The 57,671-nt window shown below is 27.8% G+C and carries 57 protein-coding genes and 1 pseudogene (2 of these 58 only partly in view); 38 read left to right on the forward strand and 20 right to left on the reverse strand.

Translation table 11 applies throughout. From position 1 onward, the window contains the following. Together AVBRAN_RS02925 and AVBRAN_RS02930 are read left to right on the forward strand one after the other, a co-directional pair. A protein-coding gene (locus tag AVBRAN_RS02925) for a solute carrier family 23 protein (RefSeq protein ID WP_214117884.1) crosses the window boundary here: on the forward strand, positions 1-913 show its 3' portion. The gene continues 452 nt to the left of window position 1, outside the view; 913 of the gene's 1,365 nt are visible here — the last part of the coding sequence; the start codon falls outside the window, past its left edge; its stop codon occupies positions 911-913. After that, positions 910-1,668 carry a 5'-methylthioadenosine/S-adenosylhomocysteine nucleosidase gene (locus AVBRAN_RS02930; RefSeq protein ID WP_239803511.1) on the forward strand — a complete coding sequence of 253 codons (759 nt, stop codon included), beginning with the start codon at positions 910-912 and terminating at the stop codon, positions 1,666-1,668. The genes AVBRAN_RS02925 and AVBRAN_RS02930 overlap by 4 nt, the downstream gene beginning before the upstream one ends. 42 nt (positions 1,669-1,710) lie before the next feature. On the opposite strand, the gene AVBRAN_RS02935 is transcribed toward AVBRAN_RS02930, so the two are convergent. The 4 genes from AVBRAN_RS02935 to AVBRAN_RS02950 all read right to left on the reverse strand — a co-directional run bounded on the left by AVBRAN_RS02935 (position 1,711) and on the right by AVBRAN_RS02950 (position 6,548). Then, a complete protein-coding gene (locus AVBRAN_RS02935) occupies positions 1,711-3,354 on the reverse strand; it encodes a methyl-accepting chemotaxis protein (RefSeq protein WP_214117882.1) in 1,644 nt (547 codons plus the stop codon). Between the two features lie 803 nt (positions 3,355-4,157). Further along, entirely contained in the window at positions 4,158-4,748 is a 591-nt protein-coding gene (locus AVBRAN_RS02940; protein WP_239803512.1) for a hypothetical protein, read from the reverse strand. 344 nt (positions 4,749-5,092) lie between these two features. After that, positions 5,093-6,082: a GMP reductase gene (locus tag AVBRAN_RS02945; RefSeq protein ID WP_214117880.1), complete on the reverse strand. Its 990-nt coding sequence runs from the start codon at positions 6,080-6,082 to the stop codon at positions 5,093-5,095. Positions 6,083-6,191: 109 nt separating this feature from the next. Beyond that, positions 6,192-6,548: a RidA family protein gene (locus AVBRAN_RS02950; protein WP_214117879.1), complete on the reverse strand. Its 357-nt coding sequence runs from the start codon at positions 6,546-6,548 to the stop codon at positions 6,192-6,194. A gap of 174 nt (positions 6,549-6,722) precedes the next feature. Between AVBRAN_RS02950 and dcuC the strand changes: the two genes are divergently transcribed. From dcuC to AVBRAN_RS02975, 5 genes and pseudogenes are all read left to right on the forward strand, one after another. After that, a complete protein-coding gene (gene dcuC / locus AVBRAN_RS02955) occupies positions 6,723-8,114 on the forward strand; it encodes a C4-dicarboxylate transporter DcuC (RefSeq protein ID WP_239803513.1) in 1,392 nt (463 codons plus the stop codon). 14 nt (positions 8,115-8,128) lie between these two features. Beyond that, positions 8,129-9,287, forward strand: a pseudogene (locus AVBRAN_RS02960) (PLP-dependent aspartate aminotransferase family protein). An 11-nt stretch (positions 9,288-9,298) separates the two neighbouring features. Next, on the forward strand, positions 9,299-10,669 hold the full coding sequence (gene purB, locus AVBRAN_RS02965) for an adenylosuccinate lyase (protein ID WP_239803514.1): 1,371 nt from the start codon (positions 9,299-9,301) through the stop codon (positions 10,667-10,669). Between the two features lie 2 nt (positions 10,670-10,671). Beyond that, positions 10,672-11,994, forward strand: coding sequence for an MmgE/PrpD family protein (locus tag AVBRAN_RS02970; protein WP_239803515.1), 1,323 nt, complete (start codon positions 10,672-10,674; stop codon positions 11,992-11,994). 54 nt (positions 11,995-12,048) lie between these two features. Then, positions 12,049-13,395, forward strand: coding sequence for an ATP-binding protein (locus tag AVBRAN_RS02975; RefSeq protein WP_239803516.1), 1,347 nt, complete (start codon positions 12,049-12,051; stop codon positions 13,393-13,395). A gap of 32 nt (positions 13,396-13,427) precedes the next feature. Here the strand turns inward: AVBRAN_RS02975 and AVBRAN_RS02980 are convergent, their stop codons facing one another. From AVBRAN_RS02980 to AVBRAN_RS02990, 3 genes are read right to left on the reverse strand one after another with little or no spacing between them, the layout of a single operon-like run. Further along, the gene (locus AVBRAN_RS02980; protein ID WP_239803517.1) at positions 13,428-14,222 is read right to left on the reverse strand and encodes a nitrilase-related carbon-nitrogen hydrolase; all 795 of its coding nucleotides are present in this window, start codon (positions 14,220-14,222) and stop codon (positions 13,428-13,430) included. Then, positions 14,222-14,881, reverse strand: a complete 660-nt coding sequence (locus AVBRAN_RS02985; protein ID WP_239803518.1) for an RraA family protein — start codon at positions 14,879-14,881, stop codon at positions 14,222-14,224. Before AVBRAN_RS02985 ends, AVBRAN_RS02980 begins: the two co-directional genes overlap by 1 nt. A gap of 20 nt (positions 14,882-14,901) precedes the next feature. Then, positions 14,902-16,140: an MFS transporter gene (locus tag AVBRAN_RS02990; protein ID WP_239803519.1), complete on the reverse strand. Its 1,239-nt coding sequence runs from the start codon at positions 16,138-16,140 to the stop codon at positions 14,902-14,904. Positions 16,141-16,372: 232 nt separating this feature from the next. Between AVBRAN_RS02990 and AVBRAN_RS02995 the strand changes: the two genes are divergently transcribed. From AVBRAN_RS02995 to AVBRAN_RS03010, 4 genes are all read left to right on the forward strand, one after another. Next, the gene (locus AVBRAN_RS02995) at positions 16,373-17,671 is read left to right on the forward strand and encodes a gluconate:H+ symporter (RefSeq protein ID WP_239803520.1); all 1,299 of its coding nucleotides are present in this window, start codon (positions 16,373-16,375) and stop codon (positions 17,669-17,671) included. A 9-nt stretch (positions 17,672-17,680) separates the two neighbouring features. Further along, positions 17,681-18,952: a D-serine ammonia-lyase gene (locus AVBRAN_RS03000; RefSeq protein WP_239803521.1), complete on the forward strand. Its 1,272-nt coding sequence runs from the start codon at positions 17,681-17,683 to the stop codon at positions 18,950-18,952. 71 nt (positions 18,953-19,023) lie between these two features. Next, entirely contained in the window at positions 19,024-19,650 is a 627-nt protein-coding gene (locus tag AVBRAN_RS03005; RefSeq protein ID WP_214117868.1) for a PAS domain-containing protein, read from the forward strand. Between the two features lie 83 nt (positions 19,651-19,733). After that, complete coding sequence (locus tag AVBRAN_RS03010) at positions 19,734-20,624, forward strand: radical SAM protein (RefSeq protein ID WP_239803522.1); 891 nt, start codon at positions 19,734-19,736, stop codon at positions 20,622-20,624. A gap of 31 nt (positions 20,625-20,655) precedes the next feature. Here the strand turns inward: AVBRAN_RS03010 and AVBRAN_RS03015 are convergent, their stop codons facing one another. The 7 genes from AVBRAN_RS03015 to AVBRAN_RS03045 form a co-directional block, all read right to left on the reverse strand. Beyond that, complete coding sequence (locus tag AVBRAN_RS03015) at positions 20,656-20,910, reverse strand: hypothetical protein (protein WP_239803523.1); 255 nt, start codon at positions 20,908-20,910, stop codon at positions 20,656-20,658. Between the two features lie 29 nt (positions 20,911-20,939). Then, a complete protein-coding gene (locus AVBRAN_RS03020) occupies positions 20,940-21,317 on the reverse strand; it encodes a hypothetical protein (protein WP_239803524.1) in 378 nt (125 codons plus the stop codon). Between the two features lie 12 nt (positions 21,318-21,329). Continuing rightward, positions 21,330-21,905, reverse strand: a complete 576-nt coding sequence (locus AVBRAN_RS03025; RefSeq protein WP_239803525.1) for a hypothetical protein — start codon at positions 21,903-21,905, stop codon at positions 21,330-21,332. A gap of 201 nt (positions 21,906-22,106) precedes the next feature. Beyond that, complete coding sequence (locus AVBRAN_RS03030) at positions 22,107-23,117, reverse strand: hypothetical protein (RefSeq protein WP_239803526.1); 1,011 nt, start codon at positions 23,115-23,117, stop codon at positions 22,107-22,109. A 197-nt stretch (positions 23,118-23,314) separates the two neighbouring features. After that, positions 23,315-24,385: a c-type cytochrome gene (locus tag AVBRAN_RS03035; RefSeq protein WP_214120288.1), complete on the reverse strand. Its 1,071-nt coding sequence runs from the start codon at positions 24,383-24,385 to the stop codon at positions 23,315-23,317. After that, positions 24,385-25,605: a cytochrome bc complex cytochrome b subunit gene (locus tag AVBRAN_RS03040; protein ID WP_214142682.1), complete on the reverse strand. Its 1,221-nt coding sequence runs from the start codon at positions 25,603-25,605 to the stop codon at positions 24,385-24,387. Before AVBRAN_RS03040 ends, AVBRAN_RS03035 begins: the two co-directional genes overlap by 1 nt. Positions 25,606-25,607: 2 nt before the next feature. Beyond that, positions 25,608-26,108: a Rieske 2Fe-2S domain-containing protein gene (locus AVBRAN_RS03045; protein WP_239803527.1), complete on the reverse strand. Its 501-nt coding sequence runs from the start codon at positions 26,106-26,108 to the stop codon at positions 25,608-25,610. A gap of 138 nt (positions 26,109-26,246) precedes the next feature. Between AVBRAN_RS03045 and AVBRAN_RS03050 the strand changes: the two genes are divergently transcribed. The 22 genes from AVBRAN_RS03050 (at position 26,247) to AVBRAN_RS03155 (ending at position 46,670) form a co-directional block, all read left to right on the forward strand. After that, on the forward strand, positions 26,247-26,717 hold the full coding sequence (locus tag AVBRAN_RS03050; RefSeq protein ID WP_214117861.1) for a flagellar basal body rod protein FlgB: 471 nt from the start codon (positions 26,247-26,249) through the stop codon (positions 26,715-26,717). Positions 26,718-26,727: 10 nt separating this feature from the next. Then, positions 26,728-27,219, forward strand: coding sequence for a flagellar basal body rod protein FlgC (gene flgC, locus AVBRAN_RS03055; protein WP_214117860.1), 492 nt, complete (start codon positions 26,728-26,730; stop codon positions 27,217-27,219). 11 nt (positions 27,220-27,230) lie between these two features. After that, complete coding sequence (gene fliE / locus AVBRAN_RS03060) at positions 27,231-27,530, forward strand: flagellar hook-basal body complex protein FliE (protein WP_214117859.1); 300 nt, start codon at positions 27,231-27,233, stop codon at positions 27,528-27,530. Positions 27,531-27,533: 3 nt separating this feature from the next. Continuing rightward, on the forward strand, positions 27,534-29,324 hold the full coding sequence (locus AVBRAN_RS03065) for a penicillin-binding transpeptidase domain-containing protein (RefSeq protein WP_214117858.1): 1,791 nt from the start codon (positions 27,534-27,536) through the stop codon (positions 29,322-29,324). 38 nt (positions 29,325-29,362) lie between these two features. Then, a complete protein-coding gene (nadE, locus tag AVBRAN_RS03070; protein WP_214117857.1) occupies positions 29,363-30,070 on the forward strand; it encodes an NAD(+) synthase in 708 nt (235 codons plus the stop codon). A gap of 2 nt (positions 30,071-30,072) precedes the next feature. Beyond that, positions 30,073-31,200 (forward strand): DegT/DnrJ/EryC1/StrS aminotransferase family protein, encoded by a 1,128-nt coding sequence (locus tag AVBRAN_RS03075; RefSeq protein ID WP_214117856.1) that lies wholly within the window; start codon positions 30,073-30,075, stop codon positions 31,198-31,200. Then, positions 31,200-32,141, forward strand: a complete 942-nt coding sequence (locus AVBRAN_RS03080; RefSeq protein ID WP_239803528.1) for a tetraacyldisaccharide 4'-kinase — start codon at positions 31,200-31,202, stop codon at positions 32,139-32,141. The genes AVBRAN_RS03075 and AVBRAN_RS03080 overlap by 1 nt, the downstream gene beginning before the upstream one ends. Further along, the gene (gene cutA, locus AVBRAN_RS03085) at positions 32,113-32,403 is read left to right on the forward strand and encodes a divalent cation tolerance protein CutA (protein WP_214120292.1); all 291 of its coding nucleotides are present in this window, start codon (positions 32,113-32,115) and stop codon (positions 32,401-32,403) included. Before AVBRAN_RS03080 ends, cutA begins: the two co-directional genes overlap by 29 nt. Beyond that, entirely contained in the window at positions 32,403-33,779 is a 1,377-nt protein-coding gene (gene thrC / locus AVBRAN_RS03090) for a threonine synthase (protein WP_214117853.1), read from the forward strand. Before cutA ends, thrC begins: the two co-directional genes overlap by 1 nt. After that, on the forward strand, positions 33,776-34,486 hold the full coding sequence (gene kdsB / locus AVBRAN_RS03095; RefSeq protein WP_214120293.1) for a 3-deoxy-manno-octulosonate cytidylyltransferase: 711 nt from the start codon (positions 33,776-33,778) through the stop codon (positions 34,484-34,486). Before thrC ends, kdsB begins: the two co-directional genes overlap by 4 nt. Further along, entirely contained in the window at positions 34,476-36,035 is a 1,560-nt protein-coding gene (gene rmuC, locus AVBRAN_RS03100) for a DNA recombination protein RmuC (RefSeq protein WP_214117851.1), read from the forward strand. Before kdsB ends, rmuC begins: the two co-directional genes overlap by 11 nt. A gap of 154 nt (positions 36,036-36,189) precedes the next feature. Next, entirely contained in the window at positions 36,190-36,348 is a 159-nt protein-coding gene (locus AVBRAN_RS03105) for a hypothetical protein (protein ID WP_214117850.1), read from the forward strand. Next, positions 36,345-37,001: an AzlC family ABC transporter permease gene (locus tag AVBRAN_RS03110; protein ID WP_214120295.1), complete on the forward strand. Its 657-nt coding sequence runs from the start codon at positions 36,345-36,347 to the stop codon at positions 36,999-37,001. Before AVBRAN_RS03105 ends, AVBRAN_RS03110 begins: the two co-directional genes overlap by 4 nt. Next, the gene (locus AVBRAN_RS03115; protein ID WP_214117848.1) at positions 36,986-37,303 is read left to right on the forward strand and encodes an AzlD domain-containing protein; all 318 of its coding nucleotides are present in this window, start codon (positions 36,986-36,988) and stop codon (positions 37,301-37,303) included. The genes AVBRAN_RS03110 and AVBRAN_RS03115 overlap by 16 nt, the downstream gene beginning before the upstream one ends. 9 nt (positions 37,304-37,312) lie before the next feature. Beyond that, entirely contained in the window at positions 37,313-40,069 is a 2,757-nt protein-coding gene (locus AVBRAN_RS03120; RefSeq protein ID WP_239803529.1) for a S8 family serine peptidase, read from the forward strand. Continuing rightward, entirely contained in the window at positions 40,059-43,022 is a 2,964-nt protein-coding gene (locus tag AVBRAN_RS03125) for a S8 family serine peptidase (RefSeq protein WP_239803530.1), read from the forward strand. Before AVBRAN_RS03120 ends, AVBRAN_RS03125 begins: the two co-directional genes overlap by 11 nt. A gap of 9 nt (positions 43,023-43,031) precedes the next feature. After that, a complete protein-coding gene (locus tag AVBRAN_RS03130) occupies positions 43,032-43,508 on the forward strand; it encodes a 3-isopropylmalate dehydratase small subunit (RefSeq protein ID WP_214117845.1) in 477 nt (158 codons plus the stop codon). Next, a complete protein-coding gene (gene leuB, locus AVBRAN_RS03135) occupies positions 43,505-44,542 on the forward strand; it encodes a 3-isopropylmalate dehydrogenase (RefSeq protein WP_239803531.1) in 1,038 nt (345 codons plus the stop codon). The genes AVBRAN_RS03130 and leuB overlap by 4 nt, the downstream gene beginning before the upstream one ends. Further along, the gene (locus AVBRAN_RS03140) at positions 44,542-44,784 is read left to right on the forward strand and encodes a hypothetical protein (protein WP_214117843.1); all 243 of its coding nucleotides are present in this window, start codon (positions 44,542-44,544) and stop codon (positions 44,782-44,784) included. Before leuB ends, AVBRAN_RS03140 begins: the two co-directional genes overlap by 1 nt. Continuing rightward, on the forward strand, positions 44,781-45,149 hold the full coding sequence (locus AVBRAN_RS03145) for a hypothetical protein (protein ID WP_214117842.1): 369 nt from the start codon (positions 44,781-44,783) through the stop codon (positions 45,147-45,149). The genes AVBRAN_RS03140 and AVBRAN_RS03145 overlap by 4 nt, the downstream gene beginning before the upstream one ends. Next, a complete protein-coding gene (locus tag AVBRAN_RS03150) occupies positions 45,149-46,210 on the forward strand; it encodes a CCA tRNA nucleotidyltransferase (RefSeq protein WP_239803532.1) in 1,062 nt (353 codons plus the stop codon). The genes AVBRAN_RS03145 and AVBRAN_RS03150 overlap by 1 nt, the downstream gene beginning before the upstream one ends. Then, entirely contained in the window at positions 46,203-46,670 is a 468-nt protein-coding gene (locus tag AVBRAN_RS03155) for a TrmH family RNA methyltransferase (protein WP_214150474.1), read from the forward strand. The genes AVBRAN_RS03150 and AVBRAN_RS03155 overlap by 8 nt, the downstream gene beginning before the upstream one ends. Positions 46,671-46,687: 17 nt before the next feature. On the opposite strand, the gene AVBRAN_RS03160 is transcribed toward AVBRAN_RS03155, so the two are convergent. From AVBRAN_RS03160 to AVBRAN_RS03175, 4 genes are read right to left on the reverse strand one after another with little or no spacing between them, the layout of a single operon-like run. Beyond that, positions 46,688-48,646: a cation-translocating P-type ATPase gene (locus AVBRAN_RS03160; protein ID WP_239803533.1), complete on the reverse strand. Its 1,959-nt coding sequence runs from the start codon at positions 48,644-48,646 to the stop codon at positions 46,688-46,690. After that, entirely contained in the window at positions 48,643-48,831 is a 189-nt protein-coding gene (locus AVBRAN_RS03165; RefSeq protein WP_239803534.1) for a heavy metal transport/detoxification protein, read from the reverse strand. Before AVBRAN_RS03165 ends, AVBRAN_RS03160 begins: the two co-directional genes overlap by 4 nt. A 10-nt stretch (positions 48,832-48,841) precedes the next feature. Next, on the reverse strand, positions 48,842-49,624 hold the full coding sequence (locus AVBRAN_RS03170; protein ID WP_214150471.1) for an MBL fold metallo-hydrolase: 783 nt from the start codon (positions 49,622-49,624) through the stop codon (positions 48,842-48,844). A 59-nt stretch (positions 49,625-49,683) separates the two neighbouring features. Continuing rightward, on the reverse strand, positions 49,684-50,061 hold the full coding sequence (locus AVBRAN_RS03175; protein WP_239803535.1) for a helix-turn-helix domain-containing protein: 378 nt from the start codon (positions 50,059-50,061) through the stop codon (positions 49,684-49,686). 117 nt (positions 50,062-50,178) lie between these two features. On the opposite strand from AVBRAN_RS03175, the gene AVBRAN_RS03180 reads away from it, so the two are divergent. After that, positions 50,179-51,162: a cation diffusion facilitator family transporter gene (locus AVBRAN_RS03180; RefSeq protein ID WP_239803536.1), complete on the forward strand. Its 984-nt coding sequence runs from the start codon at positions 50,179-50,181 to the stop codon at positions 51,160-51,162. A 19-nt stretch (positions 51,163-51,181) separates the two neighbouring features. On the opposite strand, the gene der is transcribed toward AVBRAN_RS03180, so the two are convergent. Further along, a complete protein-coding gene (der, locus tag AVBRAN_RS03185; RefSeq protein ID WP_239803537.1) occupies positions 51,182-52,588 on the reverse strand; it encodes a ribosome biogenesis GTPase Der in 1,407 nt (468 codons plus the stop codon). A gap of 34 nt (positions 52,589-52,622) precedes the next feature. Continuing rightward, complete coding sequence (flgK, locus tag AVBRAN_RS03190) at positions 52,623-54,473, reverse strand: flagellar hook-associated protein FlgK (protein WP_239803538.1); 1,851 nt, start codon at positions 54,471-54,473, stop codon at positions 52,623-52,625. Positions 54,474-54,666: 193 nt separating this feature from the next. Here flgK and aroQ point away from each other — a divergent pair, with 193 nt between their 5' ends. The 4 genes in view from aroQ to AVBRAN_RS03210 are tightly spaced (at most 9 nt apart) and all read left to right on the forward strand, a layout consistent with a single transcriptional unit that may run on beyond the window. Next, on the forward strand, positions 54,667-55,152 hold the full coding sequence (aroQ, locus tag AVBRAN_RS03195; protein ID WP_214117276.1) for a type II 3-dehydroquinate dehydratase: 486 nt from the start codon (positions 54,667-54,669) through the stop codon (positions 55,150-55,152). Beyond that, a complete protein-coding gene (gene folK, locus AVBRAN_RS03200; RefSeq protein ID WP_214117274.1) occupies positions 55,152-55,631 on the forward strand; it encodes a 2-amino-4-hydroxy-6-hydroxymethyldihydropteridine diphosphokinase in 480 nt (159 codons plus the stop codon). Before aroQ ends, folK begins: the two co-directional genes overlap by 1 nt. A 9-nt stretch (positions 55,632-55,640) precedes the next feature. Next, positions 55,641-56,909, forward strand: coding sequence for a flagellar biosynthesis protein FlhF (gene flhF / locus AVBRAN_RS03205; RefSeq protein ID WP_239803539.1), 1,269 nt, complete (start codon positions 55,641-55,643; stop codon positions 56,907-56,909). A gap of 3 nt (positions 56,910-56,912) precedes the next feature. Next, on the forward strand, positions 56,913-57,671 hold the 5' portion of the coding sequence (locus AVBRAN_RS03210) for a P-loop NTPase (RefSeq protein ID WP_214117271.1). The gene runs 108 nt beyond the window's last position; 759 of the gene's 867 nt are visible here — the first part of the coding sequence; its start codon is at positions 56,913-56,915; the stop codon falls past the right edge of the window.

Below are 57,671 nucleotides of genomic sequence, written 5' to 3' on the forward strand. Positions count from 1 at the left end.
TGTTGTAATGATAATAGGTCTTACTTTAATTAGTGCAGGACTTATTAGTGCAGGCGGTGGATTTGCTAGTATGAGCAAGGATATTCCTGCGAATTTACAATTTGCAAGTTTAGAAAACTTAGCTTTAAGTGGGGTAGTATTATTATCAATTGTAGTATTTAACTCTTTTAAAAAGCCTATTTTTAGAGTTGGAGCTTTATTTTTCTCAATTATTATTGGTTTAATACTTGCTACATTTTTAGGTAGATTTGATTTAAGTAATGTGCATTCAGCTAATTTATTTATAGTTCCTGAACCATTGTTTTATGGTCTTAGCATAGAAACTAGCCTAATTTTGCCATTTGCGATAATATTTTTAGTTACTTCACTAGAAACCATTGGCGATATTAGTGCTACAAGTGAGCTAAGTCATCAGCCAATGAAAGGCGAAATATATGAAAGAAGATTAAGGGGTGGGGTATTTGCTAATGGGTTTAACTCTTTAGTATCAGCATTTTTTAATACCTTTCCAAATTCTTGTTTTGGTCAAAACAACGCAGTAATTGCACTAAGCGGGGTTGCAAGTCGTTATGTTGGATATATTGTTTGTATTATGCTTATGATTTGCGGGATTTTTCCTATTGTTGCGGAGTTTGCTTTAAGAATACCTGAACCTGTAATTGGTGGTGCTATTTTAGTAATGTTTGGAACAATTGCTGCAACTGGAATTAAAATAATTTCAAGAGAAGAATTAAATAAGCGTTCTGTTATGATACTTTCAATCTCACTTGCTCTAGGTTTAGGAGTAAGCACTCAACCACTTATTTTAGAGCATTTACCTGATGTGTTTAAAAATCTATTTGGCTCAGCAGTTGCGACTGCAGGATTTAGTGCTATATTGCTTGAGATTTTATTACCTAAGGATAATAAATGAGAAAACTACTAATATTATTAATTCCTAGCTTTATTTTTGCTAGGATTTTAATTCAAGGTGCAATGCCTATTGAGATTGATACTTTAGTAAATGCTATGAGTGATAAAAAGGTAGTTAAAATAGGTAGCTATATATTTTATGAAGGCAAAATTAAAGGAAAAGATATTGTAGTATCAAGGACTTTAATAGGTCTTGTAAATGCTTCAGCAGCCACAACTTTAGGCATAACTTATTTTAAGCCTGATATTATTATAAATCAAGGCACAGCAGGTGCTATTGTAGAAGGTCTTAAATTAGGAGATATAGTTGTAGGAGATAGAATTTATAATGCAAATTCTTATAAAACTCCTAAGAGTTTATACACTATCAATCCTTTAGCAAAAGAGCCAATGATAGCTCCACTAACTTTGCTAGATACAAATAATGAAGATTTAAAAAATGAGTATTTTACAAGTGATGAAACTTTAGTAAATAAATTTATAAGCCTAGCTCCTAAAGGAGTTTTAAAGGTAAATATAGCTAGTGCTGATGCTTTTAATAAAGAAATCTTAATGCTTCATCTTTGGAATAAAACCTATAATGCAAGCGTTGAAGAGATGGAAAGTGTAGCTGCTGCTCAAGTTGCTAAAGCTTTTAATGTGCCGTTTTTAGCTGTTAGGATTGTATCTGATAATTTGATTGAAGATATTGATTATACTCCTAGTATTGCTATTAAATTACAAGAATTATTAATAAAGATTATTGATAAGTTTTGATATTTAATTTTTATCCTAGCAAAAACTAGGATAAAAATCTTTTTATATTTTAAAATATTTTATATGTTGTGTTAAGGTATTTGCAATTTCTTTTAAGCTATTTGCTGCGTGTGTGTTTTCTTGCATAGATTTATTGGTATTTTCAGAGCTTTTTGTGATACTTATCATATCGTTATTTAGGCTTTGAAGTTTTTCTACTTGTGCGTTAGCAGCGTTACTTACTTCATTAGCTTTTAATAATGAATCATTTGCTTGATGGCTGATTTGCTCTAAAATCAAATTAGCTTCATTAGCTAGTCTCATTCCGCTTTCTACTTGTGGAACTGCTGTTTGAATAGCATCAACCGTTGCTTGAGTTTCGCTTTGTATTATTGAAATCATATTTGATATTTCATTTGTTGCTGTGTCAGTTTTTTCTGCTAATTTTCTAATCTCATCAGCTACAACTGCAAATCCACGCCCATGCTCTCCTGCACGAGCTGCTTCAATTGCAGCATTTAATGCAAGAAGATTTGTTTGCTCTGTGATTTCTTTAATTAATTCTGCACTATTGCTAATTTCGGTTGAGTGTTTATCTAGCATTTTGATTTGCTCTGAAGAATAATGCACGGTTTCTGTGATTTTTTCTATTTCTTTAATTGTAGTTCTCATAGAATTAATTCCATTATTTGATAATTCAACCGTTTTTTGAGAATTTTCTTTCGTTTGATTTGCTATATTTAATACATCTTGCATAGCTATTCTAGCATTGTTTATATTTTCTAAAGATTCTCTTGATTTGTTTTGTTGTTCGTTTGATAATTTACTAGCATTATTTGAAGCATTTGTTACTTCTTTTGCACTATTTTCTAATTCTTTTGAAGAATGAATTACTTCTCCTACAATATCTTTTAATTTATTTTCCATTTCTTTTAAAGCATATAGCATACTATCTTTATACTTAGTATCAATTTTAGTATCTAAATTCCCATGTGATATGCTAATTACTGCTTTAACTGCGTCTTTTACTTCACCACCAAGTGAGCTAATAATCAATCTTGTTATATAAAGTGCTAAGAAAATCGCTACTAAAAATGCAACTATGCTAATTGCTATACTACTACTTAAAAAGCTGCTAATTGTCCCTCTTGCTTGTTTTGTTAATGCTTGATTTTTTGCTTCTTGATAGTCAATAAATTCATTAATAACATTTAGCCAAGTAACAAAACTATCTCTTGCTTGAGATAATAATATTTCGTGAGCTTTGTTTGTATCATTATTGTTTTTATATTGAATTATTTCTTTTATTAAAGGAAGAGTTTTTGCTTCTACGCCTTTAATTTTTTCTAAAATCAATCTATCTTTATCATCTACCAAATTAGCATTTGCAAATATTTTTGCCATATTATTAGCTGCTACATTGTAATTGTTTTCTAATTTATCAATTAAAGATATAGCATTATTTATCTCGTTTTTATCACTTAATAAAACAACATCTCTAATAGCTATTGCTCTATCATGCACACTACCTCTAAAATCAACTGCATACCTTTGTTTGACAGCATTTACATCGCTAATTTCGTTTAAATCATTATTTACGCTATTAATTTTAATATATCCGCTAAAAAATATGATTAAAATAAATGCAAGAATACTAGCAAAACCAATAAATAATTGTGCTTTTAAAGAAAGATTTTTCCCTAACATTTTATTTCCTTTTAAATTAAATTTATTTTATTATAATAAAAATTATTAATTAGCAAAATAAAAATTAGAAAAATTATAATGATAATTTAATATATGAATTAATTAAGTTTAATTTAAGCATATAAGCTAGGAATTTTAGTTGAAATTCATATATTTAATAGCGTTAAAATCAATATCTTATGATGATTTTTATATTTTAAAATTAAAAGAATTTAAATTAGGAATTAATTGCATAATCCTTTTAATTAATAGCTTTTGTGTTTTAAGGTGCTTAAATTTATTTTTTTAAAGGTTTTTTGATAATTTCAATTTTAGTTTAATAATTTTCATTAATTTAGCAAGATAGCTTATGGATTAGGTTTTTGTTTTATACCAAAATTGACCTAATCCCATTATAAGTCCTTTTTAATCTTTAATAATCTTACGAAGGTGTCTAAGACAGAGCTTCGTATTTTTCTAAACTTAAAGTGATTTCAAACGCTAATGTGTTGTAAGTCTATGATTAGTTTTTCCACTAAAGTGCTAAAATTTGAAAGAATTTTAAAAGTGGAAAAATCACTACTTTTTAAAAACTCTCAAATACTTAACATATAAGCAAGTTTTCCTTGCAATTGCAAACCTAATTCTACCACAACATGGTTTGAAACATTTGAATACTTAAAGTTTTTAGCTGATTTGTAATTGCAAACCTAATTCTACCACAACATGGTTTGAAACGCCAAGTACTCTACTGCTGAGCTACAATGACATAAAAATATATGTTAAGACACTGTTTTTTACAACATCTTAACATTTGAAACTTATTATAAGTTATAGAAGTCTTCAATTTTATCAGTACAATTTGTATCCTCTAAACCGTAATTTTCATACTTTGTATAATTATAGAGTATTCCTTGTTCGTTTGTTCCATTACGTTTTTGTGCTTCTTTTACTAAAGTTAAAACCTGAGGTTTAATGTTTATATATAGTTCAAGTAATTCTTGGTAAGCTTCTTTAGCCTGTTCTTTTGCTTTATCTAATTCCTCTTGTTGTTCTTTAGTGGTTGGCTTACGATCATATACAGGACCATTTTCTTCATTATGTCGTGCTTTTATACCATAAATTTTTGAAATACTTTCATGCATCTTTATTTTAGCATCTCTATATTGTGAAGTTATAATAAATATGTGATGATGAAGTCTTGCATTATCATAATTTTTAAAATTTGCAGTAGAAGCTTTTACATCATGTAATATATCTGCTTTTCGTATAACACATTCTGACATGCGTTTATTATCCTCATTATCATCACTAAAAGAATCGCTATTTATTCCTTTAAATGCTCCAAAAGAACCTACAATAGCTATTATAACTAATAGCATTGCTATACTTTTAATATTAAATAATTTTTTCATTGTTTTTTCCTTTCAAAATAGTTTTTTAATTTTTAGATTTTTTATATTTTTTAGTTTTAAAATAAATTAGTTAGATAGCATCGTAATTTTTATCCATATTAACTCCTTTAATGAAATAAAATTTATTGTAATACCCCCCCCCATTAATAAAAGTTAATAAGATTAATTAGATAGTTTAAAAATAAGTTTTTTTATGTGAATTAAATATTAAATGTCGTTATAAGGCAAAATATTATATTTTGTGCTTAATCAAAATAATTACTAGCTTAGAATTTAAATTAAAAAAATTATTTAATAGAGTATGTATTTTCCTAATTTATAGCTAAATTAGGAAAATTTATTAATTAGATAGTATCTCCGTTAAAGATTGAGTTTTTAACCACTACATAATCAACTTTTCTAATATCACGAAGTTCTTTTCCACCTGCATAAGAAATTGAGCTTTGCAAATCTTCTCTCATTTCATTTAAGGTATCAAAAATATTTCCCCTAAATGGAACATACATTTTTTTACCTTCTACATTTTTACGCTCACCTTTTTGAAATTCACTTGCTGAGCCATAATATTCTTTCATTTTTTTGCCATCAATTTCTATGGTTTTTCCAGGACTTTGCTCGTGTCCGCTAAATAATGAGCCTATCATTACAAAAGTAGCTCCAAAACGAATTGATTTTGCTATATCTCCGTGATTTCTAATACCACCATCTGCAATTATTGGCTTTTTAGCACTTTTAGCACACCAGCGAAGCGCTGCAAGCTGCCAACCACCAGTTCCAAAACCGGTTTTAAGCTTAGTAATACATACCTTACCAGGTCCAATACCAACCTTAGTTGCATCAGCTCCAGCATTTTCTAAATCCCGAACAGCTTCAGGAGTTCCGACATTTCCTGCTATTACAAAGCTAGTTTTTAATGTGCTTTTAATGTATTTAATCATCTTAATTACATTGTCACTATGTCCGTGAGCAATATCAATTGTAATATATTCAGGATATAGCTCATTTGCTTTTAATTCATCAATAAATTCGTATTCTTTTTGAGTAATGCCAACAGAAATTGACGCAAAAAGCCCTAATTCTTGCATTTTTTTTACAAAGTCTAATCTTTTTTCAGGCTCAAATCTATGCATAATGTAAAAATAATCACTTCTAGCAAATGAAATCGCTAATTCTTCATCAATGATTGTTTGCATATTTGCAGGAACTACAGGTAGTTTAAAAGTTCTATTACCAAGCCTTACGCTAGTATCGCATTCGCTTCTTGAATTGATTATACATTTTGCAGGGATTAATTGCACGTCTTCATAATCAAATACTAATAAATTATTTAACATCTCATCTCCTTAAATTAAAGAACTGATTTTATCTTATAAACAATTAATAAAAACTTGATTTTAAAAGTAAAAATACTTTACGGAATTTAAATCCGGATTTTCACCGGAATTATTTTTTAGCTATCGCTTCTATTTCTATTCTTGATGCTTTTGGTAATGCTGCTACTGCAAATGCACTTCTAGCAGGGAAAGGCTCTTTAAAAAACTCAGCATAAGCTTCATTAACTGCTGCAAAATCATTTATATCAGCTAATAAAACCATTGTTTTTATAACATTATTCATATCTAAACCTTGCTCGTTTAAGATAGCTTTTATATTTCTTAAACTTTGTCTTGTAAGCTCTTTAATATCGCCTTTTACAAACTCGCCTGTACTAGGGTCAATTGGTAGCTGACCACTAACAAATACTAAATCATCTGATTTACCACACACACTATAAGGTCCAATAGCCTTTGGATAATTCATTTTTTCTCCTTTTTTGAAAAATTTTGCAAAAATATTAGCAAAAAAATATTAATTGATAAAAAATAATAAAAAATATTACTTTTTTACTAAAATTTTCTTAAATTTATCTAATTTTAAGAAAATTTTATTAAATTTACTTCAAAATAATAATTTTATTTTTAAAGGAGAGTTGAGATGTTTAGCATTTTGTTTTCACTAGTAGCAATTGCCATATTAGTTTTTATGCTTGCAAAAAAGATAAATGCTCATATGGCGTTGTTGCTTAGTGGTTTGTTTTTATTATTAGTTGCGACTATGCACGATAGTAATGCTATTTTTACTAGCAAAGTCTTAGACGCTAAAGGGGATTTAAATTTTTGGTTTTTTAATCTTTTTGAAGTTTTTAATAAAAACCTTTCTTCTACACTTAGTGGTCTTGGGCTTACTCTTATGTGTATAGCAGGTTTTAGTGCGTATATGGAGCATGTTGGGGCTAGTTATGCTTTATTTAAGGTTTTTGAAAAGCCACTTAGTATGGTAAAATCTCCTTATATGCTTTTAATAGTTTCTTATTTTGTTACACAATTTTTGGTAATTTTTATACCATCTCACGCTGGACTTGGACTTTTACTTATGGTTACTATGTATCCTATTTTGGTTAGGACTGGTGTTTCAAAATTATCAGCATTAACAGTTATTGGGACTTGTCAATATATTGACCATGGTCCTGGAAGTGGTAATGTTATATTAGCTGCTAAAACAGCAGGAGTTGATCCAGCTACTTATTTTGTTCAGTATCAATTACCAACTACTATACCTATCATATTAGCTGTTGCGATTGCTATTTATTTTACATCTAAATATTTTGATAAAAAAGATAATTTTGTGTTTAATAAAGATGAAATTGAAAAAGAACTTAGTGAAAATGGCGAAAATAAAACAAAATATCCGCCAAAAATTTATGCGATATTGCCAATAATTCCACTAATTTTAATATTAGGATTTTCAAAAGTTGTTGGAAGTAGCATAAAAATGAATGTTCCTGTAGCTATGATGATTTCTACATTTGCAGCAATTATTTTTGAAATGATTAGATATAAAAGCGTAATTGAAACTTTAAATTCTATTATGGTATTTTTTAAAGGTATGGGACATTTATTTGTAATAACCGTAAGCCTTATTGTATGCGGTCAAGTATTTGCTGCTGGGCTTTTATCAATAGGTTTTGTGGATACTTTAATTAATTTTGCAAAAGACGCTGGATTTGGTGTATTAGCAATAATTATATTTGTATCAATTTTACTTTCTTTATCAGCATTTTTGATGGGTTCAGGAAATGCAGCATTTTTTAGTTTTGCACCATTAATTCCAAATATTGCAAAATCTTTTAATGTTGAAACAATTATGATGATAGCACCTATTCAAATAATGACAGGATTTGGAAGATGCGTAAGTCCAATTGCACCTGCTATTTTAGCAGTAGCAGGAATTGCTAAAGTTAGCCCATTTGCGGTTGTAAAAAGAACAGCAATACCTATGATAGTAGCTGTTATTGTAAATATTATTTGCACTTGTATTTATATTTAAAAAAAGGAGAGAATATGAAAACTAAAACAAAATTAATTCATTTAGGTCGTGGTCAGGATTTACCTGTAAAAGCAGTAAATCCTAGTGTTATGAGAGCTTCAACTATATTATTTAAAGACCATAAAACTTGGCAAGAATATCGTGAGCTTAGAAAAACGCAAAGAGTTTTAAGTTATGGTGCAAGGGGAACTGAAACTACTTTTGAACTTGAAAAATTATTATGTGAGCTAGAAGGTGGATTTAGAGCTTCGCTTTATCCAACAGGACTTGCAGCACTTGCTATGGTTTTATTAAATTATGCAAGTAAGGACGCACATTTTTTAATAACTGATGGAATTTATGGACCTGTTAGAACTATATGTGATTTGTTTTTAAATAAAGTTGGAGTAGAAGTTGAGTTTTTTAAAAGCAGATGCTAGTGATGTTGAAAGTAAAATAAAGCCAAATACAAAACTTATTTTATGTGAAAGCCCTGGTTCTATTATGTATGAAATAATTGATGTTCCTAAATTATGCGAAATAGCACATAAACACAATATACCTGTAGCAATTGATAGCACATATTCAAGTGCATATTTATCAAATCCTATAAAACTTGGGGTTGATATTTGCGTAATTGCAGCTACAAAATACCTTAGCGGACATTCTGATGTTGTTATGGGTTGTGTGATTGTTAATGAAAAAGAATACAAAAATTTTAATGAATTACCAGAAGCTTTAGGTTTAACTACAAGTCCTGATGATTGTTATTTAGTTCTTAGGGGTATGAGAACTCTTGGAATTAGACTTAAAAATCACGAAGAAAATGCAGATAAGGTTGTTGAGTTTTTACAAACAAGAAAAGAAATTAAAAATATTTTTTATCCAAAATTACCAACCCATCCAAACAATGAAATATTTAAAAGAGATTTCATAGGAACTAATGGTATGGTAACTATAGAATTTAATTCAGGAATTAGCAAAGAACAAGCTATTAAATTCGTAGATGATTTGGAATATTTTTCAATAGGTGCTAGTTGGGGTGGATATGAAAGTCTTGCAACGGTTACTATGCCACCAAGAACTGCTACTAAAGTTGATAGTAATAGGGTTTTTGTGAGATTTCATATAGGTTTAGAAGACGCTAGTGATTTAATAGCTGATTTAGAACAAGCATTTAACAAAATTAAATAAAAGGAGAAATTATGACAGGTATTAGTGTATTTGATATGAGATTATTAGGTGATTCTTGGAGCACAAAAGCTATGCGTGATATTTTTTGTGAAGAAAATAGAATTCAAAAATGGCTTGATGTTGAAGCTGCACTTGCAAAAGCTCAAGCAAAGCTTGGCATTATCCCAGAAGCTGCAGCTACAGAAATAGCTAAAAAATCATTTTATAAATATATGGATATGGATTTTATATTTAATGAATATAAAAAGACAAAACATCCATTAGTTCCAACCGTTAGGGGCTTAGAAAAAGCTTGCGAGAATGGATATGGAGAATTTGTTCATTTTGGGGTAACTACTCAAGATATTATGGATACTGGGTTTGTTTTACAATTTAAAGAAGCTTTAAAGCTTATAAAAGATGATTTAAAAATCATAGCAAAATCTTTAAAAAGACTAGCAGTAGAGCATAAAAATACAGCTATGATGGGAAGAACTTTAGCGCTTCAAGCTCTTCCTATTACTTTTGGACATAAAGTTGCTATTTGGCTTGATGAGCTTAATAGACATTATGAAAGAATACTTGAATGCGAAGAAAGACTTTATGTAGGTCTTATAGTTGGTGCGGTTGGCACTAAAGCTAGTTTAAGTGATAAACATAATGAAGTTGAAAAACTAACAATAAAGAGTTTAGGATTAAAAGTTCCTTATATTTCTTGGCAACCAGCAAGAGATAGATTTATTGAGCTTGGATATGTATTAGCTAATATAAATGCTACATTTAATAAAATAGCTCATCAGATTTTGATTTTATCTCATAATGAAGTAAATGAAGTGGCTGAACCATTTGGCAAAGGTCAAGTAGGAAGCTCTACAATGCCACATAAAAGAAATCCAGCAATAAGCGAAAATGCTGTAACGGTTAGCAATACTTTAAAAGCAAATATTGCAATTTTAAGCGATATTGAAAGACACGAGCATGAAAGAGATGGTCAGGTTTGGAAAATGGAATGGAAATTACTTCCTGAAATCTTTTTAATGCTTTCTTGTGTTCTTGATAATATGAAAACAGCTTTAGGCGGATTAGAAGTTAAAAAAGATTCAATGTTAAACAACCTTAATACTTTAAAAGGTTTTGTTTTAGCCGAAAGGGTTATGTTTGCATTAAGTGAGCATTTTGGAAAACAACACGCTCATGAGATTGTATATGAAAATGCTATGATTGGAATTGAAAATAATAAAACATTCAAAGAAGTTTTATTAGCAGATAGTAGAGTAAGAGAAGTTTTAGATGAAAAATCAATAGATGCTTTACTTGATGCTACTACTTATGTTGGATATGCACCAAAATTAGTTGATGAGTTTTTAGAAAAAATTAAAAACGCAGAGATTTTAAAGGATTAATTATGCTTTATAGTGAAAAATTAGCTGAATTTGTAGTAAATAAAAGTTATGAAGATATACCAGCTGATGTAAAAACTAGAGCAAAAGAATTGATGTTAGATACCATTGGAGTTGCTCTTGCGGGTAGCAAAAATGATGCTATTTTAAAAACCATTAAGGCATTTAAAGAAGAGAATGCTAATACAAGCATTTGGGGTAGTGAATTTAAGGCTACCCCACTTAATGCTGCTATGATAAATGCTATGAGTTCTCATATACTTGATTTTGATGATACTCTAACAGAAGCTATACTTCACGCAAGTGCTATTTTAACCCCGCTTTGTCTTAGTTATGGATTTTCTAAAACAAACGATGGTAAAAAAATATTAAAAGCTTTTATTATGGGTTGGGAAGTTGCAGGAAGAATTGGGGTTGCTAGTAATGGGACATTTCATAAAAATGGTTTTCATACAAGTGCTATAGCTGGAGTTTTTGGAGCAAGTGCTGCAGCTTGCGTTATAAATGATTTAAATGTTTCGCAAACAATCAATGCTTTAGGTTTTGCTGCTAGTTTTGCAGGTGGGATAAATGAGTTTTTAAGTAATGGAAGCAATTCTAAAATACTTCATATAGCAAGTGCGGTTTTAAATGGAATTAGAGCTTGTGAATATGCAAAAGCTGGTCTTTTTGCTCCTGTTAGTATTTTTGAAGGTCGTGATAATATCTTTAGAGCATTTGGTATAGAAGATGAATGCGATAAGACAAGGCTTGATAAAAATTTAGGAAAAGATTATATGGTAAAAGAAGTATCAATTAAGCCATATCCAAGTTGTCATTTCGCACACGGGCTTGTTGATTGTGCTAAAGAACTTAGAAATGATGGTTTAAAGCCTGATGATATAAAGGAGATTTTATGCTATGTAGATAGCGTTCCTATTTCTTTTATATGCGACCCTATAGATAAAAAACACAATCCAAAAACAGATTATGAAGCAAAATTTTCATTTGCGTATTTAATAAGTTATATGTTTATAGATGGCAAAGTGAATTTAAATTCTTATAATGAATTAAATCGTGAAGAGATTGTTAATTTTGCTAAAAAAATTAAATATGAAAAATATATTTCAGGTGGATTTCCAAAGTATTTTTGTGGCAAATTTAAAGCAACGCTTAATAATGGAAGCACTATTATTAAAGAAGTGAAAATTAATAAAGGTAATCCAGATAATGCTTTAAGTTTAGATGAATTACTTGAGAAATTTAATGCAAATGTAAATGACAAAAATCTTTCAGAAAAAATTAAAAAACAAGTCTTAGATTTAGAAAACATAAAAAGTTTTGAATAAATTAAAATTTATCGTTTTTAGATTATAATAATTTAAAAACGATAAAGGTTAAATATGTTTGTTAATAGAGAAAAACATTTAAAAACTTTAAACGATGAATTTAATAAAATCGGTTTTACTTTCACTATTCTTTATGGTAGGCGTAGGGTTGGAAAAACTAGACTTATTAAAGAATATATAAAAGATAAAAAAGCTTTTTATTTTTTATCAAGCCTTGAAAATATTAACATTACAATTAATAGAATGAAAGATGAATTAGCTAATTTTTATAATGATGATTTATTAAAACAAATTCAAATAAATGATATTAAAACTTTATTTTTATATGTAGCAAATAAAATAGATGAAAAAATAGTAATAGTAATTGATGAGTTTCAATATCTTGCAAAGCTTGATAATTCTATTCCATCGCAATTTCAGTATATTTGTGATGAGATATTTAAGAATAAAAATATTCATTTGATTTTATGTGGCTCAATTATTTCTATGATGTATGAATATACATTATCATACAATTCTCCTTTATATGGTAGAAGAACTAGTGCTATTAAGCTTGAAGCACTTGAGTTTAAGTATTTAAAAGATTTTTTTCCTAATAAAACTAAAAATGAGCTTATAGAAATATATAGTGTGTTTTATAGTATCCCAAAATATCTTGAGCTTATAAATGATAAAGGGGATATTTATGAAAATATTAAAGCAAATATTTTAAATCCAAATTCATATTTATATAATGAAGCTAGTTTCGTATTGCAAAATGAAATCAATGAACCTATAACTTATTTTTCAATTTTAAAAATTATTGCTAGTGGAGAACATAAGATTGGAAATATTGCTAGTAAATTAGGTAAAAGTCCAAATAATATAACATCTTTTATAGATAAATTAATTGAGCTTGATATTATTTATAAAATTATTCCTATAACCGAACAAAATCCAGAAAAATCAAAAAAAAGTTTATATTTTATAAAAGATAATTTTTTAAGATTTTATTTTGCATATATATTTCCTTATAAATCTCAACTTGAACTTGATAATACAGATTATGTAATTAATATAATTAAGACAAGTTTTATGGAATTTATAAGTAGGGTGTATGAAGATTTAGCGATTAATTATCTTTTAAACGCACATAAAGACCTTTTAAAATGTGGTAGATGGTGGGATAAAAATACAGAAATTGATGCGGTTGGGGTCGCTAAAGATTATTTAATAGTTGCTGAATGTAAATATAAAAATAAAGCAGTAGGAACTAATGTTTTAGAAGATTTAAAAGCAAAAGCTACTAAAATAGATAGTAATTTACCTATTAAAAAATATATTTTATTTAGCAAAAGCGGTTTTACAAATGATTTAAAAGCACTTGCTAGTGATGAAATACAATTAATTGAATTATTATAAATTTCGTATGTTTAAGGCATACGAAATTTAGTTTATAGGCTATATAAATTAGGCTTTCTTTGAGATATACAAGGCAAGGCTTTTCTAACTTCATCAATTTTATTAAAATCAATTTCAAATATTTGAATACCTTCATCAACGCCAAGTTTTATTTCTTCAAGTCCAAGTGGATTTATTAGGCACGAGCGACCTGTGTAGATATTACCTGTTTGATTACTAGCACATAAATATATTGTGTTTTCTAAAGCTCTTGTTTTAGTAAGTAGCATAAAATGTTCATCTTTATATTTGCCATCTACCCAAGCAGTAGGAACTAATACAAGCCTTGCACCATCAAGTGCTAAAGTTCTAGCAATTTCAGGGAAACGAAGCTCATAACACACCATTATCCCCATTTTACCCCATTTTGTATCAAAGGCTTTTATTTTTTCATTACTAGCATTTATATCTTTACTTTCATCATAGCTAAAAGCATCGTAAAGGTGAGTTTTTGAATATTTATGGATTATTTTGCCACAATCAGCAAAAATTACACTATTTTTAGTTTTTTCATTATCTTTTTCATAAAAACCAAAAACAACTGCGATATTTAACTCTTTACTTTTATTAATAATGCTTGTTGCAAATTCTTCATCAATATTTTGAGCAATGGTATTAAAATTAATCCCTTCATTACTAGGCACAAAAGCCTGTGAAGTTTCTGGAAACACCACAAGCTCAGTACCAAAAGACTTTGCCTTTTGCATAAAATCAATAATTTTTTCAAGGTTAATTTTATAATTTCTATCAGTTTTTATTTGAGCTAAAGCAATTTTTAATTTATTCATCATAAACCCTCAAAATATTTATTTGCACCTAAAATTTCGCTAAGTGGAATGCCTTTATCTATTTTTGCTTTTGTTTCAATTTCTCCGATTTGAACATTTATTGCTCTTTTGCCAAGTTCTTCAACATTATCAATATCTGGATTTAAAACCAGTATTCCATCATCATCAGCTACTATCAAATCTCCTGGATTTATAACAACATTATCAATAGCAATAGGAACATTAATTGAGCCTTCAATTCCTTTAATTCTAGTTGTTAAAGCACTAACATTTCTATACCAAACATTAACGCCAAGATTTTTAATAGCATTCAAATCAGTTACACAACCATCAATGATTACTCCACCAACTTTTTTGTGTTTTGCCATATAGCAAACTAATTCTCCAAAAGGTGCTCTTTCATAATCTTTATTGGTATCAATTACTACAATATCACCTTCATTTACAATATCAAATACTTTATGAACAGCAGTAGAATCAAGGTGTGGTATTCTAACGGTTATAGCAGTTCCTACTAATTTTTTTCCACTATGAAGTGGCTTTAAATTTCTAATAAAACCACAATCTTGCATATGTCCTATAGTTGAAGGGCAAACCTCTTTATAAAGATTAAGAATTTCATCTGAAACTTTACTAACTCTTTTGTTTAAAATAAACATTTTTTCTCCTTTTATTAAAATTAATTACTTTCTAAAGCATTGTCAGGTTTGACAAATAAATAAGCTATCATAGCAAGTGTTACAGGAATTATATTAAATAATATAGCTATATTCCATCCATATTTTTGTGCCATCCAGCCAACTAAAATAGGCGAGAACGCTGAACCTACATTTCCCCATAAATTCATCCAAGAGCTAACCGCTGCTGCTTGACTTCTACCTTTATCAGCTGCAACAGCCCAAGATACAACAACAGGAAGTCCTAAAAACCCAAAACCAAGACTTAAAAATAAAATACTAAGCATTGTATTTTCAACATATACAACTAAAAATAAGCATATATCAAATATTAAAAATCCAGCAACTGCTAAATAAGTTCTAGCTTTTTTAAAACTATTTGTAATTTTTAAAATCTTATCGCTTAATCCACCACCAAGTGCAACAAATATACAAATAGCAAGCCAAGGAGCTCCAGCGTAAAATCCCATAGCTTTTAAATCAAGTCCTTTAGCTTCTAGTAAGAATGTAGGAAGCCAAGTCATAAACATACCTGTTATATAAACACAAAAAAAGTATGCAATTCCAAGTGCATAAAATTCTTTATTTTTTAAGAATGCTTTCCAAGGAGTTTTTTTAATACCATCTACAAATCTTTCACTTTGAATATATAAAAGTTCGTCTTTACTAATAAATTTATTATCTTCAGGTCTTGATGAACTTATAAAATAATAAATCAAGGCGATTAAAATTCCAATCGCACCAAATACATAAAATACACTATGCCAACCATAATTATTGACAAGCCAAACAGATATAAATGGAGCAATTACTGGCCCAAAGTATGAACCTGCTAGTAAAAATGAAGCTGCTCTTGCTTTTTCTTTTTTACCAAACCAGTTATTATTAAATGCTGCATTGCTAGGATATATAGGAGCTTCTCCTAAACCAAATAAAAATCTAACTACTAAAAGTAGCATAAATGTTCCTGCAAGTGGCGTTAAAATAGTAAAAATTGACCATAAAATTAATGCAAAAATAGTCATAAATTTATTGCCAAATTTTTGAATTAAAATACCACTTGGAATTTGAGCTGCGGCATAAGCTATAAAAAATGCAGAATTTAATAAGCCAAATTGAGTTTTATCTATATTAAATTCTTGCATCATAAAACTAGCAACGACAGAAATATTTGCCCTATCCATATAAGCGATTAAGCCTATTAGGAAAAATACAAAGGCTATAAGCCACCTAAATCTCATAATTTCTCCTTTTTTTAAAATTAACTTATTTTCATTATATAAAAATAATAAAATTTTATTATTATTTTTTCTAAAATTAATAAAAATTTGTTACTTTTTGTAATATTTTATGAAAAAGTAAGAAAAATTAAGAAAATTTATTAAAAAAAATCAAAAAAATTATTATTTTAAGAAAATTTTAAAGATGGGGGGGGGTATAATCAAATGATGATTTTTAAATAAAGGAGAAAAGATGAGCAATTTTGCTTTAATTTCGGTCTTAATAGCTTCTATTGCCTTAGTTGTGTTTTGTATTACAAAACTTAAAATCCACGCTTTTTTATCATTAAGCTTAGCAAGTATTTTTGTCGCACTTATAACTGGTGTTGATTTAACAAAAATCGGTTCTATTATTGAAAATGGAGTAGGTGGGACGCTAGGATTTTTAGCTGTTATTATTGGTTGTGGAAGTATCTTAGGAAAAATGCTAGAAGTTAGTGGCGGGGCGCAAAAAATAGCCCTATCATTACTAAATCTACTTGGTAAAAAAAGAGCTGATATTGTTATGATGTTGGTTGGATTTATTGCTGGTATTCCTGTATTTGTTGAGGTTGGATTTGTCTTATTAGTGCCTTTAGTTTTAGTTGTAGCTAAAGAAATAGGTGTTAGCAGAATAAAAATAGGCATAGCATTAGCAACTTCACTAATGGCAGTTCATTGTATGGTGCCACCACACCCAGCAGCTACTAGCATAGTAGCTACTTTAGGTGCTGATATAGGTCAAGTAATTTGGATGAGTATAGTTGTGGGTATGATATGTGCTTTTATAGGTGGGGTTTTGTTTTTGAAATTCTTTGATTTTTCAAAAGATAATGAGATGAGTGTTTTTGATAATACAAGTTCTACTTATAACTCTATGCCAAGCACAGCAATTACTTATTTTACAATACTTTTGCCTTTAGTTTTAATGTTGCTTAAGACTTTAGTATTTAAAGATAATGCAGTATTTGCATTCATTGGAAATCCTATTATCGCATTATTAATAAGTGTTTTTGTAGCATATTATACTTTAGGCTTAAAGCAAGGCTATTCTATGCAAAATTTAATGGATTTTAGTGGGGATTCATTTACGCAAATTGCTTCAATTTTATTAATCATAGGAGCAGGTGGAGCTTTTAATGAGATATTAATTGCTTCAGGCATTGGCGAAGCATTAAAGCAGACTTTAGGAAGTTTGAGTTTAAATCCTGTATTTTTAGCTTGGTTAATTGCTATTATTTTACATGCTAGTGTTGGAAGTGCAACGGTTGCTATGATTAGTGCAGCAGGAATTGTTTTACAAATGGATAGTAATGTTAGTAAAGAAGTTTTATGCCTTGCAATAGGAAGTGGTGCTATAGGTTGTACTATAGTAACTGATAGCTTATTTTGGCTAGTAAAAGAAAGCTTAGGAATGAGCGTAAAAGCTATGTTTAAGTATTTTACAAGTGCGACTTTAGTAGCAAGTATAAGTGGTTTAATCTTAAGCTATGTTTTATCAATAATTTTATAAGGAGTAAAAATGTTAATTGAAAATCTAAAAGCAATGAAAGAAACAAGTTGGATTAATACAAATCTAAGCAATGATGTATTAAATGAATTAAACAAAGGTGCTATTAAGCTTGATAGAATTGATGATGCAAGGGCTAGGCTTAATCGTTTTGCACCTTTACTTAAGATAATTTTCCCTGCTACAAATATTACTAATGGTATTATAGAAAGCCCATTAGTTTGTGTGAATAATTATAAAAAAGAGTTAGAAAAATTAAGTGGTGCTAGTATTAATGGCGATGTTTATATAAAACTTGATTCACATTTACCAATATCAGGCTCTATTAAGGCTCGTGGTGGAATATATGAAGTATTAAAACACGCAGAAGATTTGCTAATAGAAAATAATATGCTAAGCATTCAAGATGATTATTCAAAACTTGCCGAGCCAAAATATAAAGAATTTTTAAGTAAATATAAAATAGCAGTTGGCTCAACCGGTAATCTTGGTCTTTCAATAGGAATTATGAGTGCAAAACTTGGCTTTAAAGTAGAAGTTCATATGAGTGATTGTGCTAAAGAATGGAAGAAAAAAATGCTAAGAGAGCACGGATGCAGCGTGATTACTTATGAAGATGATTACGGCGTCGCAGTAGAGCAGGGAAGAAAAAGTTCTGAAAATAATCCGTATTGTTATTTTATAGATGATGAAAACTCGCATAATTTATTTTTAGGATATAGCGTTGCTGCAAAGAGATTAAAAGGACAATTTCAAGCATTAGATATTAATATCAGCAAAGATAGACCGCTTTATGTTTATCTTCCTTGCGGTGTTGGTGGTGGTCCTGGTGGGGTTGCTTATGGGCTTAAGGCTGAATTTGGCGATTGTGTAAAATGCTTTTTTGCTGAGCCAACGCATAGTCCTTGTATGATACTTGGACTTGCTACCGGAAAACATAATGAAATAAGTGTAGCTGATATTGGGCTTGATAATATTACGGCTGCTGATGGGCTTGCTGTTGGTCGTGCGAGTGGTCTTGTAGGTAAAGTGCTTGAGCGTGTAATTGATGGAAGCTTTACGGTAAGTGATGAGAATATGTATAGATATTTAAGCTTACTTGCATCTAGCGAAGGTATTAAGCTTGAGCCTTCGGCTTTAGCTGGAGTTAAAGGCTTAATGATTTCTAATGAGCTTAAAACTGAACACAAAAACGCAATTCATCTAATATGGGCAACAGGTGGAAGTATGGTGCCAGACGCTGAAATGGCTGAATTTATTAAAACAGGAGATGAATTATTATAAAATAAGCCCTAAAATAGGGCTTATAATTACTTTACGCAACTATAATTTACAAAACATTTACCGAGGGCTTTATGAATCAACAAACAAGAACAGAATATATAAAATTAGTGCATTTTTTAGCACAAGCTTTAGGCAAGGATTATGAAATAGTTTTGCACGATATAAATGATGATGGAATGAGTATTGCAGAAATTGCTAATAATCACATAAGCGGAAGAAGTATTAATTCTCCTATTACAGGATTTGCACTTGAGCTTGTTAATAAAAAGATTTATGAAGAAAGAGATTTTTTAAGCAATTATAAAGCAAGTGCAGGTGGAAAAAATATAAGAGGTAGCACATTTTTTATCAAAGAAGGCAATAAATTAAGTGGAATGCTATGTATAAACTACGATAAAAGTAGAATGGAAAATATAGCAGCACAATTATTAGGTAGCGATATACCTGTAGAAGAAGCTGCTTATGAAGAAGTTTTGAGCCTTGATTTAAATGAGCTAATTCAAGAATTAACAGGGCTTAGCGTAAATGAGCTAAAAAATACTAATCTAAAACCAAAACAAAGGCAAATAATAGTAGATAAAATCTATGAAAAAGGTATTTTTAATATAAAAGGCTCAATTACAGAAATAGCTAATCTTTTAAATCTTTCAGAATCAAGCATATATCGTTGTATAAACAAATCTAAACAAAAATTTTAATCAAGCATAAACGCTTGATTAAGTTAAATTCCATTAGTATTTAGTGCTAAAATCTCAATAGTAATTAATATAAAGGTATTTTTATGAAAGTAATTTTTGGCCCAGTTAATTCAAGAAGATTTAAAAAATCTTTAGGTATAGATTTAAGTCCTAATGAGAAATGCTGTAATTTTGATTGTTTATATTGTGAGCTTGGAAAAGCTAAATTACAATATGAAAATAAATCAAATTTAAGTGTTGAATATATAATAAATGAGCTAAAAGAAGCTTTGAAAATACATAAAGATTGCGATTATATAAGCATTAGTGCAAATGGCGAACCTACTTTATATCCATATTTAGATGAATTGATTATAAAAATAAATGAAGTTAAAAAGAATGCAAAATTATTAATTTTGAGTAATGCAAGCACAATTTTTGATAAAAATATTCAAAAGGCATTATTAAATCTTGATAGCGTTAAACTAAGTATTGATAGTGTAAATCCTAAAGTATTTCGCAAAATTGATAGGACGAATATAGATATAAATAAAATAGTTCAAGGTATAAAAGAATTTAGTCAAATTTATAAAGGTGAGTTGATTTTAGAATGCTTGGTTTTAGATGGTATTAATGATGATGAAAAGGATTTTATTGCTTTAAATGATATTTTAAAGGATATTAAAGCAACTAGACTTGATTTAGGAACTATTGATAGACCGAGTGATTATAATGTAAAGGCTGCAAGTTTTGAGAAATTAAGTAAATTGGCTAGTTTGATAACTAATATAAAAGTTAATATTATGAGTAGAAATACTAATATAAATAAATATGATGATTTGCTTAAAACTATTAGTTTAAGACCATTAAGCTCACAAGAAATTGATGAAAAAGATATAAAAATGTTAGATGAATTAGTAGATAAAAATATAATAAAATGTGTGAAAATAAATGATATTAATTTTTATAAATTAAACAAATCAAATTCTAATTAATATAAAAGCTATTGTGATTAATTTACTTATTTTAAGTGTATTTATAAACCAAGTGCGAATAAAATAAAAAGGGCTTGATTTTAACATCAAGCTTTGTTATATCAATATTAAAATTATTTAAAAAATATTCATACAAAAGCGAATAGTTAGAATTATTCATATAAATACAAATAATATTCTCATTATCTTCTAATAGTAAAGTATCATAAAATCTTTGATTATTTAAAGTAAAAATTTTATAAATATTTTTAAAAAATACTAAAAGTATAAAATTACAAACACTCATAAAAATATAAAATATACTCAAAAAATTATTTAATTTATATAATTGTTGTTTGCTTTGAATATTAAGGCAGGTTTTATAGATTTTAGCATTTTTAAATATATTGTTTTTTCTTTCTCATTAAGCTCATCTCTTTGCCTACAACTATGATTAACAAAATGTATAAAATCCTTATGAAAATATAAAATATTAGGTTTTTTAAACTTATAATGCAAATATCTCTCATCAAAATATGCAGCAATAATAAATAAATTAATACTAGAAACCTTCATAGAAAAATTACCAATATACATAAAAACACAAAAGCAAATAAACAAAGCACTACAATGAACTAAGCTAGTAATATAAGCGTTTTTATCTTTTAAATAAAATAAAGGCGTAAAATTACTAGAAGTTAAATATTCGCTCAAATTTTCTCCTTATTAATGTTTGCTTCTATCAACTTTAATTGCGATTTTTGTAAAATCACCCCTTATATTATCATCATCTATTAGATTTGTAATGACTGCTTTATATGTTTTATTTTCAGGTATAAAATAAAATCCAAGATATCTTATTGCTACATGAACCTTTTCATTTTTAATATTTATACTTATTCTACCACTTACTCTTGTATTTTCATTTGGTGTAGCGACTTTATCAAATACTAATATCTCATCACCATCCTTAGTAAGCTCATATATTTTAATATCAAGTGCAAGTGGATAATAAGGATTATTTCGTATATCATTTTCTAATTTTTCATCGTATAAATAAACTGAATAAAAATCCTTACCTACTTTACCATATTCAAAACGCAAAGGATAAAAAGCATAAAGTCCTAAATACTCTCTTATATCTTTTCTTTGTGGCTTAAAGATTATTTCAAATTTAGTGCCTTTTTTGCTTAAATCAAATAAAGTATATATGGGAGTTTTTGGTATTTTATCTTTATGAACAAATTCAAAAGCATTTAAACTAAAAACTAGCATAAGCAATAAACAAATTTTTTTAAGCATTTAAACTCCTTTATTTTTTCATATCATAACATTATTTAAGAATATTTCTTGGTTTGTAAATGTGTTTAAAAGTTAAAATATGATTTTAAATTCTTAGAATTTAAAATGGATAATTAAATATTTTTTATTGTTTAACATTTGCCTTTATTAGGAGTTTTATAAGTTGAATATTTGTAAAATTTGAATACAAATTATTTAAGCTCATTCTTTCTCCTTTTTTAGATTTATTTCACAATGTAAAGATTTTAATTCAGTAAATGTATAAGGGTATGCCCTTGTGTAAAGATAATATGCGTTAGATACAATATTTGCAATACTATGTATATAAATTTCATATGTTGGATATGCATTATAATAGTAAATCTTATAAACCAAAAAATAATCTCTTTCTTTGTAATTTATCGTAAAAATTCTTTGTGTAAGCTCATGAAAATCTGTTGATATTTTTATTCTATTAGATTTTTTTATGACATCTAACAGATTTTTATTTTTAATAGGATGATTGCAAAAATCTTTTTCTATAAACAAAATATTTCCAATTTCACCTAATAAAGCTAAGTAATTTTTATTATCTAAAACTACATCGCCAATAGTTATATTTTTGTGTTTTTTTATGTATTTTTTACCCTTAATTTTACTTGCAAAATAGAGCTCTCCATTTTTATCAACTTCATAAAAAGAATAACTCACATCATTATCAACACCATAGATATTATCACGCCCTATATCTTTATAAACTTTTCTATCAAGCCCTAAATCCCAGCAGTATTTAAGAGTATCTTTTACTTCTTGGCTAGAGTATGGCTTAGTATCTACAATTTTTGGCTTTATTTTTATATCTTTGTATCTAAAAAAATTTTGCCAAAAATTATTTATTGATATCTCTTCGCAATCTACTGTGCATTTACGCTTATAACAATCAGTTGAGTTTTCTTGAATTATTTTTATATGTTCTATTAATTCTTTAGGATAGGTTTTTGAGTTTTCAAGACTAGTGCTAAGCTCTTTTATTCTAGCTTTATAAGAATTTATAATGCAATTATTATCATCTTTGCAATCACTAATGCTTTTTAGAAATTCATCTTGGTCTTGCTTTATTTCTTTTGTAATATAAGGAAAGCTTTTATAAATATTATCTAGCTCTATTTTTAACTTATTTATTTGATATAAATAAATATTTGTAATTAGTAAAATCATTAATATTTTAAACATAACTCTCCTTTATTTTTCATATCATAGCATTATTTAAGAATATTTCTTGGTTTGCAAGTGTGTTTAAAAGTTAAAATATGATTTTTAAATTCTTAGAATTTAAAATGGATAATTAAATATTTTTAATACTTTTAATGTGTTTTTATAAATATGAGTAATTATAGTGAAATTAAGCTAGGAAAACCTAGCTTAATTTTTTAATGTAGTTCTTTCCAGATTGCGTTTTTCCAAGCATAAGCTAATATTGCTAATAATGCAAAATAAGCCATTATTTTGTATCCTAAATCTTCGCGTTCAGCTTTTTTACTATCTCCAACGCTAGTTAAATAAGCAACAACATCATTTTGAGCTTGTTCGTTAAGTCCAACTCTAGGCATTGCAGTTCCTGGAAGTTGTTTTTGAGTATCGTTTATGAATTTATGTAAATACTCATCTCCTTTAGCACGAATTATTATTGATAAATCAGGTGGCGTTGAACCCATATAATCTTTTAAATCTCCGCCATTTACTTTAGCAATAAAACCATCATATTTAACATCATGACATCTTCCGCAAGCTTCTTCAAAGATAACTTTTTTGTTCTCAAAATTAATTTTTGCAACTTTTTCGCTATCGCTTAATTTACCTGCATTTATTTCATTAGCAATTTTTGCTTTTTTTGCTTCAAGAGCAGCTTTTCCGATACTATTTAAATATCCTACTATATTAGCAACTGATTGAGCATTTTCATCACTTATACTGCCATCATCTTCTAAAAACGCTGTCATCATAGGATGTGGATTTTCATCATTATATTTTTTGTTATTTTTCATAGCAAGTGCAGGATTAAGAGAAATTGCCATTAAGAATTTACTATCATAAATAGCTCCTGCTGTGCTTAAATCAGGATAAATAATACCTTGAGCGCTAATTCCATCATCAGCAGCTACTAATTCATCAAATTCAACTCTATGACAGCTAGCACAATTAGCTTCAAAATCAGCCTTTCCAGCTTCAACATCAGTTTTTAAACTAGCTATTTTATCAACATTAGCCCAAAGTTTTTTAGTATCTTCTAATTTTTTTGTAGCAAAATCAATATCATCTTTTTTACCACTTTCATTAGCTTTTTTTAATTCAACTTCAGCTTGAGCTATATCGCCTGCTTTAAAATCAAAATTAACTTCGCTAGTATGTTCGTGCATTTGTGAATGAGCGTAAGGCTCAACTCCCCAATAAACAATACCTGTGAATACAACTAATATTGCAAATATTTTTAACTCTTTCATTACTTAGCCTTTCTTTCCATAAGAGTAATTACTGGTAAAACTACTATTAATAATGCTAAAAATGTAACAGAAGCAATAGTTGCTATTGTATTATTAATTCCAACAGGAGGTAATTTACCATAAATAGTAAGAACAATCATATCAATTACTAATAGCCAAAACCATACAAAAAATGCTCCACGCTTATGTGCAGGCGCTACTACATTTGAGCGGTCTAGGAATGGTAATACAAAGAAAATTACTTGAGCTATACCAAAGCAAGCAAGACCAACTTCATAAGAAAATCCTCTTAAGATTTCATAACTCCATAAGAAATACCATTCAGGATAAATATGTGGTGGAGTTTTAAGTGCATTTGCTGGTTCAAAGTTAATTGGATCCATAGCAAAATCATAGTGAAAGCATACTAGATAAAAATAGAAAATCATAAATAAGCAAACATAAAAAATATCTTTACATAAGAAATCAGGCCAAAATGATATAACTTTCGCTTCTTTTTTCTTGCCAGCTAAATATTTTTCAGCTTCTAAATCAAAATCAATTTCTTCAGCAATTTCGTTATTTACATGTGGAAATCTTAAAGCATAAAAGTGAATTGCAACAAATGCAATAACAACTATTGGTAATAAGCAAACATGTAGCATAAAAAATCTATTTAATGTAGCATCTCCAACAGCGTAATCACCTCTAATCCATTCAACTAATTCAGGTCCTATGAAAGGAATACCACCAAAAAGATTAGTAATAACCATAGCAGCCCAATAGCTCATTTGTCCCCAAGGTAGCATATAACCACTAAATGCTTCAGCAGAGAATAATACGAATAATACCATACCGCTTATCCAAATGATTTCACGACCTTTTTTATAAGAGCCATAATAAATACCTGTTAATAAGTGTATATACATTACTAAAAATACTACCGACGCAGCAACCCCGTGCATATGTCTCCATAGCCAACCATATTCAACTTCTTGCATAATAGTTTTATTTACACTATCAAAAGCAAGTGCAACATCAGGTTTATAATACATTACAAGTAAAAGTCCTGTAATAAATAGTATTGCAAACATAGTAAGTAAAATTACTCCCATTGCCCATAAAAAGTTAATTTTCTTAGGAATCCAGTATTGTGTCATCATAACTTGCATAAATTTTTTGATAGCAAGTCTTTGATCTAGCCAATCAACAATTCCATTTGATTTTTCAAAATGTGCCATGATTAAGCCTTTCCTACATTTTTCATAATTTCTTCATACTCTTTGCCAATTTCTCCTAAAACTAATTTAGTTCCATCAATTGAAAAAGGTGGAATTTCAAGTGGTTTAGGAGGTGGTCCTGACATATTTTTTCCGCTTACATTAAATTTTCCACCATGACAGGCACAAACAAATTCTTTATCAGCTGAATGATATGCTGGAATACAACCTAAATGAGTGCATAGTCCAATTACTACCGTATATCTTGCATCTCCTGCTATTATATCTGTATTGCTTTGTTCCATATCACTTGATTTTTTTAGAATGAATATTGGTTTTTTTCTCCATTCAACAGTTCTTAGCTCTCCATCAGCTAAAGGCGATAAATCAACGGTTGTAAAACCTGCTGCTTTTACACTAGGAAGTGGATCCCAAGTTTTTTTCATACCCACTAGTGTAAAAACACCACCAACAGCCGCAGCAGCGCCTAATGTAAAGCCCATAAAGCTTCTTCTACTAGCCATACTTATCCTTTCATAAAATTTGAAAATAAATAGCTAGTTTAGTGAAAATTGGGTAAATATTACAAGAGTATATTATTATTAATAGTTTTGGAATATTATTTGCTATGGGATTTTTGCATTTTAATTTAAGGAGAGAAAATGGAATTTTATAAATCTAAACCATTGATTGTAAGTGCCTTAGCCGGTAGAGATTTAAGAAATAAATTAATTAGCTCAAACATAGCTAATATTGATACTCCTTTTTATAAATCAAGAGATATTGATTTTGAAACAGCCTTAAACGAAAATGCAAATAAACTTTACAAAACTACACAAAATGCACAAATTGCAGCTACAAATTTTATGCATTTTGGAAAAGGTATGAGTAATAAACTAGCAGTTACTAATGAAAGGCATTTACAACCATTAGAATTTGAAAATAGCGAAAATGGAACTATTTTTGCTAGAGATGGACATTTGCAAAGAAATGATGCAAATACCGTTGATTTAGATGTAGAAACAAGTGAATTAAGCAAAAACGCAATTATGATTAGTGCGCTTGATTCTGTGCTAAAAAAACAAAGTGAAGTTGTAAGAACTATAATTGAGAGTAGTTCTAAATTAAGTTAAGGGATAATTTATGGCATTTTTAAGCGATTTTGATATTAGTGGATATGGACTAAGCGCTCAAAGATTTAGAATGAATTTAATTAGCTCAAATATAGCTAATGCAAATACTACTAGAACAAATGAAGGTGGTCCTTATAGAAGGCAAGATGTAGTATTTAAAGCCGTTAATTTTGATGATGTTTTAAATGAAGAAATTAATTCTAAAAATAGTTTTTTTGAGTATGAAAATCCTTTAAATGACCCTGTAAATTTTCCTGAAGCAAAGCCTGCTGTTATGGGTGTAGTAGTAGATAAAGTAGTAAGAGATGATAAGGATTTTATATTAAAATACGAGCCAAATCATCCCGATGCAAATGCTAAAGGATATGTAGCATATCCTAATATAAATCCTGTTGTAGAAATGAGTAATTTAATTGAGGCAACAAGGGCTTATCAAGCAAATGTGGCAGCATTTACAAGTGCTAAAACAATAGCTCAAAGTGCTATTGATTTATTAAGATAGGAATTTAAAATATGAATAATATTAAAATCAATCCAAGTTTGATTCAAAGTATTGAAAATACCAAATCAAATTCTAATAAAGTTGATAATGGTTTTTCATTTGCAGATGCTTTAAAACAAGAATTAGAAGAGCTAAATAAAGAACAAATTGTATCAGATAAAGCTATGGCTGATGTAGCTACTGGAAATGTGAAAGATTTACATCAAGCAGCTATTGCTATTAACAAGGCTGAAACAAGTATGAAATTTATGTTAGAAGTTAGAAATAAAGCTATTAACGCATACAAAGAGATAAGTAGAACTCAAATATAAAAAATGCAAACACCTTACGAGCCTAGTAAAAAGACTTTTATAGTATTGTTTTTTTTGTTGCTCGCTTCTTTTTTTATTATTTTTTCTTTTGTTAGAAGCAAAACTAATGAAAGGAATGTAGGTAGTATTGAAAGAGGTGAGCGAGTAGGTGCTTTAAATGGAGATATTATTAGTGCTGATGGATATACATTAGTAACTAGTAGAAGAATTTATAGAGCTGAAATTGATATTAGAAGTATTAATTTAGATAAATTAGATTATTTTTTAAAATTATTTCAGATTTATGCCTTTATTGATGATAAAGAAATGAAAGATATTAAAGCAAGATTATTAAAAGCTTTAAAGCAAAAAAAAGTTTATAATTTTGTTTTATCAAAAGAAATTGATTCAAAAGCCGCAAGTTATTTACAAGAATTATCTAAAAAACTTTATGTTTCAGGATTTTTTAAATCCTTTAAAAATGCAAATGGAAAAGTAAGCACAAGAAGACTTGAGATAATTGAGCATAAAGAAGAAAGAGTTTTTTCTAAAGGAGATATTTTAACCCCAATTCTTGGTTATTCTCAACTAAGTTTAGAAGATGGAATATATTCAAATATTCCAAAAAAAGGTTTGGAAAAATATTATGAGCAGTATTTAAGCCCTAAAAGTGATTATAAAATAACAGGTAGTAAGGATATTGGTGGAAATATAATTATAAATTCTGATAGCTTTTTAAGTGATAGAATTAATGGTAGTAATGTATATTTAAATGTAAATTTAAAGCTTCAAAAAGGGTTAGAAAATATAGCAAGTGTTGCTAGAAAAAATTTTGGTGCTAAGCAAGTAATAATAGGCATTTTAGATAGCAAAGACGCAAGTGTAATTGCACTAGCAACTAGCAAAAGGTATGACCCATATCATAGAAAAAGTGATTTATCGTATCTAAATACCGATGCTGTAGAATTTGAATACGAACCAGGCTCGGTAATTAAGCCAATTGCTTTTGCTAATTTATTAAAACTAAATCGCATAACCCCTTTTGAATGGGTAAAGACTTATGGCGGAAGAATGAAGCTTGATAAGTTTTACATAACAGATACACATCCTATGGATAGTATGATTGCTGAAGATATTATAGTTCATTCATCAAATATAGGAATGGTTCAAATTTCTAATAAAGAAAATGTAAAAGAATTAATTAATGGTTATTTGGAATTTAATTTAGGAAATTTAACTGGTATTGACTTGCCTTATGAAAAAGCAGGTTTTATAAAAGATGCTAAAAAAACTTATGAAGTAGAAAAAAACACTATGGCTTATGGATATGGTTTTAGAACCACTTTTATACAACTTTTAGCAGCTTATAATGTATTTAATAATCGTGGAATTTGGATTAGTCCTAAAATTGCTAAATATTATAATGAAGATAAGGAATTAAAAGAAATATATACTAAAACAGAAAAAGAAGTCTTGCCACTTGAAATTGCAAAGCAGATGAATAGGATATTAATAAAAACTGCAAATCAAAAATCTTTAGCAAAATATTGGCCTTTAGGAATTAGCGTAGGTGGTAAAACAGGAACAGCAAGAATTAGCGTTAGTGGAAAATATGAAAGAGAATATAATGCGAATTTCTTCGGTTTTGCAAATGATGAAAACAATAGATACACAATTGGTGTTTTAGTAATGAGCCCTGATAAAGATAAAGAAGGATATTATGCAGCTCAAACAGCTTTACCTGTTGCAGCACTTGCTATTAATCAATTAATAGAAGATGGTTTTTTAAAACCAAGTTATAATAGAATTGATTAATATTTATTTTATAAAATGCCCCTAAAAACGGATAAATAATGCAAAATATTAAAAATCAAATGATTTCATTTGCTAATGAAATATTAAAAAATTTTAATGGTGCTGTTTTAGGGCTTAGTGGTGGGCTTGATAGTGCTATTGTATTAAGAATATTAAGCGAGTGTGAAAAAAAGCCACATTGTCTTATAATGCCTACTAATATTTCAAATAAAACAAATCTTGATGACGCTATTAATTTAGCAAATAAATATGCTTTAAAATATGAAATTATAAATATTCAAAATATTTTAGATGAATTTATTAAAGCAAGTGGTTCTAATGATAAGGTATTAATAGGAAATTTTGCAGCTAGGATTAGAATGACTTTATTATATGATTATTCAGCTAAGCATAATTTATTAGTAGCAGGGACAAGCAATAAGAGTGAATTAATGTTAGGATATGGCACTATTTGGGGAGATTTAGCCTGTGCTTTTAATATTTTAGGTGATTTTTACAAGAGTGAATTATTTGAGTTTGCTAAATTTTTAGAACTACCTAATAATATAATTAGTAAAAAACCAAGCGCAGACCTTTATGAAGGTCAAGATGATGAGAGCGATATTGGTTTTACTTATACAGAAATTGATAAGTTTTTAAAAAATTATGAAAAAAATATAATTGATAATAATTATATAAAACTATTAGATAGAATAAATAAAAATAAGTTCAAAAGAGAAAATATAAAAATATTTAAAAGGTCATAAATATGAAAGAAATTTCTTGTTTTTTAAATGTAATTACAGAAGATGATAAAGAGTTTTTAATTAAATCATTAGATAATGATATAAATAGTATTAAATTATTAGAAGATAGTTTAAGTGAAATTTATAAAGGTTCTCGTATAGTTTTAACCAATAATCATACAGCAGCACACCATTTGGCTTTAAGTGCGATTGATTTAAAGCGTGGAGATAAGGTAATTTGCTCTGTAAATTCATTTCCAACAATTGCTCAAAGTATTAGATATTTTGATGCTGAACCTATTTTTGTAGATGTTGAGCTTGATAGTTTTAATATTGATATAAAGAGTTTAGAAGAAGCACTAATTAAACATAATCACAAGAAATTAAGAGCAGTTTTTGTAAATCATACCGCAGGGCTTGCAGCAAAACTTGATGAAATTAGAGCTTTATGTGAAAAATACAATGTATCTGTAATAAATGATTGTGGTTTTGCACTTGGTATGGAGTATAAAGGCGAATTAGTAGGAACTAAGGATTTAATATCTTCTTTTGGGTTTAATGCGATGAGAAAAGACCCTGTGTTTGCAGGCGGATTTTTAGTAATTAATGATGAAAAAGTTTATGAAAGAGCAAAATTATTAAACTCAAATGGAATTTCATCAAATGCTTGGGGAGATGATGGCAATCTTGGATATTTTTATGATGTAACAGATATTGGACACGAGTATGAAATCACTAAAGTATGTGCGTCTTTAGCTTTATCTAAAGTAAAAAATTATAAATATTACTTAAAAAGAAGAAGAGAAATAGCAAATATTTATAATGAAGAGCTAAAAGGTTTAAAACATATTAAATTGCCTACAACAACCCCAGAACACACATTTTTAAGATACATAATAAAGGTTGATAAAAATAGAGATAATTTTGCTAAAAAACTAAAAGAAATGGGGATAAATACAGGAATTCATTTTATACCTTTAAATTTCTTAAGCTACTATAAACAAAAATATAATCTAAAAATCAATGATTTTCCAAATGCTTTAGCAAACTATGCTCAGATTTTATCAATACCAATTCATATAAATCTTAGCGATGAAGATGTAAAAAGAGTTTGTGATGCTATAAAAACTCTTGATTCAAGCTGGATTTAATGGGTTTTATTGATAGATATTTTTTTAATCCTAATTTATGGCAAAAGATTTTAATTTTCACTCTTTTGCCGTTTTCTTATATATATTCTTTTATTGCTAGTAAAAACTTTAAATCTACAAAGAAAAATGATTTTAAAATTCCAATAATTAGCGTAGGAAATATCAGCGTAGGCGGTAATGGTAAAACCCCATTTTGCAAGGCTTTAAGCGATATGCTTTATCCTATTTATAACGATGATATTTTTATTATTCTTCGTGGTTATAAACGCAAAAGCAAAGGTTTGCTTGTAGTAAAATTGCGTAATCAAATTCTAAGTGATTATTTAAACGCAGGTGATGAAGCATTAGAACACGCTTTATTTACAAAAGCAAATGTAATAGTTAGTGAAGATAGAATTAAAGGCATTCAAAAAGCACTAGATTTAGGTGCAAAATGTGTTATTTTAGATGACGCTTTTTCTAAGACAAATATAAAAAAATTTGATATTTTATTAAACTCAAATATAAAATATAAATATAATTTTACCCTTCCAAGTGGAGCTTATAGACTTCCTAAAAGTTATGAAAAATTTGCAGATTTTAATGCTTATCAAGATTTACATTTTAAAAGGACTTCTTTTATTAAATATATTAAAGAAGATATGATTTTAATATCAGCTATTGCAAAGCCTTTTAGATTATTGCAATATAAAGATTTAGTAAAAGCTTATTATTTTTATAACGACCATTCAAGCTTTAATAAAGAAGAGCTAATAAATCTTATGCAAAAGCACAATGCAAAATATATTTTGCTAACTAAAAAAGATTATGTAAAAATAAAAGATTTTAATTTAGAAACTATATTAATTGATGAAGAATTAATAATTTTTGATGAGTTAAAAACAGCTATATTTAATTATTTAAAGGAATTTAATGTATCTTATAAAGACAACCAGCAATGATTTAGAATTGCTTAAAAAAATTGCAAATAAAATAATCAAAAAAGAGCTTAGCAAGTGTATTCATATTGCTAAAATTACAAGTATTTATAAATGGGACGGAAAAATTATTAATGATGATGAGTTTAGTTTAGAAATAAAATCAAAAAATATAAAAAAGGTTTATAAAATAATCAAAAAACACCATAATTACGAATGTTTTGAGTTTGTGTATTATAAATTTAAAGCAAAAGATAAGTATTTAGAATTTTTAAAGGAGAAATAATGATATTTTATTCAAGTAGAGATGAAAACATTACAAGTGATTTTGCAAATGCACTTAAAAATCCACTCTCAAGCGATGGGGGATTGTTTTGCCCTAGTAAATTGCAAGTATTTAATAAAGATGAATTAAAAGGTTTGGGTTATAAAGAATTTGCTAAAAAGATTTTTTCAAGTTTGAGTGATGATTTGAGTAATTTTGAAAAGAGTTTAGATGAATATTTAGATTTTGATACTAAAGAGCCTTTTGTTATCAAAAAACTTGATAGTAAAACTGATATATGTGAATTATTTCACGGAAAAACTAGAGCTTTTAAGGACTTAGCATTAGCACCACTTGCAAGACTTATGGATAATGATAAACATTTAATTATCTGTGCTACTAGCGGAGATACAGGCCCAGCAACTCTTAGTGCATTTAGTAAAAACAAAAGCTCAAAAGTAGTTTGTATTTTCCCAAAAGGAAAAACAAGTGCTGTTCAAGAGCGTCAAATGGCTAATGTAGATTATGGTAATTCTTTAGTTTTAGCAATTGATGGTAATTTTGATGATGCTCAAAGCACATTAAAAAATCTATTAAATGATAAAGAATTTAAAGAAATTGTAAAAAATCAAGGCTTAAATCTAAGTGCTGCAAATTCACTTAATTTTGGAAGAATTACTTATCAATTGCTATATCATTATTATCTTAGTCTTCAATACAAAAACCCAATAAATGTGATAATTCCTAGTGGGAATTTCGGTAATGCACTTGCTTGTTTTTATGCTAAGCAAATGGGTGCAAATATAGATAAAATCAAAATCGTAAGCAATGAAAATACAATTCTTTATGATTTCTTTACTACAGGCGAATATGATTTAAGAAATCGTGAGTTTAAATGCACTTATTCTCCTGCTATGGATATTTTAAAATCATCAAATCTTGAACGCTTAATGTATTATTTCTTCGGAGCTAGTAGAACTAAACAATTATATTTAAGTCTTGAAAGTGATAAATATTTTAAAATTACTAAAGATGAACTTGCTAGATTAAAAGAACATTTTATAGCTTATAAATGCAGTGATACCGAAACTTTAGAAAATATTAAAGCTTATAAAAATTATTTATTAGACCCACATACAGCAACAGCGATTAATGCTCTTGATGATAGTTTTAATGTGATTTGCTCTACTGCTGAATGGACTAAGTTTACCCCTAGTATTCAAAAAGCTTTAGGCATATTTAAAGATGAATTAAGTGGCATTAAAGATTTGGCTAAAAAGTATAATTATAAGCTGAATGATAGTCTTTTAAATGCTTTAAATTCAACTAATTATTATGCAAAAGATATAAAAGTAGATGAGATTAAAAAAACAATAATAGAATGGATAAAACAATGATTATAATTCCTGCTAGACTTAAATCAAGTCGTTTTAGTGAAAAGATTTTAGTGCCAATCAAAGGCATTCCTATGTGTATTTACACAGCTTTAAATGCTAGTAAGGCTGATAGGGTTGTGATTGCTACTGATAGTTCTAAGGTATTAGAATTGGCAAAAGAATATAATTTAACAGCTATTTTAACAAAGCAAACTCACGAAAGTGGGACTGAAAGATTAGCTGAATGCGTTGATATTTTAGGTCTTAATGATGATGAATTAATTATAAATCTTCAAGCAGATGAGCCTTTATTTGAGCTTAGTAATTTAATTAAGTTTAAAGAATTTTGCAATGAATTTAAGAATGAATTTTTTATGGCGAGTTGCTATACTATAAAAGATACTCCAAGTGATGAAAATATGGTAAAAGTAGTCCTTGATACTAAGCAAAATGCTATATATTTTTCAAGAGCACCAATTCCTTATGATAGAGATAAAAAGGGTGTAAAATACAATCATCATTTAGGCATATATGCTTATACAGCTAAGTCTTTAAAAGAATTTATAACTCTTAAATCAAGTTTAGAACATATTGAAAAATTAGAGCAATTAAGAGCTATTGAAAATGGCAAAATCATTAAAATGTGCGAGATTAATACAAAGTCTTTTGGTATTGATACAAAGGCTGATTACGAAAGATTATTGCAGGTTTTAGAAAATGACAAATGAGCTAATTTTAGCCATTATTAGTATTGTATTTTTTATAGTTTGCATTATTTTTTATATTCGTTATATAAATATTTTTAAGAGTGAAAGCTCGCTTAAAAACGAGTTTTTATCTCTTGCTAAAGATAAAGAATATTTGAGTGTTTTGAGTGAGAATTTAAAACAAGAATTAAATAATTATAAAAATAATTTAGTGCAAATTGAAAATGAAAGAAATAATTTAAATATTCAAAACTCGGCTTTAAGCGAAAAAATAAGTAATCTTGAAAATGATTATAAAGAATTAAAAAATGAGAATAATTTTATAAATGCTGAAATAGCAAACAAACGTAATCAAAATGAAATTTTAAATACAGAACTTTCAAGGCTAAATGAAGAGCTTAAAAATACTAAAGAGCAATTTGAAAAAGAGTGCGAAAACTTAAAAAATACAAAAGATATTTTAGATAATTTATCTTCTAAATACCATTTAGAAAATGCTAAAAACGAAGCTTTAAACGAAAAAGTAAAATTGTATGAAAACAATTTAAAATCTTTAGAAGAAAAATATGAAAATACTTTAAAAACCTTAGAAAATAACCTAAAAGAGCAAAATGAAAAAAGCTCAAAATTAATTTATGAAGAAAACACAAAAGTATTATTAAATAATTCAAATGAGCTTTTAAATAAGATTTTTAGCCCTTTAAAAGAGCAAATTAGCGAATATGAAAAAGCTTTATTAAAGCAAAATACAAGCATAGAAAATAATATAAAAACAATGTTTGAAACAAGTCAGAATTTGGGTAAAAAGGCTGATGAATTTGCTAATATTTTAAAAGGTGATAAAAAAGCTCGTGGGGATTTTGGAGAGATTATGCTTAAGCAGTGTTTATTATCTAGTGGGCTTATTGAAAACGAGCATTTTTTTATGCAAGAAAGCTTTAAAGATAGTGATAATAATACAAAAAGACCAGATGCGATTGTGTATTTTGAACCTAACAAATGCGTTATTATTGATTCTAAGTTCTCTTTACCAAGTAGTGATAATTTAGAAGTTTATAAAGATGAAATTGCAAATAATTTAAACGCTAGGATAAATGAACTTGCGAAAAAAGATTATGAATTAGCAGTTGATTTTGCAAATGAATATGTGATTTTATTTGTGCCTTATCAAAATATTTTAGATTTAGCCTTAGAAAGTGATTCGCAGATTTTTAAAAAAGCCGAAGCTAAAAAGATATTTTTAGTAAGTCCTACTACGCTTTTTATGGGACTTAAAATGATTTATTTTGGCTGGAAAAACTATGAAGTAAATCAAAACGCTTTAAAAGTCTTTAATGAATTTGGTAAATTTTATGATAAATACGCTAGTTTTTATGAAGATTATGAAAAATTAAAAAAACAATGCGAAAATGGTTTTTTAAAAATTGATACTCATTTATATGGTAAAGGTAGTATTAGCTCTCGTTTAGAAAATCTAAAAGCCTTAGGTATTAAAAACAAAAAAGAATTAAGCGAATTAGCAAAAGATTTAAAAGATAGTGAAATTACTAGATTGATTGATGAAAAATAATTAAAGTATTAATTATTTTTAAAAGTTTTATAGATTAAATAATAAATTATAAATTCTTTTAAAAGTTCTATTTTAAGGGGATTTTTTTAAAATTTTTGAATTGTTTTTTTAAAAAAATTTGTTATTATTTATAAGCATACATTTAGGAGAGAAAATGATTTTTTTAATACCATTAATTATATTTATAGGAATACTTTTTGGGATTGATTACATATATTTTCAAGATGATGATAATAATGTAAAACAAGAAAAAGTTATAAAAAAACAAGAAGTAAGCAATGTAGATGAATATATCAAAAAGTATACAAAATGATAAAACAAGCTTTAATTGATACTTTTGCCGTTGCTGTTGCTTATATAGTAATTGGTATTGCATTTGGTATTCTTGCTTATTCAAATTCTTTTAGTTTTTTTGAAGTTTTTGTGGCTGCTGTTTTTGTTTTTTCTGCGTCATTGCAATTTTTATTATTATCTTTACTTAGCTCGGGTGCTAGTTTAGTAGAGATTTTAATAGCTTCAAGTTTGCTAAATCTTAGACATTTTTTCTATGTTTTAGGAGCTTTAAAATATTTTAGAGATTTAGGCTTTATAAAATACTATGCGATTTTTACTTTAACTGATGAGAGTTTTGCCTTACTTAGTGCAAAAGATTATGATAAAAAAACTGCCGTATTAATTCTAACTTTTAATCATTTTTATTGGATTTTTGGTTGTATTGTAGGGTATTTTATAGCAAGTTTTGCTAAGGCTGATTATAGTGCTTTAGGATTTTCTTTAAATGCTTTATTTATAGTTTTAGCTTACGAACTTTACATAAAACATAAAGAAAATAAAGTATTTTTCATAGCCTTAACTCTTGGGCTTATAGGTTTATTTTTCATAGATAAACAATATATGATGTTAAGTTGTATTTTTTCAGGAATTTTTATATTGATTTTAGGAAAGAAATTATGTCTTATACGATGAGTGCTTTATTAATTGCTGGTTTTAGTGCTGTTGTTTTAAAGGCTTTAGCTTATATATTTTTTGGGACAAAAAAACCAAATGAGCTTTTAATGTATCTTGAAAAACATATGCCACTTTTGATTATGGTTATCTTAGTTTGCTTTTTATATAAAGGATTAGATTATGAAAACCCACCTTATGCAAGTGATTATTTGGTGGCTGGGCTTGTTGCCTTAATCTCTCATATAATGTTTAAAAAAGGTTTTATTAGCATTATTTTAGCAACTTGTGTTTTTTATGTTTTACACGAAATTATTTTTTAGGAATTTAAATTGAGATATAGTGTTTTATTACTTAGTTTATTGTTTTTGAGTGCTTGTGGTGGTGGCGGTGGTGCTGCTAGTGTAGAGCCAAATAGTTCAAATAATCAAAGCACAATTAATAAAGATTATACAAATTATTTGCCTACTGCTAATTTTAATTTAGAAGATAGTTTATATAATAGTAGTTATTTAAAATTCACACCGCAAAATTCTTCATCAAGCTATGTTACAAATATAGGCTTTAGCTCTAATTGGAATCAAGGTTTTTTAGGAACAGGAATAATCTTAGCTATCCTAGATACAGGGACAAGTGATTTAAGCAAATTAGCTTTTAATAATCATTATGAATATAAGGAAGTAGATAGAGCGCATTGGAAATCACTAGATTATAGATTAAAAAATACTAATTTTACTGCTAACACTTACAAAAGTTCTGTTTTGATTAATGAAAAAACAAAAGCAAAAGCAACTCATGGAATGCTAGTAATGAATACAGCAAGTTATTTAGCAAAGGATATAAGGTTTGCTAATGTGCCTTTGCCTTTACTTGATTCAGATGGAAATAAGTTAAGTTCAGGAGATGATGTAAATCTTGCTGCTACAATTGATTATTTATCAAATAGCGGGGTAAGATTTTTTAACCGCTCATTTGCAAGAACAAAAACAATAGATACTAGTGAAGATAATATCGGGGTATTTTATCCAGCGATTATGCAAAATAATGCTCTTGTAGTTAGTTCAGCGGGAAATGAGGAAACAACAGGAGATTTTTCAGCTCATGCTTTACCTATTAATAGCCCACTTAGAAAAGGTTGGATAATTGCACTTGGTTATTATGATAAAAAACCAAAAGAAGATTACAAAAATATTTATTATATTATGGATAATGGGGTTAAAAAATATGTATATTCTGCGGGAAATACTTGCAAAAAATATGGTTGGGATGATTGTATAGCAGCTCCTTTTTTAATAAATAATAATGCAGGAACTAGCTTTAGTGCCCCAGCTATTTTAACTCTTGGTGCTTTAATTTATGAAAAATATCCTTGGATGAGTAATGATAATATTAAAGAGAGTATTTTTACAACGGCTTATAAGGTTTATGGAGCAAGCGAAAGCGAAGTTAAAGCTCATTTTGGAGAAGGCATTATAAATCCAGCAAAAGCAATGAATGGAGTTGCAAGTTTAAGGCATGATTTTAATGCTAATGTGGATATAGATAATTTATATTTATTCTCAAATGATATTAGTGGTAATGCAGGGCTTATTAAAGATGGGATTGGAACTCTTGCTTTAAGTGGAAAAAATACTTTTACAGGAGATATAAGTATCAAAAAAGGTGTTTTGTGGCTTAGTAATTCAAATAAAGCTAGTATCACTAATAATTCTATATTAAGAATGAGTAATGCTAGTGCTGCAAATTTAACTAATAATGGAATTTTAGTTAATGAAGGAATGGAAGTTAATAATCTAAAATTAGCTAATACAAGCGTAGTTTATACAAATATAGGTGAAAAATTTAATGTAATTAATAAAGCTACTCTTAATGGGGATTTAAATGTAGTTGGGGTTAAATACGGCTATACTTTAAATAAAGAAAGAGAAAATATCTTAACAGCAGGAAGTATTGAAGGTGAGTTTAAAAATATAAAACCAAATTCTACATTTTTGAAATTAAGCGAACCAATATATGATGAAAATAATTTAAGTATTAAGGTAGATAAAATTGATGATTTAAATACTTTACCTGAATTAAATGCTTATGCTAAGAAAAATTACACAAGTTTATTTTCAAAATTTGATAGATTGCTTTATGAAACAAAAAAGCCTGATTTACCATTGGATACGGCAAATTATAAAGAAGTGAATTTAAATGGTGGTTTAAGCGAAAATGAGTTTTTAAAATACAATATGATTGCAAATGCGATAATAAATACAACAAAAGATGAATTAGCATCTACTACGAAATTATTATTTGCAGAAGATATTTATACAAACTCAATTTTAAATATCGCAAGGATAAAATCACTAAATAAAATAAGTTTTGATAATTTCGGAGTAAGTTATAATTACAATAAAATTAGTGATTTAAAAGAAAGTTCAAGTGAATATAAAATAGCTAATAATTTTGATAATTTAGGTCTTGCTTTTGTTTATAATGACGCTAGGATTTATAATGATAATTTTAAAAACAATTCAAGAACTTTAGGCTTTTTAGCAGGTTATAAAATAGATTTAGATGATTATTATTCTAAGAATTTGATTTCGTATTTTGATATTAAAAATAATGCAAATAGATTTGATTTAAGCTCAAAATTTAAAAATAAAGCCTTTTTAATCTCAAGTGAATTAGGATTAAATAATAATATTAGTCCTTATTTTAGGTTAAATTATTTGAAGTATTTTCAAGATAGTTTTAGTGAAAATAGCAATCTATTAGCTTTATCGTTTAATAAGTTTAATAAAGACTTTTATTATGCTAATTTAGGAATTAATTCTAATTTTGCTTTTAAAAAGCTAAATCTTAAAACTTATGCTGATTTAGAATATAATTTCAATAAAGATTATTATTTTTTAGCTAAATATGATTTTTCTGATGAATTAAAAATATCAAATGGCTTTTATAAACAATATTTATTTAATTTAGGTATTAATTTATCTTATCGTTTAAATAGTAAAATTAATTTTAATTTTGATTATAATAATTCATTTGCTAAGAATTATTTTGCAAATAAATTTAATTTAGGATTTTTATATGAATTTTAAACTATCATTAATTGCTTCTATATTTTTATTAAGTGCTTGTGGTGGTGGAGGCGAAGCTAATACTCAAACTCCTAATATAAAATCTTCACAAAATACTTCTATTTCAAGACCACATAAACCTACAGCTAAAGTATCAACTAATGAGAATTTTCAAAACATAGTTGAAAATGCCAAAATAACTTCGGATTATTCTAATTTGCCTGTAATTAATATACCTAAAAAAACCAATATAGCCACTAAGTTAAACACTAAAACTGATACTGCTACTATTAGTGTTTTTGCCAAGCTTTATGATACAAATTTAGCTACTTTTCAAAGTGCAAATAATCCATCAGGCTATTCAAACAAAGAAGTTGCAAGGTCAAATAATAATCAAACTAGCTATGGATTTAGCCCTAATTGGAATCAAGGCTTTTTAGGAAAAGGAATAATTATTGGGGTAAATGATTCGGGGACTGATGATTTAAAAAATGTCTTAGTAAATAAGTATTTTGATTATAAAAAGACAAATCACACTAAATGGAATTCATTGGCAAATAGGATAGATGATGATAATTTTATAAGTAAAAACTATTCAAATTCTTTTTTAAAAGATAGCAATAATAGTCCTATTTTACACGGCAAAAATGTAATGAATACTGCAAATACAATTGCAAGTGAGATTAAATTTGCAAATATAGTAAATCCTATTAGTAAAAGTGAAATTGGCGATGATATTAATTTAGCCGCTACAATTGATGCTTTATCAAATAGTGGAGTTAGGTTTTTTAATCAATCTTATGAATATAGTAATTTAGATTATTCAAGTCCAAATACAGGCATATTTTATACAGCAATTATGAAAAATAATGCTTTAGTTTTTAATGCAGCAGGTAATATTACTGATAATATTAATAAGCCTTTTACAACCCACGCAATCCCACTTGATAGTCCTTTAAGAAAAGGTTGGGTAATTGTTTTAGGATATAAAACAGATACTGCAAGAGCAGATGAATATGGTAAGCATTTTTACATACAAGATAATGATGGGGCAATTAAAGAAGTTTTTCATCACGGAAATACTTGCAAGAAAAATGGTTGGGATGATTGTATTTCAGCTCCTTTTGAGATAAATGGAGTTGAAGGCACAAGTTATAGCACCCCAATAACTGCTAGTGTGGCGGCTTTAATTTATGAAAAATACCCTTGGATGAGTAATGATAATATTAAAGAGAGTTTATTTACAACCGCATTTAAGGTTACAAGCACTACAAATAATGCTGATGATATTAAGGCTCGTTTTGGGGTAGGGGTTTTAAATCCTACTCGTGCTATGAATGGGGTTGCTGAGTTTAGAAAAGACTTTTATGCCAATGTGGATTTAGATAATTTATATGTATTTTCAAATAATATTAAAGGTGATTTTGGTCTTATTAAAGATGGAATTGGGACTTTAGTATTAAGTGGGGATAATACTTTTAAAGGTAATAGCGAGATTAAAAACGGCACATTGTGGCTAACTGGCAAGAAAAATCAAGCGCATTTTACAAATACAAATGGTGTTTTAAGAGTAAGCAATACAACTGCAAGTGGTATTACAAATAATAGTGTTTTAATAAACGAAGGTTTAACTTTAGGTAGCCTTGAATTAGGTGCAAATAGCAAGATTTATTCTAATTTAGGCGAGAGTTTTAGAGTTTTAGGTAATGCTAAATTAGACGGGGAATTTAATTTAGTAGGTGTTAAATCAGGTGCAAATATAACTCAAGGTCAAAATGTAGATATTCTAACGGCAAGAAGCATTGAAAATAGATTTAAATCGGTGCAATCATTAGTAACTTTTTTAGAAATTAATGAGCCAACTTATACTAATGATAAAGTAAGCGTTATGGTTAAAAGAATTGATTTGAATAAAATTAATAATTTAAATGATTTTGCAAGCAAAAATTATCAATTATTGTTTAATCAACTTGATAATTATTTAGAATACGAAGTTGGCAAAAGAGATAAAACAAGCGATGATTTAGCTTATAATAATATTAATTTAGATGGGCATTTAAGCGAAGCTGAATACAATTTAAGAAGAGCTGATTTGTTTTATGCTAGTATTTTAAATACTACTCAAGACGAATTAGTAAAAAATACAAATAAGCTTTTTGCTAATGATTTATACGATAATAGTTTAATGAATATTGCAAAGGTTAAAAGTATTCAAGCAAATGATTTAAAAGATGATTTTAATATAGAACAAAGCTATAAATATAATAAAATTAATTCTTTAAAAGAAAGCTCAAATGAGACTTTAATTAGCAATGCTTTAATAAAAGATGATTTTAAATTCGCTTTAGGTTTTGTTTATAATAATTCAAATATTTATAATGATGATTTTAAAAACAATGCAAGAACTCTTGGCTTAATTGCTAATGCGAATTTTAATTTAGATGATTTTTATATCAATAATAAATTAAGTTATATTAATACTTTAAATAAGACAGAAAGATTTGGCAATTATGCGAAATTTTATGATAATTCTTTAGCATATACTTTAAAATTTGCTTATAAATTGAATGATTTTTATCCTTTTGTCGCTTTAAATGGTATTTTTTATAAACAAAATTCTTTTAATGAATTAGGCAATGATTTTAGCGTAAGTGTTAATAGCTTTAAAAAGTTTTTTACTTATTCAAATATAGGACTTGAGTATAAGAAAAATTTAAATTATTTAAACTTGTTAGCTAGTGTTGATTTAGAATATAATTTTTACAAACATTATTTATTAAAGGCAAAAAATATAAGCTATCAAAATAGCATTGATATTAGTAATGGTTTTTCAAAAAAACTATTAACTAATATTAATTTAGGTTTAGGTTATTCTTTTAACGATAGGCTTAATCTTGGGATAAATTATAAGTTAAATTATGCTAAAGATTATTTTGCTAATAAATTTATGTTGGGTATTAATTATAATTTTTAAGGAGCTTTAATGAGAGTTTTTAAATTTGGCGATAATATAGATACAGATTTAATCATAGCCGCAAGATATTTAAATACAAGTGATGAAAAAGTATTGGCTAGTTATGTTATGGAAGATGCTAGACCTGGATTTTTTAAAGAAATTAAAGAAAATGATTGCATAGTTGCAGGAGAGAATTTTGGCTGTGGTTCTAGTCGTGAGCACGCACCAATTGCTATTAAAGCTGCAAATATTAAATGTGTAATCGCAAAAACTTATGCGAGAATTTTTTATAGAAACGCATACAATACTGGACTTTTAATATTAGAGTGCAACGATACTGATAAAATTGCAGAAAATGATGAATTAGATATAGATATTACAAATGGAATTATTAAAAATATCACAAAAAACGAAAGCTATAAAATAAATCCAATCCCTGTATTTATGCAAGAATTATTAAATGCAGGTGGTTTGATTGAATACGCTAGTAAGGTTGCAAAATGAATAAAATTTGTGTAATTAAAGGCGATGGAATAGGCCCTGAAATAATCAATGAAGCTATAAGAGTTTTAAAAGTAGTTCGCCCTGATTTAGAATATACTGAATGCTTAATGGGTGGAGCTGCGATTGATGAGGTTGGAGTTCCTTTACCACAAGAAACTATTGATGTAGCATTAAATTCTAATGCAGTTTTATTTGGTGCAATTGGTGGAGAAAAATGGGATAAGCTAGAACGCCATTTAAGACCTGAGAGTGGATTATTAGCACTTAGAAAAGCTTTAGGAGTATTTGCAAATCTTCGTCCTGCTTTTGTATATGATGGACTTGAAGAGCTTAGCACTATTAAAGCTAGTGTTGTAAAAGGCGTTGATTTACTTGTAGTAAGAGAATTAACGGGTGGAATTTATTTTGGACAACCTAGAGAAAAACTAGCAGATAGAGCTTATAATACAATGGTTTATACTCGTGATGAGATAATTAGAATTGCAAAAATTGGTTTTGAAAGTGCAATGAAACGCCGCAAAAAATTATGTATGGTAGATAAGGCTAATGTGCTTGAAACTTCAGCTTTATGGAGAGAAGTTTGCGATGAGTTGGCTGTAAATTATCCTGAAGTTGAGTTAAGCTATATGTATGTAGATAATGCTGCTATGCAACTTATTAAAAATCCAAAGCAATTTGATGTGATTTTAACAGAGAATTTATTTGGAGATATTTTAAGTGATGAAGCTAGTATGGTAGTTGGCTCAATCGGATTACTTGCAAGTGCTAGTATAGGTGGAAAAGTTGGACTTTATGAGCCAATTCACGGAAGTGCTCCTGATATTGCTGGTCAAGGCATAGCAAATCCAATTGCTACGATTTTGAGTGCTGCTATGATGTTAAGATTTGCATTAAACGATGAAGTATCAGCATCAAAAATAGAAAACGCAGTAAAAAGAGTAATAAGCGAAGGCTATGGATGTGCTGATTTAGCTAATGCAAAAATTAAATTAAATACCCAAGAAATGGGCGAATTAGTAGCGAAGTATTGCTAATGCAAACAATTACCGCAGCAAAGATTTATGAAGAACAAGGGCTAAGAGAAGAAGCCCTTGAAATATATAAAAATATTTTAAAGCGTGATAAAAACAATCAAGCAGCTAAAGAAGGTATTTATAGATTAAGTGGTGCTAAGGTGCATAAACTTGAGCTTAATTTATTAATGTATGATTTTTTTATGAATGCTAAAAGCGAACAAGAATATAATGAGTTTAAAAGGTGGCTAATAAATATATGAATAATGAAGAATTATCACAAATGATTGATAGATTATCTCAAGTAGCAGCAGAAGAGATTAAAAAAGAATATGAAAAAACTGAAGAAGAGCAAATAAATGAAGTAAAAGCAGTAAATGAAATCAGTAGCGAAGAAGAGATAATAGCTAAGATTGAAGATATTCAAAGAGCTAAAGAAACTACTAGCACAGCTATGCTATCAACTTATGAAAAGCAATATTTATTGAAAATTAAAGAAAGAATTTTAGTTCTTTTTGAAGCTTTAAACACTAAGCAAAATGAAGAAGATTTACAAAAAAGATTAGAAATAACAATATCTTTTATTGAATTTTTACTAGCAAGTATTGAAGAGCGTTTAAAAAATTAATGCTTCCTTGGGATGATGAGACTTTTTTAACAATACAATTAATTTTATCAAAATACACAAAAAGAGCTTATTTTGTGGGTGGTTGTGTTAGAGATATTTATCTAAGTAATAATACAAATGATTATGATATAGAGATTTATGATGTAAGTCCTAGTAAAATGGAGCAGATTGCTAAAGAATTAAACGCTTTAGGTGTAGGCAAAAGTTTTTTTGTATATAAAAAAGCAAATTATGATTTAGCACTTGCAAGAACAGAGAAAAAAACAGGCGATTTACATACGGATTTTCGTGTAAAAGTTGAAACAAGCATATACAAAGGCTCGCTTAGAAGAGATTTTCGTATGAATACAATAATGATTAATATTTTTACACAAGAAATAATAGACTTACATAAAGGCATACGAGATTGTAAAAAAAAGCTAATTAGAATAGTGAATTATTATACATTCAAAGAAGATTCGCTAAGGCTTTTAAGATTTATTCAATTTATCGCAAGATTTAAGCTAAAGACTAAGAAAAAGGATTTAAGGTATCTAAAAAAAATTGATATTTCAAACCTTAGCAAGGATAGAATTTATAATGAATTAATAAAATTATTTGAAGCAAAATACCCTGAAATTGGGCTTTATTATTTGTATAAACTAAATTTATTTGAAAAATGTTTCGGTTTTAGTGTTAGCAAATATGAATTTTTTGCTGTTTTAAAAAAGATTAAAGATAATAAGAATTTAGTTTGTAAGGAAAAAAGATTTGCTTTAATGTTTTTTTATTTTATTGATTATTTTAATATATATTATCAATTTATGCCTTATAAAAAAATGCTTTTCTTTTTAACAAAAGAGCCAAATTTTAATGATTTAAATGACTATAATTTATGTAAAATTGCTATTAAAATGCCACTTAGAGAGTGGCTTGGGCTAAATAAGGATATTGTAAAACGAGCTAAAGAATTAGGAATTTATAATGACAAAATAAAAGTCGTATATGAAAATATTAGCTCAAAAGAAGAAGCACTAATATGCGAAGAAAAAGCCATTAAGGAGTATATGAAAAATGTTTAATATAGTTTTAGTTGAGCCAAGAATTGCAGGAAATGTAGGGACAATAGGTAGAATGTGCTATAACTTAGGTTTTAAATTACATCTTGTTGGACCTCATTTTTTGGACTTTTCAAGCAAAAAGATTATGCACGCAGGTCTTGATTATTGGGATAAACTTGAGCCGATTTTTTGGGATAATGCAAAGGATTTTTTAGCTAATAATGATATTGCTAAAATGAAATTCGCTAGCACAAAATCAAAAAATCCTTATTTTAACGCTAGTTTTAATGAAGGAGATTTCATAGTGTTTGGAAGTGAGAGTTTTGGTTTGCCACAGCCTGAAATTAAAGAGATTTTAAGCAATGAAAATACCTTTTTAATACCTATGAAAAGTTATGGCAGGTCGCTTAATCTAGCTCAAAGCGTTGCGTTTTTAAGCTCGGAAGCCTTAAGGCAGAATTTTAAAAATTTTAGTATTTAGTATTTATCTAGTTACTACTAACTAGATAAATTATTTTTTCTAAACAAAAGCAAAGAATTAAATACCACAACAAGCGATGAAATACTCATAAGCATAGCACAAAGTGCAGGATTTAAATGCAAATTAATCTCGCTAAAAACCCCACAAGCTAGAGCAATTCCTATGAAATTATAAAAAAACGATATGAATAAATTTTGCTTAATCTTACTATAAGCTTTATCAAAAATCTCAAAAAGTTTTATGATTTTAATCAAATCATTTTTTAGCAATATCGCATCGGCTTTATTTTTAGCAATTGCATTTGCGTTGCTAAATGATATACCAAAATTAGCCGTTCTTAATGCCTTAATATCATTAGCCCCGTCCCCAATAAATACGCTTTTTGCGTTTAAATTCTTTATTATCGCAGCTTTATTTTCAGGTGTAACTCTAAAATAATATTCGCTAATTTCTAGTTTGCTTGCTAGATTTTCTACTCTTTCTTTACTATCTCCGCTAATTATTATTATTCTTTTATTGAGTGATTTTAAAAAGCTAATTAATTCTTTTGCATTTTCGTTAATTTCGTTTTCTAGAGTAATTTTGCCTAAATACAAATCATTTTTATAGCATAAAAACTCATTTTCGCAAGGTTTTATTTCTACTTTTAAATTCTCATCAGTATAAATTAAAGAATTATCCTTTAAAGCACAAGTTCCATTTAAATCTAAAAAATCAGTAAAATTATTCGTAATACTCTTAGCTATTGGGTGATTTTGAGTATTTTCAATACTTGCAATTAGCCTAAAATCAGCTTCACTTAAATCGTGTGATATTTTTTGCACGGAATTTGTAAGTGTGCCTGTTTTATCAAAAACAAAGCATTCTATATCTTTTATTGAGTTAATTAGCTCTGGATTTTTTAAAATTATTCCTTCTTTAAAGCATAAATTAATGCAAATTACTATTACCATAGGAATTGCAAGTCCTAAGGCACATGGACACGAGATTAACAACACACTACTAACATAAAAAAACACTTTAGAAGAATCTATAAAATACCAAGCAAGTCCTGTAATACTAGCAATTATACAAATTATTAATACAAAATATTTGCTAATCTTATCAACTAATTTAAAGGCTTTTAAATCCTTATTATTAGCTTTCATTGCTTCATCTTTAAGCTTTTCAAGTGAGCTTTCATAATAAGTGCTAGTTGCTTTTATCTTTAATAATTCGCCCTTATTAATGCTACCTGCATAAACTAATTCTCCTATTTTTTTGCTTAGACTAAAGCTTTCTCCACTAATAACGCTCTCATCAATTAAGGCTTCATTTAGACATATTCCATCTACTAAGATTTCTTCGCCGTTTTTAATAAGTAGCTCATCATCTTTATTTATTTGATTTGCTTTTATTATTTTATTGTTTGCTAGGGTTATTGTAGGGATTTTGCTTGGTGTGATTAAAGAATTTGCTTTAGCTTTTGCTTTATTTTCAATAAATTTTCCAAGCCTAATCACAAAGCAGACAAAAGTGCTTTCAAAAAAGAAATGATGATGAATACTAAAAAATGAATAAAAATAATTAATGCTAATTCCAAGCACTACAAGTAAATCCATTCCATAGCTTTTATGAAATATTACTCTTTTATAAAAATCAAGCGAAAGTAAAATAGCCAAACTTGCAAAAACACAAGAGAATAAAAAGCTAAAATCAATAAAAGTTAAAACACTAAAAATCGCTAAAAAAATTAGCCTAATGCCTTCGTAAGTTTTTTTTGCATTTATTTTTTCTAAGCTTACTTCAAAGCCTAGTTTTTTGATAGCAAAAATTAGCTTTTCACTATCAAAATCATCATTTACACTAAATTCTCCAAATTTATTGATAAAATCAACCCTTGCATCTATTACGCCTAATTTTAAGGCTTCTTGTTTGATTGAATTAGCACAATTTACACAATGCATTCCGTTAATAAAAAGCCTTATATTTTTCATACTAATTTACCTAATCTAAATCCTAATTCTAAAAGCTCATCTTCAAATTCTTCTTTATTCGCATTTATAAAAATATATTTTAAATCATCACTAAAAGTAATTGTTCCGAAATCTTCTTCTAAAGCATTTTTTATCTTATTTACACAATGATTGCAATTTACATTAAAAATCTCATATTTTTTCATTTTATCTCCTTTAAAAAATGTAGCTTTCCCCATCATCTGGGATTAAAACTCTATCGTTTAAATTATTCTTATTTACAAATTCTTTTAAAGCTTTTCTAGTTAAAATACAATGATTAATAGCTTCTAAATGAACGGCTATTATCTTGCTAGTTGATATTTTAGCAATATTTTTAATATCGTTTTCATTCATAATAATACTATCATCAAATCCTAAAACCATAGCATTTCCAGCATTTACAATAACAATATCATAATTTTGTTTTAAAGTATTTTCAACATCTTTTGTTAAAACACTATCTCCTATTAAATAAACACTTTTGCAATCTTTTGCACTAAAAATAACTCCCATAGTATCACCTAAAAGCCTTGCTAATTCTTCGTTTTTATATATTTCTTCGCTTCCGTGTTTTGCTTTAGTTTTTGTTAGTTTTACTCCTTGAAATTCTAAAGTATCGCTTAAAATCTCAAGATTTTTAAATCCTAAATCTTTAAAATAATTATAATCTTGATTATCTTGAACGAAAACTTTAATATTTTTATCTAATTTTTTACAGGTATACTCATCTATATGGTCTAAATGATTATGAGTAATTATTACAGCATTTACATCATTTATAATTTCTTCAAAACTAAATGGCAAATCCACTAAAGGATTTCTTAAATGTGAATTATAAGTATTTGCAAAACCTTCATAAGTGCCTTTTGGTGCTAACATAGGGTCTATTAAAAAACACACATTATTTATAGTGATTTTTACACAAGCACTTCTAATTAATTGAACTTTTGTATTCATAAAATCTCCTTAAATTAAATTAAAGGATAGATATTATCTTTTTTAAAAATAATTGTAAATTACTTACTTTTTCGTATGTATGATAAGCTTTTTTCATTTAAAGCATTAAATAATTTCTTTTCTTTTAAAACTTCAATGCCTATTTCTTGAAAAATAATAATTGCTTTTAACATTTGCTTTCCACGATTTGTTAAAAAATATTCTACTTTTAGCGGATAGCCATCATAAGTTATTTTATCTACTAAGCCATTTTCTCTTAATTGATTTAGGTGTTCAAGAAGCATTTTTTGACTAATTCCAATTATATCTTTTTGTAATTTTGATAAAGAAGAATTACCTAAACTTAATTGAAAAATGATTATGCTTTTCCATTTTCCATTTATCATATTTGCAGCTATTTGCAAAGGACAGGTTACATTATTCATATTTATTTGCATAAAAACTCCTTATACTTACAAATTCGTAAGTAATTTACATTTACTTAAATATGAATTATAATCATAAAAATTAAAAAGGATTAAAGTTATCCTAAAACTCAATTTAAAGGAAAAACAATGACTTGCACCTATCAAGACTTAATTCATAAACCAATAAAACAACATTCAAACAATCATTCTTGTAATCACTCACACCATAACCACTCCCATAATAATTCTAATCACTCACAAGAACACCACGACCATTCTCATACTCATTCTTATGATTTTACTAAGAATAAAAAAGCATTATTATTAAGCTTTATAGTAACTTTTGTAGTAATGTTTGCTGAATTAATTTATGGGTATTTAGCTAATTCTTTAGCATTAATTAGTGATGCACTTCATATGATAACACACGCTTTTGCATTGATAATAAGTTTTATTGCACTAATATTTATTAATAAACAAGATAGTAAAAAAACTTATGGATATTATAGAAGCGAAATAATAGCTGCTTTTATAAATGCTATTATGATAGCTATATTTACTATATTTATCATCTATGAAGCTATTGAAAAACTATTAAACCCAAGTAAAATAGATATAAAGACTATGCTTATAGTATCTTGCTTTGGACTTGTAGCAAATATAATTAGTGCTTTATTATTAATGAAAGCTGATACAAGTAATTTAAATATTAAATCAAGTCTAATTCATATGCTAAGTGATTTACTTAGTTCTGTTGCAATTATTATTGGTGGGATTATTGTTTATTATACTGATTTTTATTTTATTGATTCAATACTAGCTTTATTAATAGCTTTAGTAATTGCTAAGTGGTCTATATCATTATTTAAACAAAGCTTAGATATTTTACTTGAGAGTTCATTCATTGAGATTAGTGAAGTAAAAGAATTTATATTAAAGCAAGATTTAAATATAAAAGATATTCACGATATACACATTCATTCAATCTCTCAAGATTATCATATACTAACAGCTCATATAATCTTAGATGATTTAAATGAGTTTAAAAGTGTTTTACAAAAGCTTAATGCTTTACTTAAGAATAAGTTTAATATACATCATATTACTATTCAGCCAGAAATTAGCGAATAATTAGGAATTAACTTCCTAATTATTCTTCAATTAATTCTTTTTCGCCTTTTTTACGAGCTGCTATGATTAATGGAACTCCGCTTAAATCATAGTGCTTTCTTAATACATTTTGTAAATAGCGTTTGTAAGAAAAATGAAGTGCTTTTGGTCTATTCATTACAAGTGCTATTTTTGGTGGTGCAACGCTATATTGAGTAGCGTAATAAATCTTAACAAGTTTGCCTTTATCGTGTGGCAATGGATGAGCTAGACAAGCTTCTTCTATGATTTGATTTAGTTTTGAAGTTTGGATTTTTTGAATGTAGTTTGAATGCACTTTTAAGATTAAATCTAAAAGATTTTTAATACGCTTTTTACTAAGTGCTGAAACGCTAATAATAGGTGCATAGGCTAAGAATTTAAATCTATCAAGCCTTAAATGTTTGCAAACTTCATCAAATTCTTTATCACTCTTACCACATAAATCCCATTTATTTAAAACTATAATCACGCCTAAATAATTCTTACCTAAAAGCCCAGCTATTCTTTCATCAAGCTCGTTAAATCCTTCAGCAGCGTCTAATACAAGCAAGGCGATTTGAGAGTTTTCTAGCATTTTTTCGGTGCGATTTAGAGCGTATTTTTCTATACCTAAAATTTTACTTCTTCTTCTAATTCCTGCGGTATCAATAAATTCAAGCGTTTTGCCATTATATTCAATACTTTCATTTACAGGGTCAATTGTTGTTCCTGCAATGCTACTTACAACACATCTTTCATCATTTACAAGTGCGTTTAAAAGTGAGCTTTTACCTACATTTACACGCCCTAAAATTGAGATTTTTATATGATTTTCATCAATTTCGCTAACTTCGTTAATGCCTTCTTCATCATATTCACCAGCTATATTTTCATCTAAGAAATCTTCTAAGCTAAGCTCTGAATTATCAGGCACGAAAGTATCACGCAAATGTGAGCTTAAAAAATCATTTAATTCATCAATCCCCGTTGCGTGAGATACGCTTATATTAAATACATTTTTAAATCCAAAACGAGTAAATTCCAAGCTTCTTTCTTCATCTTTTTTACTATCTACTTTATTAATTACTAAAGCTGTTGGTTTTTTAAGCTTTAATAAATCATAAAAATAAGCCCTATCATCATCATTTGCACCCAATTTACAATCTACCATATAAACGATTATATCAGCGTCTTTTGCTTCTTTTAAGGTGTTCTTTTTAACATTTTGAAATAATTCATCTTTATCATCAAGCCCACCACTATCTACTAAAATAGCCTTTTTTCCATTAATATCAACTATTTTTCTATTAGTATCTCTAGTAGTGCCACTAATATCAGAAGTTATCGCTAAGCGTTCTTTTGCCAAGCGATTAAATAGTGAGCTTTTGCCAACATTTGGCTTTCCTATTAACATTATTTTTTGCATATATATCCTTTATTAAAAAAGCTCATTTTAGCTATTATTGTTTAAGTCCTAGCAAAGTATCTAACATTTTATCAACCGTTGTGATGATTTTAGCACTTGCACCAAAACTTGCTTGATATTTCATAAGATTACTTAATTCTTCGTTCATATCAACACCACTTACTGATTGAAATTCTGCTGTTACATTAGCCAAGATAGCTTCGTTTGTTTTGTATAAAGTATTATTGTTTTCTGCACGACTTGCTATATCTGTTGTTAAAGACCTATAAAATCCTTCAAAAGTAGCTTGAGTGCTTTCTCCTTTAGTATCATAAAAATCAATTTTATTATATTGAAGTTGATTGATTGCATTTGCTACATCGTTATTTCCATCAGCACCAGAACTACTTGCTCTAAGTAAAGTTGGGTCGTGTCTTAGGCTAGTATCTACATTTATATTGCTACCATTAGTGCCTTCAAAGAATTTCCCAAGACCAAAAATTCCAGGAAAATTAGTGCCATGATCTTCTACGCCTACTTTAAATCCATCTAGTTTAGGAATAAGACTAAAAATACCACTATCTTTTGTTTCATCATAAGAATAATCAGCTAAAAAATAATCATCAAAATCGTTTAAATTGTTATTATCATTATTATCATCTGTATTAGAATTAATTTTTTCTAATAAACTAGAACTTCTTACTCCACCTGTCATTGATGTGCTTGTATCAAGAGTGATTGTTTTTCTTGCTACTTCTTGACCATTATCGTTATATACGATTAAATCAAATGTGCCTGTTTTTAATCTATTATCTGCATTCATAATAATATCATCACTCTTTAGATGAGACATTTCATTTGATAATATTTGCTTTTGAGCTGCTCTTGAGTAGATATTGTTTGTTTCTGTAATCATAGTTTTTGCAAAAGAATCAAGATTGTTTATATAATCTTGCAAAATACCATCATCAAATCCATTAGTTTGGGTATTAAACTCACGACCCCTTAAATCAAGTTGAGCTCCTAATTGTCCCCCACTTAATTTAGAAGTTAAATCAGCAGTAGTTCCATCTTGAAGCTCATAATAAATCCTTTGAAAAGGGCTTCCTGCAGCAACACTATCTATTCTTAATGGATGAAATGTTGTCCCATCAACTATAGAAAAACCTTCAATATTTAAATGATAATCTATGCTCCCATCTTTTACATTTGTATCAAATGAAGCATTTTGTTCTAAATTCTCTTTAAAAACTGATGATTTAACGAGTTTTGAAAGTCTTAATTCTAATTCATCTCTTTTATCTCTTAAATCATTTGCCATAGAATCACCAGCGCTCTCACTTGCTGCTATTTGAGCATTAATTGTAGAAATATCCTTACCAATTCTATTTATTTCTTCAATAGTTAAAACTACATCATCATTTACTGATTTTTGCATTTTAAACATATCATCTCTAGTAGCTTTTATATCTTTTGCAAGGGTTGTTGCTACTTGAACTAGATTTATTTTTGTAGCACCATCAGCAGGGTTGCTAGCATAATTATTCCAAGCTTTTTGATAAGCTTGTAAATCATTTAAAATTCCAACATCTTTTAAATCAGGAAATCTTTGTGCTGCTTCTTCAAGTTTTGTTTTTAGATATTTAGTATGTTCAAAATTATTTGTATTATCACGCATTTTTGTGAAAACATACTCATCGTGAATTCTTACAATCTTATCAACCTTAGTTCCAAGTCCAATATCACCAGCTGGCACATGTAAAGCATCTGCTGCTGATTGAACCACTCTTTGCCTAGTATAATAAGGATTGTTTGCATTTGTAATGTTATGTCCTGTTGTAGATATTTGAACTTGTGCAGCTCCAAGACCACTTACACCTGTATTTAGTGTTGAAAATATACTCATAATTAACCTTTAAAACTTTAACTTGATTTAAGCTTGTTAGCAAAATATATTCCATATCGTAAAAATTTTATTAATCTTTATATTTATTTGAAATTCTTTTTTTGGATATTGATTTAAAAAATATTTTTTAATAACTTATATTAAAATTAAAAACTTATAATCCAACATTAAAATATTTATTAAAGGAAGAAATATGAAAATAATGGTAATTCAAGGACCAAATTTAAATATGTTAGGTCAAAGAGACCCTAGAATTTATGGAACTATGACTATGGCTCAAATACATGAACAAATGAGTATAGCTGCTAAAGAAAGCAATGTTGATATAGAGTTTTATCAAAGCAATTATGAAGGCGAAATAATTGATAAAATTCAAGAGTGTGTAGGAACTTGTGATGCAATTATTATAAATGCTGGTGGATATACTCATACATCAATTGCGATTGCTGATGCAATAGCAGCTACTAGAATGCCTGTAGTTGAAGTTCATATTAGCAATATTTATGCTAGAGAAGAATTTAGAGCTAAGAGTTTCTTAAGTCCTGTTTGTGCTGGAACAATTAGTGGTTTTGGACCATTTAGTTATCATTTAGCATTACTTAGTGCTATTCAAATGGTTCAACAGCAAAGAGCATTTATAGCAGCTCAAGAAGAAGCACTAAAAGCAAATAACGCTTAATGCCAAATATCAAGATAAATGAAGCGAGATATTTTAAAAGGATTAAGTATTATCCGTATTTTAGTAAGGATAATAAAGCTTATAAATATTTAGCTTTAATTTCTCTTGGTAGTAATATAGAGCCTGAGTGTGAAAGATTTGTAAGATTATTTAAAAAATTAAAATCTGATAGAAGATTTAAGATTATTCAAACTTCAGCATTATTAATAAATGAAGCTTTTGGGTATAAAGAGCAAAAAGATTTTACAAATGCTTTAATGTTTGTTAAAACAAGTCTTCACGCAAGAGAGCTTTTAAAAGTTTTACAACACTATGAAAATATTTTTCATAGGACAAGAAGTTTTAAAAATGCACCTAGAACTCTTGATTTAGATATTGTTTATTTTAGTGAAAAAACATATTGCGATAAGAGATTAGTATTACCACATTATGGTGCAGAAGATAGGATTAGTATAACTTTAGTATTAGGAACAATGTAAGGAAAAAATATGGCAATTAGGCAAGATAGTTTTAGAGTAGAAAAAGGACAAGATTATTTAGCTTATGTTAGAGATTATTATGGAGATGAAGCTGAAATAGTTGCTGTAACTCAAGTAGAAGGAAGAACTCCAACAAGCCCTGCTATGGTAGAAGTAGTTGTAGCTATTAATGATACAAAAGAAAAAAAGCAACCAATTGTAAATAAAAGAGCAGCGTTACACTACGAAAATAGCTTAAAAGAATTTAAAAGCGATAATTTTGATAGAAAAATAGCTATAGAAAATAAGCAAAATCAAAATGAAAATAAACCACTTAATCAAGATTTAAATTCTAAAAAAGAATTATCTAGATTAAAGTTTAATCCTAATTCTAGCAATAAGTCAAAAGATGATAAGCAATTATTAAATGAGTTAAATAGCAAAGTAGATTATTTAATGAGTATGAGATGGGGAGAACTTGCTCCTGCTAGAAATAATCTTGAAATTCCACCTGAGTTTGCATTAATTTATGATAAAGCAAAAAAAAGTGATATGTTACAAACTCATTTAGATGAAATTATGAGAGCAACTCTTAAAAATATGCCAAAAGCTTTATTGAGTAATAAAGAAGCAATTACTAGATATTTTACAACCTTACTTAAGAGTATGATACCTTGCAGAGTTGATGCACCTATTAGAAAACAAAAAATAATTATGTTAGTTGGCCCAACAGGGGTTGGCAAGACTACAACATTAGCTAAGCTAGCTTATAGATACGCATACGGAAGCAAAAGATACAAAACTGCTATAGTTTCACTTGATAATTTTAGACTAGGTGCTAAAGAGCAATTAGCTGAATATGCTAGGACTATGAGATTACCAATTGCATTTGTATCAACCGAAGAAGATTTACATAAAAACCTTGAGACTTTAAGTGGTTATGATGTGGTTTTAATAGATTCAACCGGTAATTCTCAATATGATAAAACAAAAATTGAAAAATTAGAAAGTTATTTAAAGGCTAGTGAGAGTGAAATTGAAGTTGCATTAGTATTAAATGCAGGTATGAAGTATGATGATATGGAAGAGACTTTTAATGCTTTTAATGCTTTAAATATTGATACTTTAATACTTACAAAATTTGATGAAACTAGAGCTTTTGGTAATATTTTTTCATTAATTTTTAATATTAAAAAACCTGTTTCGTTTTTTTCAATAGGTCAGAATGTTCCTGATGATATTTTAGTAGCTAATAGCGAGTATTTAATTAAATGCGTTTTAGATGGATTTAAAGGATAAATTATGCAAACACAAGCTGATAAATTAAATGAGCTTATGAAAAATGAGCATAAAGTAAATAAGAAAAATACAAAATTTATTGCAATTACAAGTGGTAAAGGTGGGGTTGGCAAAAGCACAATAAGTGCTAATATTGCTAATTTACTTGCAAATGATGGATATAAAGTAGGTCTTTTTGATGCTGATATTGGTCTTGCAAATCTTGATGTAATTTTAAATGTGAAAATAGGTAAAAATTTATTACATGTTTTAAAAGGAGAATGTAAGCTAGCTGATATTATCAAACAAGTAAAACCGAATTTAAAACTAATCCCAGGTGATAGTGGTGGAGAGATTTTAAAATACAATAATTCAAGTTATTTTGACGCTTTTTTAGAAGATGCTGAATTATTAGAAGATTTAGACTTTTTGATAATTGATACTGGTGCTGGTATTGGTGGAACTACTTTACATTTTTTAGAAATTGCTGATGAAGTTATTGTTGTAACTACACCTGATCCTGCTGCAATTACTGACGCTTATGCTACTATTAAAGTTACTTCTGATGTAAGAAATGATTTTTTAATGCTTTTTAATGTGGTAAAAAGCGAAAAAGAAGCACTAGATTTATTTACAAATATTTCAAAAGTTGCATCAGCAAATATTAAAAATAATCCTGAATTAAAATATTTAGGATACTTAGAAAGCTCTGCTTATGTTATTGATTGTATTAAAAGTAGAGTTTTATTTTCTCAAAGTTCGTCAAGAGAAACTAATCAATTA

Source organism: Campylobacter sp. RM12651 (genome assembly GCF_022369475.1).
Taxonomy (GTDB): Bacteria; Campylobacterota; Campylobacteria; order Campylobacterales; family Campylobacteraceae; genus Campylobacter_E.

Bases quoted from the DNA above. Each gene is read 5' to 3' on its own strand.
- AVBRAN_RS02930 (WP_239803511.1), top strand. From the start codon at position 910: ATGAGAAAACTACTAATATTATTAATTCCTAGCTTTATTTTTGCTAGG.
- AVBRAN_RS02935 (WP_214117882.1), bottom strand. From the start codon at position 3,354: ATGTTAGGGAAAAATCTTTCTTTAAAAGCACAATTATTTATTGGTTTT.
- AVBRAN_RS02940 (WP_239803512.1), bottom strand. From the start codon at position 4,748: ATGAAAAAATTATTTAATATTAAAAGTATAGCAATGCTATTAGTTATA.
- AVBRAN_RS02945 (WP_214117880.1), bottom strand. From the start codon at position 6,082: ATGTTAAATAATTTATTAGTATTTGATTATGAAGACGTGCAATTAATC.
- AVBRAN_RS02950 (WP_214117879.1), bottom strand. From the start codon at position 6,548: ATGAATTATCCAAAGGCTATTGGACCTTATAGTGTGTGTGGTAAATCA.
- dcuC (WP_239803513.1), top strand. From the start codon at position 6,723: ATGTTTAGCATTTTGTTTTCACTAGTAGCAATTGCCATATTAGTTTTT.
- purB (WP_239803514.1), top strand. From the start codon at position 9,299: ATGACAGGTATTAGTGTATTTGATATGAGATTATTAGGTGATTCTTGG.
- AVBRAN_RS02970 (WP_239803515.1), top strand. From the start codon at position 10,672: ATGCTTTATAGTGAAAAATTAGCTGAATTTGTAGTAAATAAAAGTTAT.
- AVBRAN_RS02975 (WP_239803516.1), top strand. From the start codon at position 12,049: ATGTTTGTTAATAGAGAAAAACATTTAAAAACTTTAAACGATGAATTT.
- AVBRAN_RS02980 (WP_239803517.1), bottom strand. From the start codon at position 14,222: ATGAATAAATTAAAAATTGCTTTAGCTCAAATAAAAACTGATAGAAAT.
- AVBRAN_RS02985 (WP_239803518.1), bottom strand. From the start codon at position 14,881: ATGTTTATTTTAAACAAAAGAGTTAGTAAAGTTTCAGATGAAATTCTT.
- AVBRAN_RS02990 (WP_239803519.1), bottom strand. From the start codon at position 16,140: ATGAGATTTAGGTGGCTTATAGCCTTTGTATTTTTCCTAATAGGCTTA.
- AVBRAN_RS02995 (WP_239803520.1), top strand. From the start codon at position 16,373: ATGAGCAATTTTGCTTTAATTTCGGTCTTAATAGCTTCTATTGCCTTA.
- AVBRAN_RS03000 (WP_239803521.1), top strand. From the start codon at position 17,681: ATGTTAATTGAAAATCTAAAAGCAATGAAAGAAACAAGTTGGATTAAT.
- AVBRAN_RS03005 (WP_214117868.1), top strand. From the start codon at position 19,024: ATGAATCAACAAACAAGAACAGAATATATAAAATTAGTGCATTTTTTA.
- AVBRAN_RS03010 (WP_239803522.1), top strand. From the start codon at position 19,734: ATGAAAGTAATTTTTGGCCCAGTTAATTCAAGAAGATTTAAAAAATCT.
- AVBRAN_RS03015 (WP_239803523.1), bottom strand. From the start codon at position 20,910: ATGAGTGTTTGTAATTTTATACTTTTAGTATTTTTTAAAAATATTTAT.
- AVBRAN_RS03025 (WP_239803525.1), bottom strand. From the start codon at position 21,905: ATGCTTAAAAAAATTTGTTTATTGCTTATGCTAGTTTTTAGTTTAAAT.
- AVBRAN_RS03030 (WP_239803526.1), bottom strand. From the start codon at position 23,117: ATGTTTAAAATATTAATGATTTTACTAATTACAAATATTTATTTATAT.
- AVBRAN_RS03035 (WP_214120288.1), bottom strand. From the start codon at position 24,385: ATGAAAGAGTTAAAAATATTTGCAATATTAGTTGTATTCACAGGTATT.
- AVBRAN_RS03040 (WP_214142682.1), bottom strand. From the start codon at position 25,605: ATGGCACATTTTGAAAAATCAAATGGAATTGTTGATTGGCTAGATCAA.
- AVBRAN_RS03045 (WP_239803527.1), bottom strand. From the start codon at position 26,108: ATGGCTAGTAGAAGAAGCTTTATGGGCTTTACATTAGGCGCTGCTGCG.
- AVBRAN_RS03050 (WP_214117861.1), top strand. From the start codon at position 26,247: ATGGAATTTTATAAATCTAAACCATTGATTGTAAGTGCCTTAGCCGGT.
- flgC (WP_214117860.1), top strand. From the start codon at position 26,728: ATGGCATTTTTAAGCGATTTTGATATTAGTGGATATGGACTAAGCGCT.
- fliE (WP_214117859.1), top strand. From the start codon at position 27,231: ATGAATAATATTAAAATCAATCCAAGTTTGATTCAAAGTATTGAAAAT.
- AVBRAN_RS03065 (WP_214117858.1), top strand. From the start codon at position 27,534: ATGCAAACACCTTACGAGCCTAGTAAAAAGACTTTTATAGTATTGTTT.
- nadE (WP_214117857.1), top strand. From the start codon at position 29,363: ATGCAAAATATTAAAAATCAAATGATTTCATTTGCTAATGAAATATTA.
- AVBRAN_RS03075 (WP_214117856.1), top strand. From the start codon at position 30,073: ATGAAAGAAATTTCTTGTTTTTTAAATGTAATTACAGAAGATGATAAA.
- AVBRAN_RS03080 (WP_239803528.1), top strand. From the start codon at position 31,200: ATGGGTTTTATTGATAGATATTTTTTTAATCCTAATTTATGGCAAAAG.
- cutA (WP_214120292.1), top strand. From the start codon at position 32,113: ATGTATCTTATAAAGACAACCAGCAATGATTTAGAATTGCTTAAAAAA.
- thrC (WP_214117853.1), top strand. From the start codon at position 32,403: ATGATATTTTATTCAAGTAGAGATGAAAACATTACAAGTGATTTTGCA.
- kdsB (WP_214120293.1), top strand. From the start codon at position 33,776: ATGATTATAATTCCTGCTAGACTTAAATCAAGTCGTTTTAGTGAAAAG.
- rmuC (WP_214117851.1), top strand. From the start codon at position 34,476: ATGACAAATGAGCTAATTTTAGCCATTATTAGTATTGTATTTTTTATA.
- AVBRAN_RS03105 (WP_214117850.1), top strand. From the start codon at position 36,190: ATGATTTTTTTAATACCATTAATTATATTTATAGGAATACTTTTTGGG.
- AVBRAN_RS03110 (WP_214120295.1), top strand. From the start codon at position 36,345: ATGATAAAACAAGCTTTAATTGATACTTTTGCCGTTGCTGTTGCTTAT.
- AVBRAN_RS03115 (WP_214117848.1), top strand. From the start codon at position 36,986: ATGTCTTATACGATGAGTGCTTTATTAATTGCTGGTTTTAGTGCTGTT.
- AVBRAN_RS03125 (WP_239803530.1), top strand. From the start codon at position 40,059: ATGAATTTTAAACTATCATTAATTGCTTCTATATTTTTATTAAGTGCT.
- AVBRAN_RS03130 (WP_214117845.1), top strand. From the start codon at position 43,032: ATGAGAGTTTTTAAATTTGGCGATAATATAGATACAGATTTAATCATA.
- leuB (WP_239803531.1), top strand. From the start codon at position 43,505: ATGAATAAAATTTGTGTAATTAAAGGCGATGGAATAGGCCCTGAAATA.
- AVBRAN_RS03140 (WP_214117843.1), top strand. From the start codon at position 44,542: ATGCAAACAATTACCGCAGCAAAGATTTATGAAGAACAAGGGCTAAGA.
- AVBRAN_RS03145 (WP_214117842.1), top strand. From the start codon at position 44,781: ATGAATAATGAAGAATTATCACAAATGATTGATAGATTATCTCAAGTA.
- AVBRAN_RS03150 (WP_239803532.1), top strand. From the start codon at position 45,149: ATGCTTCCTTGGGATGATGAGACTTTTTTAACAATACAATTAATTTTA.
- AVBRAN_RS03155 (WP_214150474.1), top strand. From the start codon at position 46,203: ATGTTTAATATAGTTTTAGTTGAGCCAAGAATTGCAGGAAATGTAGGG.
- AVBRAN_RS03160 (WP_239803533.1), bottom strand. From the start codon at position 48,646: ATGAAAAATATAAGGCTTTTTATTAACGGAATGCATTGTGTAAATTGT.
- AVBRAN_RS03165 (WP_239803534.1), bottom strand. From the start codon at position 48,831: ATGAAAAAATATGAGATTTTTAATGTAAATTGCAATCATTGTGTAAAT.
- AVBRAN_RS03170 (WP_214150471.1), bottom strand. From the start codon at position 49,624: ATGAATACAAAAGTTCAATTAATTAGAAGTGCTTGTGTAAAAATCACT.
- AVBRAN_RS03175 (WP_239803535.1), bottom strand. From the start codon at position 50,061: ATGCAAATAAATATGAATAATGTAACCTGTCCTTTGCAAATAGCTGCA.
- AVBRAN_RS03180 (WP_239803536.1), top strand. From the start codon at position 50,179: ATGACTTGCACCTATCAAGACTTAATTCATAAACCAATAAAACAACAT.
- der (WP_239803537.1), bottom strand. From the start codon at position 52,588: ATGCAAAAAATAATGTTAATAGGAAAGCCAAATGTTGGCAAAAGCTCA.
- flgK (WP_239803538.1), bottom strand. From the start codon at position 54,473: ATGAGTATATTTTCAACACTAAATACAGGTGTAAGTGGTCTTGGAGCT.
- aroQ (WP_214117276.1), top strand. From the start codon at position 54,667: ATGAAAATAATGGTAATTCAAGGACCAAATTTAAATATGTTAGGTCAA.
- folK (WP_214117274.1), top strand. From the start codon at position 55,152: ATGCCAAATATCAAGATAAATGAAGCGAGATATTTTAAAAGGATTAAG.
- flhF (WP_239803539.1), top strand. From the start codon at position 55,641: ATGGCAATTAGGCAAGATAGTTTTAGAGTAGAAAAAGGACAAGATTAT.